51 protein-coding genes and 1 riboswitch (1 of these 52 running past the window's edge) are annotated in these 57,671 nt (G+C 68.7%); of the genes, 37 read left to right on the top strand and 14 right to left on the bottom strand.

Translation table 11 applies throughout. From position 1 onward, the window contains the following. The 9 genes from IEY88_RS40500 to ndk all read left to right on the top strand — a co-directional run. A protein-coding gene (locus IEY88_RS40500; RefSeq protein WP_189160209.1) for a DUF3558 domain-containing protein crosses the window boundary here: on the top strand, window positions 1-262 show its 3' end. 344 nt of this gene lie to the left of the window's left edge; the window shows 262 of its 606 coding nt (coding positions 345-606); the start codon falls outside the window, past its left edge; its stop codon occupies window positions 260-262. Continuing rightward, window positions 259-1,581: a hypothetical protein gene (locus IEY88_RS40495; protein WP_189160208.1), complete on the top strand. Its 1,323-nt coding sequence runs from the start codon at window positions 259-261 to the stop codon at window positions 1,579-1,581. Before IEY88_RS40500 ends, IEY88_RS40495 begins: the two co-directional genes overlap by 4 nt. Before the next feature lies 1 nt (window position 1,582). Further along, a complete protein-coding gene (locus IEY88_RS40490; RefSeq protein ID WP_189160207.1) occupies window positions 1,583-2,281 on the top strand; it encodes an ESX secretion-associated protein EspG in 699 nt (232 codons plus the stop codon). A 60-nt stretch (window positions 2,282-2,341) separates the two neighbouring features. Next, the gene (locus IEY88_RS40485) at window positions 2,342-3,850 is read left to right on the top strand and encodes an alkaline phosphatase D family protein (protein WP_189160206.1); all 1,509 of its coding nucleotides are present in this window, start codon (window positions 2,342-2,344) and stop codon (window positions 3,848-3,850) included. A 21-nt stretch (window positions 3,851-3,871) separates the two neighbouring features. Next, the gene (locus IEY88_RS44680) at window positions 3,872-5,116 is read left to right on the top strand and encodes a hypothetical protein (protein WP_229694214.1); all 1,245 of its coding nucleotides are present in this window, start codon (window positions 3,872-3,874) and stop codon (window positions 5,114-5,116) included. 94 nt (window positions 5,117-5,210) lie between these two features. Then, window positions 5,211-10,610, top strand: coding sequence for a pullulanase-type alpha-1,6-glucosidase (gene pulA / locus IEY88_RS40475; protein ID WP_189160205.1), 5,400 nt, complete (start codon window positions 5,211-5,213; stop codon window positions 10,608-10,610). 49 nt (window positions 10,611-10,659) lie between these two features. Continuing rightward, window positions 10,660-11,142, top strand: coding sequence for a MarR family winged helix-turn-helix transcriptional regulator (locus IEY88_RS40470; RefSeq protein WP_229694213.1), 483 nt, complete (start codon window positions 10,660-10,662; stop codon window positions 11,140-11,142). Window positions 11,143-11,182: 40 nt separating this feature from the next. After that, the gene (locus IEY88_RS40465; protein WP_189160204.1) at window positions 11,183-12,625 is read left to right on the top strand and encodes a DHA2 family efflux MFS transporter permease subunit; all 1,443 of its coding nucleotides are present in this window, start codon (window positions 11,183-11,185) and stop codon (window positions 12,623-12,625) included. A 113-nt stretch (window positions 12,626-12,738) separates the two neighbouring features. Further along, entirely contained in the window at window positions 12,739-13,149 is a 411-nt protein-coding gene (gene ndk / locus IEY88_RS40460; RefSeq protein ID WP_189160203.1) for a nucleoside-diphosphate kinase, read from the top strand. 355 nt (window positions 13,150-13,504) lie between these two features. On the opposite strand, the gene IEY88_RS40455 is transcribed toward ndk, so the two are convergent. Then, a complete protein-coding gene (locus IEY88_RS40455) occupies window positions 13,505-14,089 on the bottom strand; it encodes a GNAT family N-acetyltransferase (RefSeq protein WP_189160202.1) in 585 nt (194 codons plus the stop codon). Window positions 14,090-14,145: 56 nt separating this feature from the next. On the opposite strand from IEY88_RS40455, the gene IEY88_RS40450 reads away from it, so the two are divergent. The 4 genes from IEY88_RS40450 to IEY88_RS40435 are packed head-to-tail and all read left to right on the top strand — an operon-like array spanning window position 14,146 to window position 18,677. Next, on the top strand, window positions 14,146-15,060 hold the full coding sequence (locus IEY88_RS40450) for an ABC transporter ATP-binding protein (protein ID WP_189160201.1): 915 nt from the start codon (window positions 14,146-14,148) through the stop codon (window positions 15,058-15,060). Next, entirely contained in the window at window positions 15,060-15,833 is a 774-nt protein-coding gene (locus tag IEY88_RS40445; protein ID WP_189160200.1) for an ABC transporter permease, read from the top strand. The genes IEY88_RS40450 and IEY88_RS40445 overlap by 1 nt, the downstream gene beginning before the upstream one ends. Continuing rightward, the gene (locus tag IEY88_RS40440; RefSeq protein WP_189160199.1) at window positions 15,830-16,672 is read left to right on the top strand and encodes an ABC transporter permease; all 843 of its coding nucleotides are present in this window, start codon (window positions 15,830-15,832) and stop codon (window positions 16,670-16,672) included. The genes IEY88_RS40445 and IEY88_RS40440 overlap by 4 nt, the downstream gene beginning before the upstream one ends. 43 nt (window positions 16,673-16,715) lie before the next feature. Next, a complete protein-coding gene (locus tag IEY88_RS40435) occupies window positions 16,716-18,677 on the top strand; it encodes a TIGR03960 family B12-binding radical SAM protein (RefSeq protein ID WP_189160198.1) in 1,962 nt (653 codons plus the stop codon). 61 nt (window positions 18,678-18,738) lie between these two features. Here the strand turns inward: IEY88_RS40435 and IEY88_RS40430 are convergent, their stop codons facing one another. Continuing rightward, window positions 18,739-20,136, bottom strand: coding sequence for a S8 family peptidase (locus IEY88_RS40430; protein ID WP_189160197.1), 1,398 nt, complete (start codon window positions 20,134-20,136; stop codon window positions 18,739-18,741). A 238-nt stretch (window positions 20,137-20,374) separates the two neighbouring features. Here IEY88_RS40430 and IEY88_RS40425 point away from each other — a divergent pair, with 238 nt between their 5' ends. The 6 genes from IEY88_RS40425 (at window position 20,375) to proB (ending at window position 28,032) form a co-directional block, all read left to right on the top strand. Further along, a complete protein-coding gene (locus IEY88_RS40425; protein WP_189160196.1) occupies window positions 20,375-21,100 on the top strand; it encodes a TIGR03936 family radical SAM-associated protein in 726 nt (241 codons plus the stop codon). Window positions 21,101-21,328: 228 nt separating this feature from the next. Then, window positions 21,329-24,403, top strand: a complete 3,075-nt coding sequence (locus tag IEY88_RS40420) for a translation initiation factor IF-2 N-terminal domain-containing protein (protein WP_189160195.1) — start codon at window positions 21,329-21,331, stop codon at window positions 24,401-24,403. Window positions 24,404-24,669: 266 nt separating this feature from the next. Next, window positions 24,670-24,981 (top strand): 50S ribosomal protein L21, encoded by a 312-nt coding sequence (gene rplU, locus IEY88_RS40415; RefSeq protein ID WP_030479431.1) that lies wholly within the window; start codon window positions 24,670-24,672, stop codon window positions 24,979-24,981. Window positions 24,982-24,995: 14 nt separating this feature from the next. Beyond that, a complete protein-coding gene (gene rpmA, locus IEY88_RS40410) occupies window positions 24,996-25,253 on the top strand; it encodes a 50S ribosomal protein L27 (RefSeq protein WP_090071165.1) in 258 nt (85 codons plus the stop codon). Window positions 25,254-25,433: 180 nt separating this feature from the next. After that, window positions 25,434-26,900: a GTPase ObgE gene (gene obgE, locus IEY88_RS40405; RefSeq protein ID WP_189160194.1), complete on the top strand. Its 1,467-nt coding sequence runs from the start codon at window positions 25,434-25,436 to the stop codon at window positions 26,898-26,900. Window positions 26,901-26,904: 4 nt separating this feature from the next. After that, window positions 26,905-28,032, top strand: coding sequence for a glutamate 5-kinase (gene proB / locus IEY88_RS40400; protein ID WP_189160193.1), 1,128 nt, complete (start codon window positions 26,905-26,907; stop codon window positions 28,030-28,032). On the opposite strand, the gene IEY88_RS40395 is transcribed toward proB, so the two are convergent. Beyond that, window positions 28,025-29,290 carry an MFS transporter gene (locus tag IEY88_RS40395; RefSeq protein WP_189160192.1) on the bottom strand — a complete coding sequence of 422 codons (1,266 nt, stop codon included), beginning with the start codon at window positions 29,288-29,290 and terminating at the stop codon, window positions 28,025-28,027. The genes proB and IEY88_RS40395 overlap by 8 nt on opposite strands. A 12-nt stretch (window positions 29,291-29,302) precedes the next feature. After that, the gene (locus tag IEY88_RS40390) at window positions 29,303-29,887 is read right to left on the bottom strand and encodes an alpha/beta fold hydrolase (RefSeq protein WP_229694212.1); all 585 of its coding nucleotides are present in this window, start codon (window positions 29,885-29,887) and stop codon (window positions 29,303-29,305) included. 56 nt (window positions 29,888-29,943) lie between these two features. Here IEY88_RS40390 and IEY88_RS40385 point away from each other — a divergent pair, with 56 nt between their 5' ends. After that, on the top strand, window positions 29,944-30,309 hold the full coding sequence (locus IEY88_RS40385) for a VOC family protein (RefSeq protein ID WP_229694211.1): 366 nt from the start codon (window positions 29,944-29,946) through the stop codon (window positions 30,307-30,309). On the opposite strand, the gene IEY88_RS40380 is transcribed toward IEY88_RS40385, so the two are convergent. Beyond that, window positions 30,291-31,190, bottom strand: a complete 900-nt coding sequence (locus IEY88_RS40380) for an AraC family transcriptional regulator (protein WP_189160189.1) — start codon at window positions 31,188-31,190, stop codon at window positions 30,291-30,293. The two genes, IEY88_RS40385 and IEY88_RS40380, sit on opposite strands and share 19 nt — an antisense overlap. 82 nt (window positions 31,191-31,272) lie before the next feature. Between IEY88_RS40380 and IEY88_RS40375 the strand changes: the two genes are divergently transcribed. Beyond that, window positions 31,273-31,683 carry an anthrone oxygenase family protein gene (locus IEY88_RS40375; protein ID WP_189160188.1) on the top strand — a complete coding sequence of 137 codons (411 nt, stop codon included), beginning with the start codon at window positions 31,273-31,275 and terminating at the stop codon, window positions 31,681-31,683. Here IEY88_RS40375 and IEY88_RS40370 read toward each other — a convergent pair. Next, a complete protein-coding gene (locus IEY88_RS40370) occupies window positions 31,661-32,845 on the bottom strand; it encodes a cytochrome P450 (protein ID WP_229694210.1) in 1,185 nt (394 codons plus the stop codon). The two genes, IEY88_RS40375 and IEY88_RS40370, sit on opposite strands and share 23 nt — an antisense overlap. A 348-nt stretch (window positions 32,846-33,193) precedes the next feature. On the opposite strand from IEY88_RS40370, the gene IEY88_RS40365 reads away from it, so the two are divergent. The 3 genes from IEY88_RS40365 (at window position 33,194) to IEY88_RS40355 (ending at window position 34,648) form a co-directional block, all read left to right on the top strand. Then, window positions 33,194-33,715 carry an RNA polymerase sigma factor gene (locus IEY88_RS40365; RefSeq protein WP_229694209.1) on the top strand — a complete coding sequence of 174 codons (522 nt, stop codon included), beginning with the start codon at window positions 33,194-33,196 and terminating at the stop codon, window positions 33,713-33,715. 104 nt (window positions 33,716-33,819) lie between these two features. Then, window positions 33,820-34,401 (top strand): RNA polymerase sigma factor ShbA, encoded by a 582-nt coding sequence (gene shbA, locus IEY88_RS40360; RefSeq protein WP_189160232.1) that lies wholly within the window; start codon window positions 33,820-33,822, stop codon window positions 34,399-34,401. Window positions 34,402-34,408: 7 nt separating this feature from the next. Beyond that, window positions 34,409-34,648: a hypothetical protein gene (locus IEY88_RS40355; protein WP_189160187.1), complete on the top strand. Its 240-nt coding sequence runs from the start codon at window positions 34,409-34,411 to the stop codon at window positions 34,646-34,648. On the opposite strand, the gene IEY88_RS40350 is transcribed toward IEY88_RS40355, so the two are convergent. Further along, window positions 34,593-36,677: a RecQ family ATP-dependent DNA helicase gene (locus IEY88_RS40350; protein ID WP_189160186.1), complete on the bottom strand. Its 2,085-nt coding sequence runs from the start codon at window positions 36,675-36,677 to the stop codon at window positions 34,593-34,595. The two genes, IEY88_RS40355 and IEY88_RS40350, sit on opposite strands and share 56 nt — an antisense overlap. A 30-nt stretch (window positions 36,678-36,707) precedes the next feature. On the opposite strand from IEY88_RS40350, the gene IEY88_RS40345 reads away from it, so the two are divergent. Then, window positions 36,708-38,006, top strand: coding sequence for a glutamate-5-semialdehyde dehydrogenase (locus IEY88_RS40345; RefSeq protein WP_373294279.1), 1,299 nt, complete (start codon window positions 36,708-36,710; stop codon window positions 38,004-38,006). 147 nt (window positions 38,007-38,153) lie between these two features. Here IEY88_RS40345 and IEY88_RS45320 read toward each other — a convergent pair whose 3' ends face one another. Then, window positions 38,154-38,312: a hypothetical protein gene (locus IEY88_RS45320; protein WP_308426053.1), complete on the bottom strand. Its 159-nt coding sequence runs from the start codon at window positions 38,310-38,312 to the stop codon at window positions 38,154-38,156. 108 nt (window positions 38,313-38,420) lie between these two features. On the opposite strand from IEY88_RS45320, the gene IEY88_RS40340 reads away from it, so the two are divergent. The 9 genes from IEY88_RS40340 (at window position 38,421) to IEY88_RS40300 (ending at window position 47,604) form a co-directional block, all read left to right on the top strand. Beyond that, the gene (locus tag IEY88_RS40340; RefSeq protein ID WP_308426052.1) at window positions 38,421-39,191 is read left to right on the top strand and encodes a cytochrome P450; all 771 of its coding nucleotides are present in this window, start codon (window positions 38,421-38,423) and stop codon (window positions 39,189-39,191) included. 182 nt (window positions 39,192-39,373) lie between these two features. Further along, window positions 39,374-39,955 (top strand): nicotinate-nucleotide adenylyltransferase, encoded by a 582-nt coding sequence (gene nadD / locus IEY88_RS40335; protein WP_189160185.1) that lies wholly within the window; start codon window positions 39,374-39,376, stop codon window positions 39,953-39,955. A gap of 85 nt (window positions 39,956-40,040) precedes the next feature. Then, window positions 40,041-40,244 carry a transcription antiterminator/RNA stability regulator CspE gene (gene cspE, locus IEY88_RS40330; protein ID WP_030468099.1) on the top strand — a complete coding sequence of 68 codons (204 nt, stop codon included), beginning with the start codon at window positions 40,041-40,043 and terminating at the stop codon, window positions 40,242-40,244. Between the two features lie 141 nt (window positions 40,245-40,385). Further along, window positions 40,386-40,769 carry a ribosome silencing factor gene (gene rsfS / locus IEY88_RS40325; RefSeq protein WP_189160184.1) on the top strand — a complete coding sequence of 128 codons (384 nt, stop codon included), beginning with the start codon at window positions 40,386-40,388 and terminating at the stop codon, window positions 40,767-40,769. 9 nt (window positions 40,770-40,778) lie between these two features. Then, the gene (locus tag IEY88_RS40320) at window positions 40,779-41,384 is read left to right on the top strand and encodes a histidine phosphatase family protein (protein ID WP_189160183.1); all 606 of its coding nucleotides are present in this window, start codon (window positions 40,779-40,781) and stop codon (window positions 41,382-41,384) included. Continuing rightward, the gene (gene octT, locus IEY88_RS40315; protein ID WP_189160182.1) at window positions 41,381-42,103 is read left to right on the top strand and encodes a diglucosylglycerate octanoyltransferase; all 723 of its coding nucleotides are present in this window, start codon (window positions 41,381-41,383) and stop codon (window positions 42,101-42,103) included. Before IEY88_RS40320 ends, octT begins: the two co-directional genes overlap by 4 nt. 11 nt (window positions 42,104-42,114) lie before the next feature. Then, the gene (locus IEY88_RS40310; RefSeq protein WP_189160181.1) at window positions 42,115-43,008 is read left to right on the top strand and encodes a DegV family protein; all 894 of its coding nucleotides are present in this window, start codon (window positions 42,115-42,117) and stop codon (window positions 43,006-43,008) included. A gap of 87 nt (window positions 43,009-43,095) precedes the next feature. Next, a complete protein-coding gene (locus IEY88_RS40305) occupies window positions 43,096-43,794 on the top strand; it encodes a ComEA family DNA-binding protein (protein ID WP_189160180.1) in 699 nt (232 codons plus the stop codon). Between the two features lie 954 nt (window positions 43,795-44,748). Next, window positions 44,749-47,604 (top strand): DNA internalization-related competence protein ComEC/Rec2, encoded by a 2,856-nt coding sequence (locus IEY88_RS40300; RefSeq protein ID WP_189160179.1) that lies wholly within the window; start codon window positions 44,749-44,751, stop codon window positions 47,602-47,604. 486 nt (window positions 47,605-48,090) lie between these two features. Here IEY88_RS40300 and thrC read toward each other — a convergent pair whose 3' ends face one another. Beyond that, entirely contained in the window at window positions 48,091-49,347 is a 1,257-nt protein-coding gene (thrC, locus tag IEY88_RS40295; RefSeq protein ID WP_189160178.1) for a threonine synthase, read from the bottom strand. A gap of 11 nt (window positions 49,348-49,358) precedes the next feature. Next, window positions 49,359-49,503: riboswitch (SAM riboswitch) on the bottom strand. A gap of 78 nt (window positions 49,504-49,581) precedes the next feature. Here thrC and holA point away from each other — a divergent pair. Further along, the gene (gene holA / locus IEY88_RS40290; RefSeq protein WP_189160177.1) at window positions 49,582-50,559 is read left to right on the top strand and encodes a DNA polymerase III subunit delta; all 978 of its coding nucleotides are present in this window, start codon (window positions 49,582-49,584) and stop codon (window positions 50,557-50,559) included. A gap of 42 nt (window positions 50,560-50,601) precedes the next feature. On the opposite strand, the gene IEY88_RS40285 is transcribed toward holA, so the two are convergent. The 5 genes from IEY88_RS40285 to IEY88_RS40265 all read right to left on the bottom strand — a co-directional run bounded on the left by IEY88_RS40285 (window position 50,602) and on the right by IEY88_RS40265 (window position 55,475). Then, window positions 50,602-51,411 carry a hypothetical protein gene (locus tag IEY88_RS40285; protein ID WP_189160176.1) on the bottom strand — a complete coding sequence of 270 codons (810 nt, stop codon included), beginning with the start codon at window positions 51,409-51,411 and terminating at the stop codon, window positions 50,602-50,604. Window positions 51,412-51,509: 98 nt separating this feature from the next. Next, a complete protein-coding gene (gene rpsT / locus IEY88_RS40280; protein WP_166047155.1) occupies window positions 51,510-51,776 on the bottom strand; it encodes a 30S ribosomal protein S20 in 267 nt (88 codons plus the stop codon). 125 nt (window positions 51,777-51,901) lie between these two features. After that, window positions 51,902-54,157 (bottom strand): glycoside hydrolase family 3 N-terminal domain-containing protein, encoded by a 2,256-nt coding sequence (locus IEY88_RS40275; RefSeq protein ID WP_189160175.1) that lies wholly within the window; start codon window positions 54,155-54,157, stop codon window positions 51,902-51,904. 161 nt (window positions 54,158-54,318) lie between these two features. Beyond that, window positions 54,319-54,543 (bottom strand): type II toxin-antitoxin system antitoxin, encoded by a 225-nt coding sequence (locus IEY88_RS40270; RefSeq protein ID WP_189160174.1) that lies wholly within the window; start codon window positions 54,541-54,543, stop codon window positions 54,319-54,321. Then, complete coding sequence (locus IEY88_RS40265) at window positions 54,543-55,475, bottom strand: SPFH domain-containing protein (RefSeq protein WP_189160173.1); 933 nt, start codon at window positions 55,473-55,475, stop codon at window positions 54,543-54,545. Before IEY88_RS40265 ends, IEY88_RS40270 begins: the two co-directional genes overlap by 1 nt. Before the next feature lie 74 nt (window positions 55,476-55,549). Between IEY88_RS40265 and IEY88_RS40260 the strand changes: the two genes are divergently transcribed. Together IEY88_RS40260 and IEY88_RS40255 are read left to right on the top strand one after the other, a co-directional pair. Further along, window positions 55,550-55,984 carry an NUDIX hydrolase gene (locus IEY88_RS40260; RefSeq protein ID WP_189160172.1) on the top strand — a complete coding sequence of 145 codons (435 nt, stop codon included), beginning with the start codon at window positions 55,550-55,552 and terminating at the stop codon, window positions 55,982-55,984. Window positions 55,985-56,027: 43 nt separating this feature from the next. Beyond that, a complete protein-coding gene (locus IEY88_RS40255) occupies window positions 56,028-57,368 on the top strand; it encodes a polysaccharide lyase 6 family protein (protein ID WP_189160171.1) in 1,341 nt (446 codons plus the stop codon). Window positions 57,369-57,671: the final 303 nt, after the last annotated feature.

Here is a 57,671-nt window from a genome sequence, read left to right as displayed (position 1 = left end):
CACCATCGTGCCCAGCAAGGACACGATCTACAAGGCTTTCGAGCCGCAGCCCGCCATCCAGGGCTACCCCACGTACATCGCGCTCGTGTCGGAGGCCCGGGACAAGGGTGACTGCGCCTTGCTGGTCGGCGTGTCCGACACGAAGGCCGTCACCTTCACGTTCCAGAGCGATCAAGGCAGCCCGAAGTTCGCCGACCCGTGTGCGGGCATCACCGAGTTCGCGAATCTCGCCATCACCACGATGAAGGCAGGTGTGAAGTGACGCGGCCAGCGCCCAGCTGTTTCACCGAGGACAACACACGTGCCGAGGGCTTCTCGGGAGCCCAGATCTACTCCCAGATGCACGGAGGCCCCGGCACCACGTCGGCGGATGTCGCCGCGAAGGCGGCCATGGGGCTGGGTCGCGAGTACGGCGGCATCGAGGCGAGGCTCAAGCGGGTGGGCGAGACGCTGGGCGAGGCGTGGACGGGTGCGAGCGCGAATGCCGCTCAGGCCGCCGCGAACCCCATCAACCAGGCCATGATCCAGATGCAGGACGCCCTGCGGCAGGCCGACCGCTCGATCTCCAACCAGGTCCACCAGTTCACCCTGAACAAGGGTCAGCTCAAGGACATGCCGGCGACCAAGCCGGACACGAACCTGTGGGACGACGCGACCCCTTGGGACACCGACACCGAGGACAAGGTCAACAGCTACAACGCCGAGGAAACCCACAACCGCAACGTCTACAAGGAATTCCAGAGCGCCAGCAACACCAACCGCGGTGAGCTGCCGAAGGAGTTCCCCGGCGTCATGACCGACAGCCTCGTGGTCGAGATCACCGACACAGGTGGTGACAACGGTGACGACAAGACGACGAACAACAACACCACGACCACGCGCTCGTCGAGCACGTCGAGCACGTCCAGCACGTCCTCGACCAGCACGCCGCAGAGCACGACCGGCACCGACTGGACCATGCCGACCACCAACGGCGACCAGACCACCACCAGCTCGTCGGACAACACGAACACCAGCAGCACCGGCAAGCCGGGCGGCGACAACCTCACCGGCAAGCCCCCGGTCGGCAGCGTGATCGACAGGCCGACCAACACGGGTCTCCCGCCCGTCGGCGTGCCCGTCCGCCCGAACACCGGAGGCCCCGGCGGTCCTGGCGGCCCCGGTCGTGGTGGCCCAGGCGGCGGTGGCCCAGGTGGCGGTCGCGGTGGCGTCGGCGGTCCCGGAGCGGGTGGCGCGGGCAAGTTCGGCGGCGGCGCGGGCGGTGCCGGCAAGTTCGGAAGCGGCGGCCTCGGTGGCGGCGGAACCTCCGGCACGGCCGGAACGGCGGCCCAGCAGCCCGGCGGCAAGGCCGGGGTGTTCGGCGGCATGGGCGAGACCGCGGCGGGTGCTCGCGGCGGTGCGGCAGGCACGGCCGGAAGGGCCGGTGCGGCCGGCGTGGGCGGGATGGGTGGTCACGGGCAGAAGGGCCAGGGCGAGGACGACCTGGAACACAAGTCCGCCGACTACCTCGTCACCGAGGAGAACACGAACGAGATCATCGGCGACATGCCGATGGTCGCTCCGCCGACGATCGGGGGGTGACGTGCTGCGGTCGTCCATCCAACTGTCCGACCTCGCCTTCGACGTGCTGTGGAAGCAGGAGGGACTGGGCGAGTACCACCCCGCGCTCTCCGTCGACTCGCCCGGTGAGACCGAGGACGAACGCGTGCTCATCGAGCGCGACGTCATCGGTGAGCTGCGCCGGCTCGGGCTCGACCACCCGGACGTCCGGGGCACGCTGCACCTGATCGCCAAGGCCGAGCACGACTACTCGGCCTGGATCGCGGTCACGCCGCAGGAGACCAAGCCCGTGGTCGTGGCGGTGAACGCGCAGCACGGGGTGCTCGCCCTGCACGACAACGGGTTCGTGCAGCTGCACCCCATCCGGCCGGAGAACGCGCCGGAGGTCCTCGCGATGCAGCTGCCGGACGTGCCGGCGGGCCGCGGCGCGTCGATCAACGTGCACGAGACCGAGATCAAGCTGCACCAGCCCGGCAAGGCGTCGCCGTCGATCTCGCTGCGCCAGCTGCTCGCCCAGCCCCGCAAGGGCACGGCGAAGCTGTACGCGGCGAAGCGCAGCGGCGAGGGCAGGCAGCGCGCCAAGACCTTCCTCACCACGATCGACTTCGAGGACGGCCGCTGGCTCGTGGTCAAGTACACCGACGAGAACCACCAGACGTGGGTGCACGCCACGCCCGCGTCGCGCCAGATCATCACCGACTGGCTCAAGCGCCTGACGTAGCGCTGCTGAAGTTCACCTCGGGTTCGGCCGGTGGTCAGAACCGGCGACTAGAAACCGCGCATGACCTTCGACCGTCGTACGTTGTTCAAGGCAGGCGCACTCGGTACGGCCGCCGCGCTGGTGCCGAGTGGCGTCAGCCTCGCGAAGACCGACCGCCCGATCCTCACCCACGGCGTGCAGTCCGGCGACGTCACGTGGGACGGCGGCATCGTGTGGACGCGCGCCGACCGTCCCTCGCGGATGGTCGTCGAGGTGTCCAACGACCCGAAGTTCCGCTTCTCGCGCCGCGTCCGCGGCCCGTTGCTCACCCCGGAGACCGGTGGAACCGGGCAGGTCAGGGTGTCGAGCCTGCTGCCCGGCCGCCCCGCGTACTACCGCGTCACGGCCGAGGACCTGCACGGCCGCTCCCGCAGCGAACCCGTGACGGGCAGCTTCACCACCGCCCCGCTCGGCCGCGACGACGTGCGGTTCGTGTGGTCCGGTGACGTCGCGGGCCAGGGCTGGGGCATCAACCCCGACATCGGCGGCATGCCGATCTTCAAGGCCATGGCCGACCGCAGGCCGGACTTCTTCATCCACAGCGGCGACAGCGTCTACTCCGACAACCCGATGCAGGCGAGCGTCACGCTCCCGGATGGCCGGATCTGGCGCAACCTCGTCACGCCGGAGAAGTCCAAAGTGGCCGAGACGCTCGACGAGTACCGCGGTCAGTTCGCCTACAACTTCCTCGACGACAACGTGAAGCGCTTCGCGTCCCAGGTGCCGGTCTACGCGCAATGGGACGACCACGAGGTCACGAACAACTGGTATCCGGGCGAGATCCTCGAAAACCCGCTCTACACCGAGAAGCGCGTGGACGTGTTGGCGCAGCGGGCTTTCCAGGCGTTCCACGAGTGGATGCCGATCGATCAGAAGCGCGCTGTGGACGGTCGCGTCTACCGGAAGTTCTCCTACGGTCGCAACGTCGAGATCTTCGTGCTCGACATGCGCACCTACAAGGACCGCAACACCTCGCCCAAGGACAAGCCGGGCGTCATCCTGGGTGCCCAGCAGGCGAAGTGGCTCGTCGACGGACTCAGCCGCAGCACCGCCACGTGGAAGATCATCGCGGCCGACCTGCCGATCGGCCTGACCGTCCCGGACGGCGCCGACATCGAGGGCGTCGCGAACGGCCTGCCGGGCGCGCCCAACGGCCGTGAGCACGAGATCGCGTGGGTGCTCAGGGAGCTCAAGCGCCGCCGGGTCCGCAACACCGTGTGGCTCACCGCGGACGTCCACTACACCGCCGCGCACCACTACTCGCCCGACCGCGCGGCCGTCGGCGACTTCGACCCGTTCTGGGAGTTCGTGTCGGGCCCGCTGCACTCCGGCGCGTTCGGTCCCAACACGCTCGACCCGACGTTCGGCCCGCAGGCCGTGTTCGTGCACGCCCCGCCCGCCGCCAACACCTCACCGCTGGACGGGTTCCAGCACTTCGGCGAGGTCAGGGCGTCGCAGCACGAGCTCACGGTGTGGCTGCGCGACGCGACCGGCGCCTCGCTCTGGTCCAAAACGCTCAGGGCCGCCTGACGGGAGTCGTAGGGTCGGTGGGTGCCCATCTCGTTCGACACCACCGGCTTCCGTCAGCTCGACCAGAACACCTGGCAGCACCCCAGCGGTGACCAGGCCGAACTGGCCTACCACGGCCTGGTCCCGGATCTGCCGGCCGGGCTGGACGACCTGCCGAGGCTCCGGCACGACCTCGCCCTCCTCCACGGCGAGACCGGCTGCCTGATCGAGGCGCACGTCGTCCAGCTCGGAGGGGCGCCGACGCTGCTGCGGATCGTCAAGATGCCGCTGCCGAACCAGCCGCACGGGCAGGTGTTCGTCGCGTCCTTCACCATCCCGAAGGAGAACTGCAGCGCCGTGCTGCGGCTCGGCGCGGTGGAACGCGGCATGACGGGCACGCGGGAGGCCATCCTCGCGGCCGAGATGGGGTTCCAGAACTGGACCAGGAAGCACCCGTACGCGCCCGAACTGGAGGGCGTGCTGCCGTTCCACGCGGGCGACGACCCCCGCCACGACGCACGGTTCCCCGACCACCCGTTGTCCCGCGTGCGTGCGTGGGCGCACCACGTGGTCCGCACGGCACGGGTGGATCCGGGGTTCGCCTCCCTGCCGCCGTTCCGTGGCCAGGCGCCGACACCGCCGGTCGAGCCTGGTCAGAGGCTTGTCACCGCACTGCCGAGCCTGCCGGTGAAGGGCTTCGTCGGCCTGCAGATCGGCGAGGAGACCACGTACTGGCGGACGACCGACCCGAAGCTGAAGGAGATGCTCGGCCTCGGCCTCATGGGGCGTTCGCCGCTCGCCGAGACCCGGTTCCGCGACATGCTCCTCATCGACGTCGAGACCGGCGAGGCGATGATCCCCGACCGCTTCACCACCAACGGCCAGATGACCGCGCACAGCACCCGCCTGCAGCAGGTCTCGCTGCCCGAGGCCGACGGTGCGTTGACCGACGACGACGTCATGGACGCCTTCAAGTGGGCCGGCCGGATGGCGGGCGCGGCGGCGGACCGCGGTGAGTTCCTGTCCCTGGAACCGATCGAGAACGCGGACGAACAGGCCGATCCGCACATCCTGCTGGCCGTGCAGCCGCACGAGGGGCAGCAGGTGGTCATCGCCCAGTTCTCCCCGCCGCCGTCGGAAGGACCGCTGGCGGGCGCGCCGAGCCGCAGCGCCCCGGCCACGCCCGAGTCCGTCGAGGGCATCGGCGTGATCGCCGGCCTGGCGGTCAACGAGTGGCGCTCCCATCCGCTGAAGATGGCGATCACCTACCGGCGTCCGGCAGGCTGATCGCAAACATTTGCAGTGCCCGACGTATTGTTTCCCGCTGTTTGTCGTGGTTTCGTGCAGCAACCCTGCAAGAGTTTGCGACAAGGAGGTCGCGATGCGTCGGGTCGTCGCCGCGCTCGCTGCACTGGTTTTGCTTCCCCTGACACCCGTTCAGGCCGTTGCCGCTCCACCGCAACGCCTGGCCGTGGGGGAGGTGGTGGACATAGCGCCCGGTGTGCGCGACGGGGACGCGAGACTCGCGTTGCCGCCCAAACGCGATGACCTGCGAGGCGAGCGCTTCTACTTCGTGATGCCCGACCGGTTCGCGAACGGGGACCCGGGCAACGACCGTGGCCGTTCGAAGGCCGCCGAGCACGGGTTCGACCCCGCTGACAAGGGCTTCTACCACGGTGGTGACCTCAAGGGCCTGCACCGGAAGCTCGACTACCTCGACGGCATGGGCATCACGGCGATCTGGATGACGCCGATGTTCCTCAACCGCTGGGTGCAGGGCGACTCCGCCGGCTACCACGGCTACTGGACGCTCGACTTCACCAAGCTCGACCCGCACTTCGGCACCACGCAGGAGATGCGCGACCTGATCCGCGACGCGCACCGGCGTGGCATCAAGGTCTTCTTCGACATCGTCGCGAACCACACCGCGGACGTGATCAAGTACGCCGAGGGCGGGACCCAGTACGTCTCGACGGGCGCGCAGCCGTACCTGGACGCGTCCGGCAAGCCGTTCGACCTCGACGACTACGCGGGCCGCAGGGACTTCCCGAAGCTCGACGCGGCCAAGTCGTTCCCGTACACGCCGGTGAAGGACGGCCCGACGAAGTTCCCGTTGTGGCTCAACGACTCCACGCTCTACCACAACCGCGGCGACTCGACGTTCTCCGGCGAGTCGAGCGAGCAGGGCGACTTCTCCGGCCTCGACGACCTCATGACCGAGCACCCGCGCGTGGTCAACGGCATGAAGGACATCTTCACCAGCTGGATCGACACGCTCGACATCGACGGCTACCGCGTCGACACCGTCAAGCACGTCAACCTGGAGTTCTGGCAGGCCCTCGCGCCGCACGTGAAGCAGTACGCGAACCGCAAGGGCAAGAAGGACTTCTTCGTCTTCGGCGAGGTCTTCGACTCCTCGCCCGAGAACACCTCGAAGTACACGACCGACGGCCGCATGCAGGCCACGCTGGACTTCCCGTTCCAGAGCAGCGCGCTGAACTTCCTGTCCGGCAAGGGTTCCCAGCGGCTCGGCGAGGTGCTGCTCGACGACGACCGCTACACCGACGCCGACTCCAACGCCTCGTCGCTGCCGACGTTCCTCGGCAACCACGACATGGGCCGCATCGCGTGGATGATCCGCAACGACCGTCCAGGCATCACGGACGCCGAGCTGCTGGAACGGTTGAAGCTCGGCAACCAGCTGATGTACCTGTGGCGCGGCAACCCGGTCGTCTACTACGGCGACGAGCAGGGCTTCGCGGGCACGGGCGGGGACAAGCTGGCACGTCAGGACATGTTCGCCTCGAAGACGCCGGAGTACATGGCGGAGAAGCTCATCGGGTCCGATCGCACGGGTGCTGTCGACAACTTCAACACCGCGCACCCGCTGTACCAGCAGCTCAAGGCCCTCGCGGCGCAGGTCGACCGCGATCCCGTGTGGCGCGACGGCAACCAGGTGCTCCGGTACGCCGACGGTGACGTGTTCGCGTTCAGCCGCATCCTCGGCCGCGAGCACCTCGTCGTCGCCAACGCCGGCACCTCGCCCGCGACCGTCACCGTCCCGGTGTCCTCGGCCGGCTTCGAGAACGCCGTCGTGCAGAACGGCCGCGTCACGGTGACCGTGCCCGCGCTGTCGACGTTGGTGCTCAAGGGGACCAGCGACGTCCTGAAGTCCAAGCCGGCACCGGTGCTGGTCGCTCCCGCCGCCGGAACGGTGCTGGACGAGCGCGTCGAGCTGCGCGCGGACGGCATCAGCGCGCCCAACGCCGCCGCCACGTTCGCCGCTCGCGTCGAGGGCACCCGCGACTGGACCGTGCTCGGCACCGACGACGCCGCCCCGTACCGCGTCTTCTCCGACCTGTCCGCACTTCCGGGTGCGGCCGTCGGCAAGCGCGTCGAACTGCGCGTGGTCGCGAAGTCGGGCGAGATCGGCGCGGACGGCGCGTTCGTGTCGCTCGTGGCCGCCCCGCCGCTCCCGGACCCCGGCACGAAGAACCCGGACTGGCTCGTCGTGCACTACGCGCGCGACAACTACGACGGCTGGGGCCTGCACGCCTGGGGCGATGTCGAGACGCCGACCGAGTGGAACGCGCCGCTGCCGTTCGCGGGGGAGGATGCCTACGGGCGCTTCGCGTGGGTCAAGCTGAAGCCGGGCGCCAAGTCGGTCGGGCTCATCGCGCACAAGGGCGACGAGAAGGACACGTCCGTCGACCGGTTCGTGGACCCGAGCGTGACGTCCGAGATCTGGCTGAAGCAGGGCGACCCGGCCGTGCACCCGTCGGAGCAGGCAGCCACGGGCAAGGCGGTCGTGCACTACGTCGGTGACGCCGCTGGTGCCTTCGTGCGCGTTGCCGGACGTGGGGACGTGCCATTCGTGAACGGGGTCGCGGAGCTGCCGCCCACCACCGACTTCTCCGTCGTGCGCGGCACGACCGTGGAGGCCTCGGGCAAGTTCACGAGCGGTCACGCGTGGGTCGCGGGCGGCAAGGTGCACGCTTCGCTCGCTGCCGCCGAGAACCGCGCGGTGATCCATTACAACCGCCCGGACGGCGACTACACCGACTGGACGATGTACCACTGGACGGGGTCCGCGGAGCCGTCACCGGGCTGGAACCAGTCGCGCGTGCCGGACGGGCGTGACCAGTTCGGCGTCTACTGGTCGGTGCCGCTGGCAGCAGGTGCGGCCGGTCTGAGCTACATCGTGCACCGCGGCGACACCAAGGACCCCGGCCCCGACCAGTTCCTCGACCTGGGGCAGAAGGGCAACGAGGTGTGGCAGCTGCAGGGGAACGAGACCTACCTGCTCCCGCCGAACGCCGGTCCGGCCGCCGACGACGACCTGACCAAGGCCAAGGCGATCTGGATCGCCAAGGACAAGGTCGTCTGGGACGTCCCGTCGGTGCAGTCCGACGGCTACCGGCTCGAGTACGGCCCACGGGTGTTGCGGCTCTCACCGACGACCGAGGAGGTGCCAGCGCAGTTCCCGCACCTGCGCGGCAAGCCGGTGTTCGCTGTGCGCGGGTTCGTGGACGAGGCGCTGCGGGACAAGCTTTCCGCCGTGCACGTCGACGCGGGCGGAGCGATCCGGCACCGCACGAGCGTGCAGATCGCTGGTGTGCTCGACGACCGTTATGCCGCCGCGGCAACGAAACTGACGTTCGGGCCGACGTTCGACCACGGCCGCGCCTCGGTCAGGTTGTGGGCGCCGACGGCGTCCAACGTCAAGCTGCGCCTGTTCGACCAGCCTGCCGGCGAGCCGCGGAAGGTCGTGCAGCTAGAGCGCGACGCCGCCTCGGGGTCGTGGACCGGTTCCGGCGACTGGAAGAACAAGTACTACCAGTTCGAGGTCACCAACTGGCAGCGCACGGTCGTGGTCACCGACCCGTACTCCGTGGCGCTGTCGGTGAACTCGACGCACTCGCAGTTCGCTGATCTCAAGGACTCCCGGTCGATGCCCGCCGGGTGGGCTCGTGACGTCGCGAAGGGCATGGGCGGTGCGATCACCGAGCTGCACGTGCGGGACTTCTCGATCAACGACCAGTCCGTCCCGGCGGCGGATCGCGGCACCTATAAGGCGTTCACGCACCGCGACTCGACGGGGATGAAGCACCTGAAGACGCTGGCCGCGGCGGGCATGGACACCGTGCACCTGCTGCCGACGTTCGACATCGCGACGATCCCCGAGAAGCGGTCCGAGCAGGCGACGCCCGCGTGTGATCTCAAAGCGTTGCCCGCGGACTCCGACCAGCAGCAGGCCTGCGTCGGCGCGGTGGCCGGGCGTGACGGCTTCAACTGGGGTTACGACCCGTTCCACTACGACGTGCCCGAGGGCTCGTACGCCACGGCGGACGCGCAGAACGGCTGGGCGCGTTCGAAGCAGTACCGCGAGATGGTGAAGTCGTTGCACGACAACGGCAACCGCGTGGTGGTGGACGTGGTCTACAACCACACGGCGGCGTTCGGCGACGCACCGACATCCGTGCTCGACAAGGTCGTGCCCGGCTACTACCAGCGGCTCAACCTCGACGGCTCGGTCGCGAACTCCACGTGCTGCGCGAACACCGCGACCGAGAACGCCATGATGGGCAAGCTCGTCGTGGACTCGGTGGTGCGCTGGGCCCGCAACTACAAGGTCGACGGGTTCCGGTTCGACCTGATGGGCCACCACCCGAAGGCGAACATCCTCGCGGTGCGGGCGGCGCTGGACGCGCTGACCGTGGAGCGGGACGGTGTGGACGGGCGCAAGATCGGTGTCTACGGCGAGGGCTGGGAGTTCGGCGAGGTCGCCGGCAACGCCCGGTTCGAGCAGGCCACGCAGGCGAACATGGCCGGTACCGGTGTCGGGACGTTCAGCGACCGGTTGCGTGATGCGGTTCGTGGCGGCGGTCCGTTCGACGACGATCCGCGCGTGCAGGGGCTCGGTTCCGGTCTGGCCGGGGACGTGAACTCCTCGCCCGCCAACGGTGATGTCGCTGCGCGGCTGGAGAACTACAGCGACCTGGTCAAGCTGGGCATGGCGGGCAACATGGCGTCGTACCAGTTCCAGTCCGCCGCTGGGCCCGTGGTTTCTGGGCGCGATGTGCAGTACAACGGTTCGCCCGCTGGGTACACCGGGCAGCCGTTGGAGGCCATCACGTACGTCGACGCGCACGACAACGAGGCGTTGTTCGACGCGTTGATGTACAAGCTGAAGCCGGAGACCTCCATGGCCGACCGGGTGAGGATGCAGACGGTCTCGCTGGCACCGGCGTTGCTCGGGCAGGGGCGGCCGTTCGTGCACGCGGGCACCGAGTTCCTGCGCTCGAAGTCGTTGGACCGCAACAGCTACGACTCGGGTGACTGGTTCAACGCCTACGACCCGTCGTTGCGCGACAACGGTTTCGGCCGCGGGTTGCCGCCCAAGGCAGACAACGAGGCGAAGTGGCCGTACGCGAAGCCGTTGCTGGGCCTGGCGAAGCCTTCTTCGTCCGACATGAAGGCCTCGCTGGACGCGACCTTGGAACTGCTGCGGATTCGTCAGTCGTCGCCCCTGTTCTCGCTGGGGTCCGCCGAGTTGGTGCAGCAGAAGGTCTCGTTCCCCGCCGCCCGGTCCGGTCTGGTCGTCATGCACATCGATGACACGGTCGGACCGGATGTGGATGGTCTTCGGAAGGGTCTCGTCGTGGTGATCAACCCGTACCCGACGGACCAGGCCGCCACGCTGCCCGCCGGTGACTGGAAGCCGCTGACCAGGGAGAAGAAAGCAGGTGCCGCGCGTTCGGTCGTGGTGCTCGAGCGATAGTCCCGCTGAGAAATAGTTTTGTTGCAGAACAGTTTGCTACCGTGGGGTCATGGGCACGACGGGGTGTACTGACCTGATGATGCTGCTGCATCGGACGGGGCACGCGCTCGAGACGGAGCTGACGGCGAGGCTCGCGGAGATCGGACTGACTCCGCGAGCCCGCTGCGTGCTGTCGAGCGCGCTGGACGCGGGGCTCACGCAGACCGAGATCGCGGACCGGATCAGCATCGACAAGACGACCATGGTCGTGACGATGGACGCCCTCGAATCCGCTGGTTATGCCGAGCGCCAGCCGTCGCCGACGGACCGTCGCGCCCGTGTCGTGGTGGTGACCGAGGCCGGTCGCGCGATCGTGGCGAAGGCGGACGACGTGTACTCGGACGTCGTCGGCAGCGTGCTGGGCTCGTTGCCGGACAACGAGCGCGAAGGCATGGTCAACGGTCTGACGCGCCTGGTGGAAGGTCGTTTGAGCGCTCCCGTGGCGTGCGAGAAGCCGCCGCGGAAACGTGCTCTGCGTCATGCCGTTGGATAGAAGATAGTCCCGTACAAAACTATCTGTTACGGTTCCTCTTATGACTTCAGGGGGATCGAAGACCGACGCGCGCTGGCTGGCGCTGATCGTGCTGTGCGCAGGGATGTTGATGATCGTGCTGGACCAGACGATCGTGAACGTCGCGCTGCCCGCGATCGCGGAGGACCTCGAGTTCGGCCAGGCGGGACTCGCCTGGGTCGTGAACGCGTACCTGATCGCCTACGGCGGTCTGCTCCTGCTCGCGGGCCGTCTCGGCGACTTGATCGGGCACAAGAAGGTGTTCCTGATCGGCCTCGGCGTCTTCACGGTGGCGTCGCTGCTGTGCGGGCTGTCGCTGAGCGCCGAGATGCTGATCGTGTCGCGTTTCGTGCAGGGCGCGGGCGGTGCGCTGGCCACGTCCGTGACGCTGGGCATGGTCGTGACCATGTTCCCGGAGAAGGACGAGCAGAGGCGCGCCATCGGCATCTTCAGCTTCGTCGCTGCTGCTGGTGCGTCTTTGGGGTTGTTGCTCGGTGGTGTGCTGACGGATGCGATGTCGTGGCACTGGATCTTCTTCGTGAACATCCCGATCGGGATCGTGGCCGCCGTTGCCGCTGTGCGTTTGGTGCCTGACTCCATTGGTCTTGGGCTGCGTGAGGGGGCGGATGTTCTTGGGGCGCTGCTGATCGTGGCCGCGGTGATGCTCGGGGTGTACACGATCGTCAAGGCTGAGCACTACGGGTTTGGCTCTGCGCACACGCTGGGGCTTGGTGCCGTGGCGGTGGCGTTGTTGGTGGGATTTGTGGTGCGGCAGAGGACTGCTGCCAAGCCGTTGCTGCCGTTGCGGGTGTTTCGCTCTCGCAACGTGACTGGCGCGAACCTGGTGCAGATCTCCATGGTCGCCGGCATGTTCGGGCTGTTCTTCCTCGGGACGCTGTACATGCAGTTGGTTCTGCAGTACACGCCGCTGCAGATCGGGCTGGCGTTCATGCCCGTTGCCGGTGCTATCGCGGTGTTCTCGGTGTCGTTGTCGGCTCGGTTGAACGCCCGGTTCGGTGAGCGGAACATGTTGATCGTCGGGTTGGTGTTCATGCTTGTTGGCATGGTGGTGTTCACGCAGGTGCCGGTGGACGGGTCCTATGTCGCGCACATCCTGCCTGCGGTGGCGCCGTTGGGTGTTGGGCTCGGGTTGTCGTTTCCCGCGTTGATGACCTTGGCGATGTCCGGTGCTTCGCACGACGAAGCCGGGCTGGCTTCTGGGCTGGTGAACACGACTGCTCAGGTGGGTGGGGCGTTGGGGCTGGCTGTGCTGGCCACTACCTCTACGAGTTACACGTCGTCGTTGCTGGCCTCCGGGGTTGGGCGGTTGGAGGCTTTGACGTCCGGGTTCCACCTGGCGTTCTGGATTTCGGCCGGGTTGGTGGCGGTGGCTCTGGGGCTGGCGGTGTTCGTGTTGCGGCAGGTTTCCGTCGACCGGGACGCTCAGCCCGTGCTGGTGCACTAGAGGGCTGGCGTGAGGGGGAGTAGCCCCGGTCACAGCCCTCCCGAAGTGCGCCGCATGCGCGCGGTTACCCTTGTCGGCACATCCCGTACCTGTTTTCGAGGAGTCACACCGTCGTGTCCGAGCGCACCCTGGTTCTCGTTAAGCCCGATGGCGTTGCCCGTGGTCTCGTTGGCGAGGTGATCGCCCGGATCGAGCGCAAGGGCCTCAAGCTCGCTGCCCTCGAGCTGCGCACCGCCGACCGCGCCACCGCCGAGCAGCACTACGCGGAGCACGACGGCAAGTCGTTCTACGGTGACCTGGTCGACTTCATCACCGGTGGTCCGTTGGTCGCGATCGTGGTCGAGGGCGTTCGCGCGATCCCGGCCTTCCGTCAGCTCGCCGGTGGGACCGACCCCGTCGAGAAGGCCACCCCTGGCACGATTCGTGGGGATTTTGGTACTGAGGTCCAGTACAACCTGGTGCACGGGTCGGACTCGGTCGAGTCGGCTGAGCGGGAGATCAAGATTTGGTTTCCGAACCTCTGATTGAGCTGCTTGGCTGATTCCTGGGGCTCCGCCCCAGGCCCCGCCAATCTGATCCAAAGCCGGGGTCCACGCCCCACGCAGGTAGATGGCACGCCTGTTGCTTTCGGCGGCTGCCTGTTGCTTGGTTTGGTTGCGTCGGTGGGGTGGCTTCGTCACGAGTCGAGCCAAGAGCGGGCCACATGCAAGGAGGGGTGTCAACTCGACGAAAAGCGTGTCGAGTTGACACCCCTCCTTGCATGCAGCAGGAGCTATGGCACGACTCGTGACGAAGCCACCCCACCCAGTGTGTTTGGTAAAGACGGCTCGCCTGCGGCATCGCTGGCTGAAGGACGGCTCGCCTCCGGCTTCGCGGTTGTCAGGCGTTCCTGCGTGGGCTGCTGCCCAATCCCCCCGCCGCCGCGCCGTTCAGCGTCGTCCCCTCCGGGTAGCCCAGCGGCAGGTACATCCACACGTCGTCCCACCGCTCGGTCCCCACGGCGATCGCGTTCGGCATGCGGCCGCATTCCCTGAAGCCCAGGCCCTCGTACAGTTCGATGGCGCCGTGGTTGTTGCCTCGTACGCCCAGCATCAGGATTTCGATGCCCTGCTCCTGGGCGTTGGCCACCAAGCCCTCCATCACCCGTTTGCCCAACCCCAGGCCGCGTGCCGACGGGTGGGCCATGATCTGCTGGACCTCGGCCCGGTGCTGGAAGACGGCGGTCGGACCGCGTCGCCACAGGCCCACCGCGCGCACCGCGCCGTCGACCACTGCGGTGCAGAAGGCCGCGTCGCCGTCTCGGACCTGTTTGAGGACCGTGTCCAGCCAGGTTGAGATGCGGGCGTAGGTCGGAGGCTCGTGGTAGCCGACTGCGCCGCCTGCTGCCACCACGTCGTGGACGACTGTGTGGATCTCGGCTCGGAGGGTGTCGTCGGCTTCCGTTGGCCAGCGGAGTTCGGGCATGGGGGGATCGTAATTGCGTCGAGAATTGTCAGACCTGTTCGTTAACGTCGGGTCTTGTGGACAACCTTGTTGAGGCCAAGGCTTTGACCAAGCACTTCGGGTCGTTCGAGGCCGTGCGGGGCATCGACGTCGAGGTGCGGCGGGGGGAGGCGTTCGGGTTTCTCGGGCCCAACGGGGCCGGGAAGTCGTCGACCATGCGGATGATCTCGTGTGTGTCCGGGCGGACCGGTGGGGAGTTGAAGGTGCTCGGGATGGATCCCGGGACCGAAGGGCCCAAGATCCGGGCTCGGCTCGGGGTGGTGCCGCAGTTGGACAACCTCGACACCGAGTTGACGGTTCGGCAGAACCTGCAGATCTACGGGCGGTACTTCGGGATGTCGCGGCAGAAGTGCCGGGAGAAGGCCGTGGAGTTGCTCGAGTTCGCGCAGCTGTCGGATCGGGGGGACCACGAGGTCGAGCCGTTGAGCGGTGGGATGAAGCGGCGGCTGACCATCGCGCGGTCGCTTGTGAACGATCCCGAGTTGCTGTTGCTCGACGAACCGACCACCGGGTTGGACCCGCAAGCTCGGCATCTGTTGTGGGACAGGCTGTTCCGGCTGAAGCAGGACGGTGTCACGCTCATCATCACCACGCATTACATGGACGAGGCCGAGCAGTTGTGCGATCGGCTCGTGGTGATGGACGGTGGGCGGATCGCTGCCGAGGGGTCGCCCAGTGAGCTGATCAACCGGTACTCGACCAGGGAAGTGCTGGAGTTGCGGTTCCAGCCTGGTGCGGAGAAACCGGACCTGGAGCGCTTCGCGGAGCGGGTCGAGGTGTTGCCGGATCGGCTGTTGCTCTACACCAAGGACGGGGAGGCGACTCTCCAAAGAGTCCACGAGCACGGGGTGCAGCCGGTGCAGAGCCTGGTGCGGCGCAGTTCGCTGGAGGACGTGTTCCTGCGGCTCACCGGCCGGACGTTGGTGGACTGATGGAGACGTTGAGGGCTTCGTGGTTCGGGTTCGAGAAGACCTGGACGTGGTACCGGCGCAACTGGCGTGCCACCGCGGTGTCGAGCTTTCTCACGCCGGTGTTGTTCCTGCTGGCGCTCGGTCTCGGGTTCGGGTCGCAGGTGCAGTCGACGGCGTTGATCGGTGGTGTGCCGTACCTGCAGTACCTCGCGCCCGCGCTCGTCGTGGTCACGGCGGTGCAGGGGGCCACGTTCGAGTCGACGTTCCCGGTCATGTCGCAGTTCATGTGGCAGAAGTCGTTCGTCGCGATGGTGGCCACGCCGATCACGCCGGCGCAGGTGCTCTACTCGCAGACGATGTGGATCGGCTCGCAGTTGTTGTTGCGGTCGGTGGTGTTCGTGGGGGTCGCGGCCGCGTTGGGGGCTGCTGCGGGGCCTGGGATCCTGCTGGCCATTCCTGTCGCGACGCTGGCGGGGCTCGCGTTCAGCGCGCCGTTGGTGGCGTACAGCGCGACCTTGGACAAGCCGGACGCGTTCAACAACATCTTCCGGTTCGTGCTGATGCCGATGACGCTGTTCACCGGCGCGTTCTTCCCCGTCAGCCAGCTGCCTGACTGGCTGGTGCCGCTGGTGTGGCTCACTCCGGCGTGGCACGGCATCGAGCTCGCGCGAGGCGCGACGTTCGGCACGTTGGACCTCTTACCCGCGTTGGGCCACGTCGTGTACCTCGGCGCGTTGGTCGGTGTCGGGATCGCGCTCGGCGTGAAGTTCTTCCACCGGAGGCTGGCCGTATGACGCAGACCCTGGAACGAGAGAAGGCCAGGCCCGCGAGCGTGGGGCTGCTGTGGCGGGTGATTCCGCCGGGGCTTTACGGCAGGCGGGCGAGCATGCTCGTCGAACGGTCTGCCGTCGTGAACCGGCGCGCGTGGTTCGTGCTGGTCGGCGGGGCGTTCGAGCCGATGCTGTTCCTGTGGTCGCTCGGGCTCGGGTTCGGGCAGATGGTGAACGCGGTGGCCGGGCCGGACGGGCGGCCGATCTCGTACGCGGCGTTCGTGGCGCCCGCGTTGCTGGCCGCGAGCGCGATGAACGGGGCTGTGTACGACGCGACGTTCAACGTGTTCTTCAAGTTCAAGTACGTGAAGCTGTACGACGCGATGCTCTCGACGCCGATGGGGCCGATGGACATCGCGATCGGCGAGATCTCGTGGGCGCTGCTGCGGGGCGGGCTGTACTCGGCGGGGTTCCTCGGCGTGATGCTCGGGATGGGGCTGATCTTCTCGCCCTGGGCGTTGCTCGCGTTGCCGGCGGCGCTGCTGGTGGCGTTCGCGTTCGCGGCGGTGGGCATGGCGGCGACGACGTTCATGAGGTCGTGGCAGGACTTCGACCTCGTGCAGCTCGCGGTGCTGCCGCTGTTCCTGTTCTCGACGACGTTCTACCCGCTGTCGGTTTACCCGGGCTGGCTGCAGGCCGTGGTGACGTGGACGCCGCTCTACCACGCCATCGAGCTCATGCGGGGCCTCACGCTGGGCGTTGTCGGCTGGGGCATGCTCGGTCACGTCGCGTACTTCGCGGTGCTCGCGGCCGTCGGAACGGTGGTCGCGGCGCGGCGGTTGGGCAAGTTGTTGCTGGACTGAGGCGCGATTCGGCCCCCGCCTGCGGGGGCCGTACTCTGGTCGTGTGAGTGCTGAGTCTGTTTTCCCCAGGTTGGAGCCTCTGCTGCCGCGGATCTCCAAGCCGGTGCAGTACGTCGGCGGGGAGCTCAACGCGACCGTCAAGGACTGGGACGCGGCGTCCGTGCGCTGGGCTTTGATGTACCCCGACGCGTACGAGGTCGGCCTGCCCAACCAGGGCGTCATGATCCTCTACGAGATCCTCAACGAGCTGCCGGACGTGCTCGCCGAGCGCACGTACGCCGTGTGGCCGGACCTCGAGGCGTTGATGCGCGAGCACGACGTCCCGCAGTTCACGGTCGACGGGCACCGTCCGCTCAAGGCGTTCGACCTGATGGGCATCAGCTTCGCGACGGAGCTGGGCTACACGAACATGCTGACCGCGCTGGACCTGGCCGGCATCCCGTTGCACGCCGAGGACCGCACCGTGGACGACCCGATCGTGGTCGCCGGTGGGCACGCGGCGTTCAACCCCGAGCCGATCGCTGACTTCGTGGACGCGGCGGTGCTCGGCGACGGTGAGGAGGCCGTCCTCGAGATCACCGAGATCGTCAAGAACTGGAAGGCCGAGGGCTCGCCCGGCGGCCGCGACGAGGTGCTGACGAGGCTCGCCGAGACCGGCGGCGTGTACGTCCCGCGCTTCTACGACGTGGAGTACCTGCCGGACGGCCGCATCCAGCGCGTCGTGCCGAACCGCGACCGGGTCCCGTACCGCGTCTTCAAGCGGACGACGATGGACCTCGACGCGTGGCCGTACCCGAAGCAGCCGCTGGTGCCGCTCGCCGAGAGCGTCCACGAGCGGATGAGCGTCGAGATCTTCCGCGGCTGCACGCGCGGCTGCCGCTTCTGCCAGGCGGGCATGATCACCCGCCCGGTGCGCGAGCGGTCCATCGAGGGCATCGGCGCCATGGTCCAGAAGGGACTGGAGGCGACCGGCTTCGAAGAGGTCGGCCTGCTCAGCCTGTCCAGCGCGGACCACAGCGAGATCGCCGAGCTCACCAAGGGCCTCGCGGACCGCTACGAGGGCACGAACACCGGCCTGAGCCTGCCGAGCACGCGCGTCGACGCGTTCAACATCGACCTCGCGAACGAGCTGTCCCGCAACGGGAGGCGCTCGGGCCTGACCTTCGCGCCCGAGGGCGGCAGCGAGCGGATGCGCCGCGTCATCAACAAGATGGTGTCCGAAGAGGACCTCATCCGGACGGTGTCGGCCGCGTTCTCCAACGGCTGGCGGCAGGTGAAGCTCTACTTCATGTGCGGCCTCCCGACCGAGGAGGACGAGGACGTCCTGCAGATCGCGGAGATGGCGAAGAACGTCATCCGCGCGGGCCGGCAGGCGAGCGGCCGCAACGACGTCCGCTGCACCATCTCGATCGGCGGGTTCGTGCCCAAGCCGCACACGCCGTTCCAGTGGGCCCCGCAGTGCGACCCGGACACGGTCGACGACCGGCTGCGCAAGCTCCGCGAGGCCGTGAACAGCGACCGCAGCCTCGGCCGCAACATCGGCATGCGCTACCACGACGGCAAGCCGAGCCTCATCGAAGGTCTGCTCAGCCGGGGCGACCGGCGCATCGGCAAGGTCATCGAGGCCGTGTGGCGCGACGGCGGCCGGTTCGACGGCTGGAGCGAGCACTTCTCCTACGACCGCTGGACCGCGAAGGCGGCCGAGCAGTTGGAGCCGCTCGGCGTCGACCTCGCCTGGTTCACCATGCGCGAGCGCGAGGAGCTGGAGGTCCTGCCCTGGGACCACCTCGACTCGGGCCTCGACAAGGAATGGCTCTGGGCCGACTGGCAGGACGCGCTCGACGAGCGCGAGCAGGACGACTGCCGCTGGACCCCGTGCTTCGACTGCGGTGTCTGCCCGGCGATGGGCACGGACATCGAGGTCGGCCCGACGGGCCGCAAGCTGCTGCCGATCTCCCCGGTCGGTGTCGGTTCGCCCGTGAAGAACCCGGCTCTCACGCCGTAGCTTCCACAACAAGAGGGGCCCCTTCGCGCTGCGGAAGGGCCCCTCTTGCGTTTGTGGTCGGTTACCTCGTGACGGCGGCGAGCGCGTCCACGAGCCCGTGGCCGTAGAACGAGTTGTACTCCGAGTACCCGGTGCAGAACGCGTCCTGCACGCCCGTCCCGTTCAGGTCGTAGTCGGCCGGGCAGGCCAGCGTCGACGCCTGCGCGTTCAGCATGCGCCCGAGCGACACCGCGTCGGTGGCCGGATGCGTCGACGCGATCAGCGCCGCCACCCCGGCCGCGTGCGGGGTCGCCATCGACGTGCCGCACGAGTAGTCGTAGCCGGACGGCACGGTCGACAGCACGCACCCGTTCGGCGTGCGCGGGTCGCCACCCGGTGCCGTCACGTCGATCGCACCCAGCCCGTACGAGCTGTACCCGGCCTTGGTCTCGGCCGGGTCGACCGCCGACACGCCGACGACGTTCTTGAGCTGCGCCGGCAGCACCACGCACGTCGAGTCGACCGGACGGGTCTGCGCCTCGCCGTTCGTCGGCGACATCGAGTCGCGCCCCGGCCGGGACAGGTCGGCCGCGGCGTTGCCGGCGGCGGCGACCGTCAGCACGTTGCGCGACGTCGCGTGGTCCACGGCACGGCGCACGGCCTCGTAGATGACGCGCTGGCCGGGCTCGCTCTGGCACGTGAACAGGTACGGGTCGATGAAGTAGCTGTTGTTGGTGATCGTCATGTTCTGCGAGGTGGCCCACATGAAGCCGCACACCGCGTACTCGGGGTAGATGAAGCCCTCATCGTCCACGACCTTCACGGACGCGATGCGCACGCCCGGTGCGACGCCCGTGGTGCCGCGGCCGTCGTTGGCCGCGGCGATGGTGCCGGCCACGTGCGTGCCGTGGGCGGAGGTCGTCGGGGCCCAGGCGGAGGGCGAGGTGTCTGGCTTGCCGGTCAGGCACCCGGCGGACAGTTCGGGCGCCAGCGCGTCGGCCAGGTCGGGGTGGCGGGCGTCGACACCGGAGTCCAGGACGCCCACGACGACGGACTTGGAGCCCGTCGTGATCTTGTGCGCGGCCGGCGCGTTGATGAGATCCATGTCCCATTGTTCGGCCGAGCGCACACCCGAGGGCCGGAACAGCTCCGTGTCGTCCTTCTTCCGCTTCACCGACCGCTTGGCGATGCTCTCGGCCTGGGCGCTGTACGCGCGTTCCGGGCCGATCTGCTTCAGGAAGCGGGGGTCCGGCGAGGTGGCCACCGCGACCGAGATCTGCGGGTAGTAGACCGTCGTCAGGCCGCACGCCGCAGTGATTTCGGAGTTCGCCGCCTCAGCGGGCGTGGCCTGCGGAAACACCACCAGGTAGCGCAGCAGGGGACCGGGCTGGATGCAGGTGTTCACCTCGGGTGCCGGGTCCGGTTCCGCGCCGGCGGGCAGAGACGCCGCCATGCACCCGGCCACGAGCAAAGCGGTCATCGCCGCCGCTCGGGCGCGGTGGGGCAGAGGCACCAGGGACCTCCAGGTCGGCAGGGCGTCCAGTCAGCCGGACCGTAGCCACGCGCAACGATCTAGACAAGCTGAACGTTCTGTATCAGGTTCACGGTACCGTCCTCATGGACGAACAGCCTGCGCCGATGGGACCGCTCACCCGTCGGAATACCACTCGGGAGCACCGCTGAGCCGCAACCTGCCCAACAACCCCTCCGCCGCGGCGGTGCAGAAACTGCGCCTCCGCTACACCAAGCGGGGGAGGTTGCGTTTCACATCGCACCGCGACATCGCTCGCACGTTCGAACGCGCGCTGCGCAGGGCAGGTGTACCCATGGCCTACTCCCAGGGGTTCAGCCCTCACCCGAAGGTGTCGTGGGTCGGCGCCGCGCCGACCGGCGTGGCCAGCGAGGCCGAGTACGTCGAGGTCTCGGTGGTCGAGAAGGTCGACCCGGTGGCGCTCAAGGTCGCGCTCGACGAGGCGTTGCCACCCGGCATCGACGTCGTCGACATCGTCCAGGCGCAAGGGGGCAATCTCACCGAGCGCATCGACGCGAGCGAGTGGCGGATCGAGCTCGACGGGGTGGAACCCGAAGAGCTGGCGAAGGCGGTGAGCGTCCTGCTCGCGGCCGAGTCCGTCGAGGTCGAGCGACTCACCAAGAACGGCACGAAGATGCTCGACGTGCGGCCGGCCGTCGTGTCGGCGCTGGTCGAACCACGTTCGAGCGACGCCGGACACGATGCCACCGCTTTGTCACGACCGTGTGGGATACTCATGACGGTTGTACGGCAGGTAACGCCTACCGTGCGACCCGACGACGTGCTGAATGCGCTTCGCGTCGTAGCCGATCTCGTGCCGCCGGTACCTGCGAGAGCAACCCGGATGGCGCAGGGAAGGCTCGACGGCGAGGGCAGGCTGGTGGACCCGCTCCAGCAGGACAGAGAGTCCTGACGAGCGCAGACGGTTGTCTGTTCGGTCCGGCCCAGCCGGGACGCGCATACAGGAGGAGCGGCGCTGACAGCGGCGTCGTCGTGGGACCTGCGCAAGCGTGCGCCCAGTGAGGCGCCACGCCGCTGCGCGCGAGGCAAGGATTCCCGCCGCGAGAAGCGGTGGAAGAGACGAGAGAGGCCCCTGCGCGGCCGCGTCCTCACGGGACGCGCCCGGGGGTGGAGGAGCTGCATGTCGAACGAGGACAAGCCTGCCGGTGTCACCGGCGGGCAGGGCGTGGTTGCCGCACGCCCGGCACTGGCGGACCTGCCGGAGAAGCTGCGGGTCCACGCACTGGCGAAGCTGCTGGACGTCAGCAGCAAGGACGTGATGACAGCGCTGGCCGACCTCGGTGAGGTCGCCCGCAGTGCGCAGTCGAGCGTCAGCCGCGACGTCGCGCTGAAGGTCGCCGAGACCCTGGTGGACTGGGACGACGTGGTCACCGGTGAGGTCACCGAGGACTACGAGGCCCCCGCGATCCCGGCGTTCGAGGCACCGGCGCTCGCGCCGATCTTCGCCGCGCCGAGCGCGGTCTTCCTGCCGCCGACGCCGGTTGAGCGCCCCAAGGCGTCCGCATCGCCGTTCGTGGTCGAGGAAGAGCCGGTCGTCGAGGAGAAGTCCATCGGCGAGATCGCCGCGGACGAGCTCGACGCCGCCGAGGCCGAGGCCGAGACCGATGCGGACACCGACGCCGACGGTGACGACGAGGCCGACAGCCGCCGTCGCCGCCGCCGGGGCCGTCGTGGCCGCGGCCGTGGCAAGGGCACCGACGCCGAGTCCGGCGAGGAGTCCGACGAGGCAGCGGCGGAGGACGCCGAGGCCCCCGAGGAGACCGAAGCCGCCGACGAGGCCGAGGACGAGGGTGACGAGGGCTCGACCCGCCGTCGCCGCCGTCGCCGTCGCCGCAAGACCGGCACGGACGACGACGTCGCCGCCGAGGACGACCCGCCGAACACCGTCGTGCACGTGCGCGAAGTCCGTGAGGCGCGGGACGCACGCGACGACAAGGCCGACTCCGAGGCCGCGCAGAACGAGGTGCGCAGCATCCGGGGCTCCACGCGCCTGGAGGCCAAGCGCCAGCGCCGCCGCGACGGTCGCGAGGCCGGCCGCCGCCGTGCCCCGGTGCTGACCGAGGCCGAGTTCCTGGCCCGCCGCGAGGCCGTGGCCCGCACGATGGTCGTCCGCGAGCGCGGCGACCGCACCCAGATCGGCGTGCTCGAGGACGGCGTGCTCGTCGAGCACTTCGTCACCTCGTCGGGCAGCGGCTCGATCGTGGGCAACGTCTACCTCGGCCGCGTCCAGAACGTGCTGCCGAGCATGGAAGCCGCGTTCATCGACATCGGCCGCGGCCGCAACGCCGTGCTCTACGCCGGTGAGGTCGACTGGGACGCCGCCGGTCTCGAGGGCAAGTCCCGCAAGATCGAGCAGGCGCTCTCCAGCGGCGACTCGGTGCTCGTCCAGGTCACCAAGGACCCGGTCGGCCACAAGGGCGCCCGCCTCACCACCCAGATCAGCCTTCCCGGCCGCTTCCTCGTCTACGTGCCGGGCGGCGGTGCCACGGGCATCAGCCGCAAGCTGCCGGACAACGAGCGCAAGCGCCTCAAGGACATCCTCAAGCGCGTCGTCCCCGAGGACGCCGGTGTGATCATCCGCACCGCCTCGGAGGGCATCGCGGAGGACGAGCTCGGCCGCGACGTCACGCGTCTGCAGGCCCAGTGGAAGGTCATCAAGGAGAAGTCCGAGACCACCTCCACCAAGGCTCCGACGCTGCTCTACGAAGAGCCGGACCTGCTGGTGAAGGTCGTCCGCGACCTGTTCACCGAGGACTTCGCCCAGCTCGTCGTCCAGGGCGACGAGGCGTGGGAGGTCATCGACTCGTACGTCCGCCACGTGGCGCCGGACCTGCAGGACCGCCTGAAGAAGCACGTCGGCAACAACGACGCGTTCGTCGAGTACCGCATCGACGAGCAGCTGATGAAGGCGCTCGACCGCAAGGTCTGGCTGCCGTCGGGTGGCTACCTGATCATCGACCGCACCGAGGCCATGACGGTCATCGACGTCAACACCGGCAAGTTCACCGGCTCGGGCGGCAACCTCGAGGAGACCGTCACCAGGAACAACCTGGAGTCGGCCGAGGAGATCGTCCGCCAGCTCCGGCTGCGCGACATCGGCGGCATCATCGTCATCGACTTCATCGACATGGTGCTCGAGTCGAACCGCGACCTGGTGCTGCGCCGCCTCACCGAGTGCCTCGGCCGCGACCGCACGCGTCACCAGGTCGCCGAGGTCACCTCGCTGGGTCTCGTCCAGATGACCCGCAAGCGGGTCGGCACCGGCCTGCTCGAGGCGTTCAGCCAGACGTGTGAGCACTGCCGCGGCCGCGGCGTCGTCGTGTCCACCGAGCCCGTGCACTCGCACGGTGGCGGCGGCGGTGGCGGCCAGCAGCAGCAACAGCAGGCCCAGGGCGGTGGCCGCAAGTCGCGCCGCAACAAGGGTGGCGGCGAGCAGGCGGCCGAGACCACCGAGGTCGTCGAGGCGGTCGTCGAGACGCCGGTCGAGCCCGAGGCCGTCCAGGTCTTCGAGCCCGGTGAGCCCGAGGACACCTCAGAGGACTTCGTCGCCGCCGACCAGGAGCACGAGGGCCACGGCCGTCGTCGCCGCCGTCGTCGTGGCCGCGACAAGGAGCCGCAGGCCGTCGTCGACGCGGTCGTGGCCGAGGAGCAGGCGCTCAACGGTCACGTGCCGCACGAGGTCGCCGAGGACCCGGCGCCCGTCGAGCTCGAGCCCGTGGTCACCGAGCCCGAGGTGATCGAGGAGTCCGTCGAGGAGCTCGTCGAGCCCGTCGTCGAGAAGCCCGTCGTCACGGGTCGCATCGGTGCCCAACGCCCCGTTGAGCCCGAGCAGGAGCCGGTCGTGACCGGGCGCGTCGGTGCGCAGCAGCCCGTCGTGACGGGTCGCATCGGGTCCCAGCGCCCCCTTCCGGCCGTCGAGCCCGAGCAGGAGGCCGCCGAGGCCCCCGAACCGGTCTCCGCGCCCGCGCCCGTCGCGGAGGCCCCGGTGGCCGCTGTGGAGGCCCCCGCGGCTCGCCCGCGTCGTCGTGCGGCCAAGCGCGCCGCTGGTGCTCCCCCCGCGGTCGAGGCCCCGGCCCCGATCGTCGTCGAGGTGCCCAAGCAGCCCGAGGTCCAGATGCCCGCACCGGTGGTCACCACCACTCGCAGGCGCCGCGCCGTGTCGCGTCCCGCGGGACCGCCGGTCCAGGAGGACTGACGCGAGGAACGTGAGACCGGGGTCGCCTGCGGGCGGCCCCGGTTTTGCGTTGCGGGGCAACGATGTGAGGGACCGCACAGGCTGTGGGAACGTGTTCCGGGCACCCCGGTTTGCTCCCGGCGCACCCACTCCCGTAACCTTGTTGACGGCCCGCCATCCGACGGGTCCTGTCGTGTGCCTCCTCTGGTGCCTTTAGGTGGAAACACCGTCCCAGAATGGCCGGCACACGGCCCGTCACCATCGAGTAGCAGGAGACTTCCGTCCTGATGTACGCGATCGTCAAGACCGGCGGCAAGCAGTACAAGGTCGCTGTCGGCGACATCGTCGAGGTCGAGAAGCTCGAGGGCGAGCCGGGCACCGAAATCTCCCTCCAGGCGCTGCTCGTGGTCGACGGCACTGACGTCACCGCAGACGCGGCGGCCCTGGCGAAGTTCTCGGTTACCGGCAAGCTGGTCGAGCACACCAAGGGCCCGAAGATTCGCATCCACAAGTTCAAGAACAAGACCGGCTACCACAAGCGACAGGGTCACCGTCAGAAGTTGACCCGCGTCGAGGTCACCGGCATCACCGGTAAGTGAGGACCTGACTTCTCATGGCACACAAAAAGGGTGCATCCAGTTCCCGCAACGGCCGTGACTCCAACGCTCAGTACCTGGGCGTGAAGCGGTACGGCGGTCAGGTCGTCAAGGCCGGCGAGATCCTGATCCGCCAGCGCGGCACCAAGTTCCACCCCGGCGTCGGCGTCGGCATCGGCAAGGACGACACGCTGTTCGCCCTGCTGCCGGGTGCGGTGGAGTTCGGTTCGAAGCGCGGTCGCAAGACCGTCAACATCGTTCCGGTCGCGGTCTGAGGACCGTTTCCGCGACGTAGTTAGCACGATCGACCGAGCGACGTGTGCCCGCTGAGAGCGCGGGCCACGTCGCTCGTTTGTGTTTTCTGGGGGCCAAGCCCCCAGACCCCAGCCGGGGCGACCCCCGGACCCCATGCGGCGTTCCCAGTCGGAATTCGCCGCCTCTAGCAGTTGGAAGTGATGACCGTGGCTCGATTTGTTGACCGGGTGGTGATCCACGCTGCCGCCGGCAACGGGGGCAACGGTTGTGCTTCAGTGCACCGCGAGAAGTTCAAGCCGCTCGGCGGCCCGGACGGCGGCAACGGGGGCAGTGGCGGCAACGTCATCCTCGTCGTCGACTCGCAGGTGCACACCCTGCTGGACTTCCACTTCCGCCCGCACGCCTCCGCCACGAGCGGCAAGGCCGGTGCCGGTGCGAACCGCGACGGCGCGAACGGCGAAGACCTGATCCTGCGCGTCCCGGACGGCACCGTCGTGCTGACCGAGGCCGGCGAGATCGTCGCGGACCTCGTCGGCGAGGGCACGCAGCTCATCGCGGCGGCCGGTGGCCGTGGCGGTCTGGGCAACGCCTCGCTCGCGTCGAGGGCCCGCAAGGCGCCCGGCTTCGCGCTGCTCGGCGAGCCCGGCGAGACGCGTGACCTGGTGCTCGAGCTCAAGTCCGTCGCGGACGTGGGCCTGCTCGGCTTCCCGTCGGCCGGCAAGTCGTCGCTGATCTCCGTGCTCTCCGCCGCGAAGCCGAAGATCGCCGACTACCCGTTCACGACGCTGGTCCCCAACCTCGGCGTGATCACCGCGGGCGACACCATCTTCACGATGGCCGACGTCCCCGGCCTGATCCCCGGCGCGTCGCAGGGCAAGGGCCTCGGCCTCGACTTCCTGCGCCACATCGAGCGCACCGCCGTTCTCGCGCACGTCGTCGACTGCGCGACGTACGAGCCGGGCCGCGACCCGATCGCGGACATCGACGCGCTGGAGAAGGAACTCTCGGAGTACACGCCCGCTCTCGGCGGCAACTTCGAGGACCGCCCGCGCGTGGTGATCCTCAACAAGGTCGACATCCCGGACGCCCAGGACCTCGCCGACATCGTCCGCCCGGAGATCGAGGCTCGCGGCCTGCCGGTCTTCGAGGTGTCGACCGTGTCCCGCCAGGGCCTGCGCGAGCTGACGTTCAAGCTGGCCGAGGTCGTGCGCGAGTACCGCGCGGCCAAGCCGAAGAAGGAGTCGACCCGAATCGTGCTGCGGCCGACCGCCGTGGACGACCAGGGCTTCACCGTGATCGAGGACCCCTCGGTCGAGGGTGGCTTCATCGTGAAGGGCGAACGCCCCGAGCGCTGGATCCGCCAAACCGACTTCTCCAACGACGAAGCCGTCGGTTACCTCGCGGACCGCCTCAACAGGCTGGGCGTCGAGGAGAAGCTCGTGAAGATGGGCGCCGTCCCGGGTTGCCAGGTCACCATCGGCGACCTGATCTTCGACTGGGAACCGACCACCCCGGCCGGCATCGCGATGACGATGACCGGGCGAGGCACGGACATCCGTCTCGAGCGCAACGACCGCATCGGCGCCCACGAGCGCAAGGCCCTGAAGAAGGCCCGCCGCGCGCCCGGTGAGTACGGCGACGACTACGGTGATTCCAGCGAGGAGTAACACAGTGACGGCCCCCGTGGTCTCACAAGCTCGAACCGCGGTCGCCTCGGCGAACCGCATCGTGGTCAAGGTCGGTTCTTCTTCTTTGACCACAGCGGAAGGTGGTCTCGACCCGGCGCGTCTCGACGCGCTGGTCGACGCCCTCGCCGCCCGTGCCGCAGCGGGAAGCCAGGTCGTGCTCGTGTCCTCGGGCGCGATCGCGGCGGGCCTGGCGCCGTTGAAGATCTCCCGCCGCCCGCGTGACCTCGCCACCCAGCAGGCCGCGGCGAGCGTCGGGCAGCTCACGCTGGCGCACGCCTACGCGAACTCGTTCGGGCGTTATTCGCTGACCGTCGGCCAGGTCCTGCTGACGGCGGACGACGTGGTGCGCCGCGCGCACTACCGCAACGCCCAGCGGACGTTCGACAGGCTGCTGGCCCTCGGTGCCGTGCCGGTCGTGAACGAGAACGACACCGTTGCCACCGAAGAGATCCGCTTCGGCGACAACGACCGCCTCGCCGCCCTCGTGGCGCACCTGGTGGGTGCCGACGCGCTCTTCCTGCTGTCCGACGTGGACGCCCTCTACTCGGGTGACCCGCGCCAGCCGGGAGCCGTCCGCATCGCCGAGGTGGGATCAGCGTCCGATGTGGACGGTGTGAAGGCCGGTAGCGTTGGCGCGTCCGGTCTTGGCACCGGAGGCATGGCCTCGAAGCTCGCCGCCGCTCGTCTGGCCTCGTCCGCGGGCATCCCGGTCCTGCTCACCAGCGCCACCGAAGCAGGCCGCGCCCTGACCAAGGCCGACGTCGGCACCGCTTTCGCCGCAACGGGTTCCCGCCTCACCGCCCGCCGCTTCTGGCTCGGGTACGCCACCGACGCCAACGGCCGCCTGCACCTCGACGACGGCGCGGTCGCCGCGGTCGTGGGCAGGCGTCGTTCGCTGCTGGCCGCCGGGATCACCGGCGTGGACGGCGACTTCGAAGCCGGTGACGTCGTGGAGCTGGTGAGCCTGTCCGGCGAGGTCGTGGCCCGCGGAGTCGTCGGCTACGACTCGGCCGAGCTGCCGTCGTTGATCGGCCGCAAGTCCCACGACCTGCCTGAGGAGCACCGCCGCGAGGTCGTGCACGCGGACGACCTGGTGCCGCTGGCTAGGTGAGTTCCACGCCCTTCGTCTCCGGCAGCGTCAGGACGACGAGGAACGTGATCACCGCGGCGACCGCGACGTACCAGAAGAAGACGGTGCCGCCCACGGCCTGGATGACCAGCGGGGCGGTGCCGCCGAACACGGCGACGGTCAGGTTGTACCAGGCACCGATGCCGAGGCCGCGCAGTTCGGTCGGGAACAGCTCGCTCATGATCGCGGGCGCGATCGACGTGATCGCCGTGTAGAGGCCGAGTCCCACGGCGAACACGACCACGAGGTTCGCCAAGCCGGGTTTGACCAGTGTCGACAGCGGCACGACCAGCAACGCCATCGCCGCCGACCACACGAGCATCTGTGGTTTGCGGCCGTAGCGGTCCGCCATCCACCCCATCGGGTACTGCAGCGCGATGAACACGACCGTGCCGATCGACAGCGCCAGGAACACGTCGATGTCGTTGGCGCCCTTGCTCTTCACCGCGAACGGCGTCAGCGCGCTGAAGAAGGTGTAGAAGCTCAGCGTTGACAGCAGCGTGATGCCGATGAGCTGCCCGACGGCCTTCGGGTGCTCCTTCAGCGTCATCATCAGCGGGTTGCGCAGGCTCTCGGCCTTGGCCTTGTTCTCCTCGAACTGTTCGGTCTCCTTGAGCTCCCGCCGCAGCCACAGCCCGACCAGCCCGAGCACGCCGCCGATCAGGAACGGCACGCGCCAGCCGTAGGAGGCCATCGCGGCCTTGTCGAGGTTGCGCGACAGGAAGAACCCGAGCAGCGACGCGATCAACACCGCCGCACCGGTCGAGATGTAGAAGAACGACGAGTACCGGCCGCGGTGGGAGGCCGGCGCGATCTCCGCCAGGTACGCCGACGCGTTCGACACCTCGCCGCCGAGTGCCATGCCCTGCGCGATCCGGGCGAGCACCAGCAACGCCGGGGACAGCCAGCCGACCTGCTCGAACGTCGGCAGCAGGCCGATCATCACCGAGCCACCGGACATCAGCACGATCGTGAACAGCATCGCGGTCCGGCGGCCTCTGAGGTCCGCGAACCGGCCGAGCAGATAACCGCCGAGCGGGCGGAAGAAGAAGGCGAGAGCGAACGTCGCGAAGGTGCTCAGCAGCGCCGCGGCCTCGTTGCCCGCGGGGAAGATCTGCGTGGCGAAGTAGATGCTGAAGGCCGTGTAGATGCCCCAGTCGTACCACTCCACCGCGTTGCCGGCGCTTGAAGCGACGAGCGTGCGTACGGGCAGTCGATGCTTCTCCGATGTAACCGCCATAGAGGCACCCAATCACATACGGCGACGAATCGGCGCGTATGTCTCGACCGGATCGTTGGTCAGGAAGTCGACGATCATCGCGTTGCACAGCGCGGGCTTCTCGTGCAGCAGGCCGTGTGACGTGCCGGGAACGACGGCCAGTTCGGCGTTCGGCAGTGCCCGGTACATCTTCGCGGCGTGCTCCAGCGTGACCTCGTCGTCGTCGCCGATCATGATCAGCGTTCGGTTGGGCAGCTTTGCCAAGTCTTCTGCGGTGAGCGCGGGTGACCGGCGGTGCATCGGCGTTAGTTCCGTGGCCGGGTCCCAGCCGTCGTGGTGGTAGACGCCGCACACGACCACAAGCCGTTGCACGAGGTCAGGTCTGAGGGTTGCGGTGAGCAGCGCGACCGTGGCGCCGTCGCTGCAGCCGAGCAGGTGGGCGGGCCCGATCCGTTCGAGGAACTCGATGGTCTCGTGCGCCATCTCGGTGTGGTCCTGAGTGGCCTGGTCGGTCCGATGTGGTGCGTGCAGGGCGAAATCGGCCAGAGCGTCGAACTGCGGTCCGAACGCCGAGGGGTCCGCACCGCCGGGGTGCAGGAGTACGAGTGAGTCAGCCATGTGGGAGTAGACCTCTCTCGTCATCGATACTCGTCGCCGTGCGATCTATTGGGTTGGTGACGTTGGTTGTCCGCGACTACGACGAGGCGATCCGCTTCTACGTGGACGGACTCGGGTTCACACTGGTCGAGGACGTTCCGCAGGGCGACAAGCGCTGGGTCGTGGTGTCGGCGGGAGAGGGGACGTCGCTGCTGCTGGCACAGGCTGACACAGGTCAGCAGCAGGCACGAGTGGGCGACCAGACCGGTGGCCGGGTCGGGTTCTTCCTCAACACCGACGACTTCGACCGCGACCACGCCCGCATGACCGAGTTCGGCGTGTACTTCCGGGAGCAGCCGCGTGACGAGGTCTACGGCCGCGTGGCCGTGTTCGAGGACCTCTACGGCAACCGCTGGGACCTGATTCAGCCCGCTCGCGCCTGACCGGGCGACATCCCCACGATCCGTTTGAACGCCCGGCTGAACGCGGCCTCCGACTCGTAACCGAGGCCGCGGGCGATCTCGCTGACCGTGCTGTCACGGTCTTTGAGGCGGTTCATCGCGACGTGCATGCGCCACCGCGTGACGTAGCGCATGGCCGGTTCGCCGACGAGTTCGGTGAACCGTGCCGCGAACGCCGACCGTGACATGGCGGTCTGGTGCGCGAGGCGTTCGACGGTCCACGGCTGCGCGGGGTCGCGGTGGATCAGCGCGAGGGCTTCCCCGATCTGCTGGTCCTGCAACGCGCCGAGCCAGCCCGTGCGCGCGGCCGGGTCGTTGGCGAGCCACGAGCGGATCGTCTGGATCACCAGCACGTCCGCGAGCCTGGTGATGACCGCCTCACCGCCGGGACGCACGGCCTGCGACTCGATGGCCATCAGGTCGATCGTGGCGCGCATGTCGTCGGCGCGGCGCACGTACAGCACGTTCGGCAACACGTTGACGAGGTGCTTCGCGGCCGGATGGTCGAAGCGGACCGCACCACACACGAGGTGCGTCACCGCACCGCCACCACCGTGCCGCAGGATCGCGTAGTTCTCGGTCTCGAACTCGTGCGGCAGCGTCGTGACGAGTGGCGTCTCCGCGTCGCCGTGGAACAGCCGATGGCGCTGCCCGCCCGGGACGAGCAGCACGTCGCCGGGTTCGAGCGAGATGACCTGGCCGTCGACCTCGACGTCGCACTGGCCGCTGGTCAGCACGTGGAACCACAGGCAGTCCGCCATGTCGGGCATCGTCGCGCCCCACGGCTCGGTGAGCTCGTTGCGGCAGTAGAAGGTGCCGGACATCCTCAACAGGTGCAGTGCCTCGCCCAGCGCGTCCGTCATGCCGTTGATTCTGGACGAACGAGCAAGCCCGCGCGATGAATTGTCATTGAGAGTCCGGCTTCGACAGGTCAGAGTTGCTGCCATGGGGACACTCACGCTGATCGCAGTCACTGCCACCGGTCTGATGGCCGGTGTGTTCTTCGCCTTCTCCGTCGCCGTCATGCCGGGCCTCGCGGACCTGCCCGCCGCGGACGCCCGCGCCGCCATGCGCCGGATCAACGCGCGCATCCAGAACCCGGTGTTCCTGCTGCTGTTCCTCGGCACCGCGGTCCTGTGCGGCATCGAGGTCTTCCAGGGCAGGATCGTCGGCGGCCTGCTCTACATCGTTGGCTGCCTGCTGCTCACGATGGTCGTCAACGTGCCGATGAACAACCGTCTCGAACGGACCGACGACGCCTACTGGCCTGCCTACCTGCGCACGTGGACGCTCTGGAACCACGTGCGCGCCGTCGCCTGCGCCGGAGCGACGGTCACCCTGCTGCTCGGATTCTGAGGCCGTTCTTCGGACGCATCGCCGCGAGGCCGGTCGGCGTGAGGCGCTGGGGGAGCAGTTCGGGTTTCGGCTTCTGCAACAACACTTTCAGCATCACGGTCAACACGGTCGTGGCGAGCCCGGCGCCGATGCAGCGGTGCGGCCCTCCGCCGAACGGCAGGAACTCGTGCGGCGCCGGCTTGGCCTCCCAGCGGTCCGGGTCGAACCGCAGCGGGTCCGGGAAGACCTCGGCCAGCCGATGCGTGACGTACGGGCTGTACAGCAGGAACGTGCCCTGCTTGATCTTCTTCCCGGCGAATTCGAACTCCTGCGTCGCGACCCGTGCCGAGACGACCGCCGGGGGATAGAGCCGCAGCGTCTCGTTGACGACGTTCGCCAGGTAGTCGTCGTCTTCTCGGGCTCGCTCCCAGACCCCGTTGTGCCGCAACAGGTTGAACACCGCCCACGCCATCGCGCCACTGGTCGTCTCGTACCCGGCCGCGATCAGCGTGACGATCTGGTCGCGCACCTCCAGGTCGCTCAGCCCGTCACCTTCCACGAGAGAAGTGAGCACATCACCGGCCGTCTTGCCTTGGCGCGTCTCCTCGATCGCCCGATAAACCCGCGCGTCCACGGCCCTGCGAGCCCGCATCGCGTTGCGCCAGGCCGGAGCCCTCATCGTCCGCAGCAGCGTGACGACCGCCGGATTCCGGTCGATCAGGTTGATCAACACCTGCAGGTGCGCACCGAAGAAGTCCGCCTCCTGCGCCAACTCCTCGCCGAACAACGCGTGGATCGTGCTCCGCCGAATCGCCCGGCGGAACTCCTGGTACGCGTCGACGGTCTCGCCGGGCCGCCACGCGCCGACCGTCGCCTCGGCGTTGGCCCGCATGACCGGCACGTAGCTCGCGATCTGCCGATGCGCCAACGCAGGCTGCACGAACCGACGCCGCCGCTTGTGGTCCTCGCCGTCGCTGACGATCAACGACGTGGGCCCGTCCACCGGCACCAGCGACTGGAACGCCCGCTCCACCTCGAACAGCTCGGAGTGCGCGAACACGAACCGGTTCGCCTCGGGCCCGAGGAGGTAGGTGTACGGGCCCATCCGCACGACCGGCCCGAACCGCCGGTGCAGAGCCGCGAGGAGATCGGCCTGCCGGTACCGCACGACGTCCGGAATCATGGCGCTGACAGTGCCACACGGCGCCGTTTTCCTCGCCTGCCTCCGAACGGCTCACGTCGGCCGGCAAGGCGTCCTCGCCGACCGCCATGCCTCGAAGACCTCCCCCCATCGACGGCGGACCGACTTGCACGATCCCTACGGGTGAGGTCGCTCAGCATCGTCCCCTGCGGCAACGACGGGCAACGGCACATCGGTGAGCTGAGGTTTCGCCGGCCTCCCGGTACGTCCGCGACGTCAGCCATCCACAACTGCTGGACTTGATTCCCGCATGCTTTGCACGCGGCGAGGTTCCCGGCGCACTACACAGGTGACGGCTGATCCTGACCACGGTAAGGAGGTGGCGCGAGCGTGGCGAGTTCGCTCGACTTCGATGACTTCTTCCGCTGTGAGTTCGCTCGTCTGGTCGCCTTTCTGGTCAAGATGAACTTCGACCGGGCGACGTCCGAGGACTCGGCCTCTGAAGCCATGCTCGCGGCACGGGGCAAATGGGCAACGTTGAGATACCCCAGGGCGTGGGTGCGCAAAGCCGCGTACGGCAACGCGGTGGAGTCGATCGAGCGCAGCAGGGAAGGCATCCGGCGCGCGCTCTCCGGAGGTTGGCTGAACACGTCCAACGACCATTCGGTGGACGACACGCTCGCCGCGGTCGTGGAGCAGCCTCAGGTGGAATACCTGCTGGCCAAACTTCCTGAACGACAACGCTTGGTCTTCGCGTGGCATCTGGACGGATTCACGAACGTCGAGATCGCGGAGGCACTCGAGATGACCTCCGCGACCGTGCGGTCGACCCTGCGCCACGCGAGGGATCGGCTCAAGAAGGAATTCGAGGGAGCTGCGGGACCGGAGTCCGCGGAAGGGGGAGCCGCGTGAGGTTTGATGAATGGCTTGACCGTGCCAACCAGGACCTGGTGGCATCCGTCGCCGCCCGGTTGGACGTCGAGGCCGCTCTTGTGGACGTGAAACGTCGCGGGGCCATGCCTGTGGCAGGCAGCGAGGCAGACGTGTCAGCTGCGGTAGCCGGCGATCGCCAAGCGATTGAACGCGTGTTGCACTTCATCCGTCCTCTGGTGGTGAAGTACTGCCGTGCGAGGGTCGGAAGAAGCGCCGTCACGGCGGACTCCGTTGCGCAGGACGTGTGTCTCGCAGTGCTGACCGCTTTGCCCAAGTATCGCGATCAGGGGCGACCGTTCCTCGCGTTCGTCTACGGGATAGCGGTGCACAAGGTCGCCGACGCGCATCGGGCTGCCGCCAGGGACCGCCACGAGCGCAGCCCCGACGTGGCGGAAATGGAAGCCGTGGAGCAGCGAGCGATGCAGAGCGAGTTTTCCAGCCAGATGAGCCGGTTGCTCCACCTCCTTCCGGAGAAGCAGCGGGAGATCCTGGTGCTGACGGTGATGGTCGGGCTTTCTGCCGAAGAAACCGCTGAGGCGGTCGGCTCGACGCCGGGGGCGGTGCGGGTGGCGCGTCATCGTGCGCTGGGGCGGCTGCGCAAGGAGATCGCCGCTGCTGAACTGGCCACCTCTTTCGCCTGGTCTGCTCGTGCTGACGAACGGTGAGCCGGAGATGACCGTCGACAACTCAGTCGTGACGGCGACCGCTGCCACCGTGGTGCAGGCAGGTGCCGTCAATGGAGACGTGCACCTGCATCCGCCGATGTTGCCGAAAGAACTCCCGGTGCTGCTGGGCCTCATTGCGTTCGGCGTGTGCTCGATCGCGATCGGTCTGCTCGGCTGGTCGGTGTCGCTGATCAGTTCGTCACCGCCAGCGCGAACGGCAGCACCGCGGACACCCCCTCCTTCCTGAGCATCCGAGCCGCCACCGTCATCGTCCAGCCGGTGTCGATGTGGTCGTCCACCAGCAGCACCGGACCGTCCACGCCGGACACGTCCGGTGTCTCGCCGGCCCGCACCAGCCCGGCGAGGCGCTGCGCGGAGTTGGCGCGGTGCGTCGACTCGCCGAGCCACACGGTGCCCAGGAACGGCAGCCGCCCGATCGACGCGATCTTCTGGCCGAAGCTGCCGACCAGCTGCGGACGCCGGCGCGAGCCGACCGTCACCACGCCGACCGGCCGCTCGTCCCAGTTCCACGCCGTCAGCACCTTCACGCACGCCGCGAACACGTCGTCCGGGATTTCGCGGTCGGCACCGTCCGCGAGCAGGTCGCGCAGCCGGTTGCCCCAGCCGATGTCGGTGAGGCGGCCCAGCGCCCGGCCCGTGGCCGCCACCTCGGTCGCGGGGATCTTGCCGGACAGCGGGACGCCGATCGCGTTCATGCCCGTCGGCCACATCTTGCGCGGCGCCACGTCCAGGCCGGGGCGCAGCAACCGTTCGCGGGCCGCTTCCGCCGCCACCTCGGACACCTCGACCGAGAGCCGCTCACCGGTGCAGTTGTCGCACCGGCCGCACTCGTGCGAGGTCGGGTCGTCGAGTTGGTCCTGCAGGAACTTCATCCGGCACGCGTCGGTGCGCAGGTAGTCGACCATCACCTGCTGTTCGGCCTTGCGCGCCTCCGCGATGCGCGCGTACCGCTCACCGTCGTACTCCCACGGCCGGCCCGTCGACTCCCAGCCGCCCTTCACACGCCGGACCGCGCCGTCGACGTCCAGGACCTTCAGCACCACCTCGAGCCTGCCGCGCGACAGCTCGACCATCGGCTCCAGCGCCGCCGTCGAGAGCGGCCTGCCCGCGCCGTCGAGTGCGGACAGCACCTGCCGCACCACCACCTCGGGCGGGAACGCCAGCGACGCGAAGTACGCCCAGATGTCCCTGTCCTCGTGGCCAGGCAGCAGGACCACCTCGGCCCGTTCGACGCCGCGGCCCGCCCGGCCGATCTGCTGGTAGTACGCGATCGGGGAGGAGGGGGCGCCGACGTGCACGACGAACCCCAGGTCCGGCTTGTCGAAACCCATGCCGAGCGCGGAGGTGGCGACGAGCGCCTTGACCTTGTTGCCCAGCAGGTCCTCCTCGGCGCGTTCCCGTTCCGAGGGCTCGGTCTTGCCCGAGTACGCGGCCACCGCGAAACCGCGCGAGGCGAGGAACGCCGCGATGTCGTCCGCCGCCGCGACCGTGAGCGTGTAGATGATCCCGGAACCAGGCATGCGGTCGAGCTGCTCGGCCAGCCACCCGAGCCGTGACTCCGCGGTCGGCAGCAAGGCGACCGACAACCGCAGGCTGTCGCGGTCCAGCGGCCCGCGCAGCACCAGCGTGCCCTCCTCGGCGCCGAGCCCCAGCTGCTCGGTCACGTCGTGGACCACCCTGTTGTTGGCCGTCGCCGTCGTCGCCAGCACCGGCACGCCCGGTGGCAGCTCCGTCAGCAGCGTCCGCAGCCTGCGGTAGTCCGGGCGGAAGTCGTGACCCCAGTCCGAGATGCAGTGCGCCTCGTCGACGACGAGCATGCCCGCCGACGCCGTCAGCGAGGGCAGCACCGCGTCCCGGAAGTCGGGGTTGTTCAGCCGCTCCGGACTCACCAGGAGCACGTCGACCTCGCCGGCCGCCACCTGCTCCTGCACGGCGTCCCACTCGCCGGGGTTCGCCGAGTTGATCGTCACCGCGTGCACGCCGGCTCGCGCCGCCGCGTCGATCTGGTTGCGCATCAACGCGAGCAACGGCGACACGATGACCGTGGGGCCTTCACCGAGCTGACGCAGCAACGCCGTCGCGATGAAGTACACGGCCGACTTGCCCCAGCCCGTGCGCTGGACGACGAGCGCCCTGCGGCGCTGGGCCACGAGGGTGTGGATCGCCGTCCACTGGTCCTCGCGCAGCACAGCCCCAGGGCCCGCCAGTGCCCGGAGCCGTTCCTCCGCCAGTTCTCGCAACGCGATGTCGTCCATGGGGAGCAAGCTTGCCAGGCCACTCTGACAATTGTGATTGTCGCAGGTCGTAAGCTATGTGGCGTGACTGATGACCTGCGCGACCAGGTGCACGGCGCTGCTCGCCGCGCCCGCGTCGCCGCCGACGAACTCGTCCTCGCCACCCGTGAGCGCAAGGACACCGCTCTGCACGCGATGGCCGCCGCGCTCCGCGAGCGCGCGCCAGAGATCATCGAGGCCAACCAGAAGGACCTCGAAGCGGGCAGCGCAGCGGGTCTCCCGGCCAACATCCTCGACCGCCTCACGCTGACCGAGGCGCGCGTCGACGCCGTCGCGGTGGGCCTGGAAACCGTTGCGGGCCTGGGCGACCCGGTGGGCCAGGTGATCACCGGCGGCATCCTCCCGAACGGGCTGGAGCTCAAGCAGGTCCGCGTCCCGATGGGCGTCGTCGGCATGGTCTACGAGGGCCGCCCGAACGTCACGGTCGACGCCGCCGGTCTCGCGCTGAAGTCGGGCAACGCCGCGCTGCTGCGGGGTTCCTCGACCGCCGAGAACTCCAACACCACGCTCGTCGCCGTCCTGCGCGATGCACTCGAAAGCGTGAACCTGCCGGCCGACTGCGTGCAGCTCCTGCCGTGCCACGACCGCGCGTCCGTCACCCACCTCATCACCGCCCGCGGCCTGGTGGACCTGGTGATCCCGCGCGGCGGCTCCGGTCTGATCAACGCCGTGGTCGAGCAGGCGACGGTGCCCACGATCGAGACCGGCGTCGGCAACTGCCACGTGTACGTCGACGCGAACGCCGACCTCGACATGGCCGAGGCGATCGTCCTCAACGCCAAGACGCGGCGCACGAGCGTGTGCAACGCGGCCGAGTCCCTGCTGGTGCACAAGGACATTGCGCACGAGTTCGTCCCGCGCATCACCAAGGCGCTGCAGCAGGAGAGCGTGACCATCCACGGCGACGAGGAGTTCGCCCAGCAGGCCGACGTCCTGGAAGCCAACGACGACGACTGGGGCACCGAGTACCTGAGCCTCGACATCTCCGCGAAGGTCGTCGACTCGCTGGACGAAGCCGTGAAGCACATCGCGGCGTACGGTTCCGGCCACAGCGAGGCCATCGTCACGAACGACGTCACGGCAGCACGCAGGTTCACGGCCCGTGTGGACGCGGCGGCGGTTTTCGTCAACGCTTCCACGGCCTTCACGGACGGCGCGGAGTTCGGCATGGGCGCGGAGATCGGCATCTCCACGCAGAAGCTGCACGCTCGGGGCCCGATGGGCCTAACCGAGCTGACGTCCTCTAAATGGGTCGTGTGGGGCGAAGGCCACACCCGCCCGAAGGCGTAGCTCTACGTTCGGAGACATGGCTCCCACCTACCCGTTCTCCGAAACTGACGGCCTGACCCTCGATCCGACCTACGAACGTCTACGGCGTGATGAGCCCGTCACGCGCGTGACGTACCCGTATGGCGGCGAGGGTTGGCTCGTCACGTCCTACGAAGAGACGAAGTTCGTCCTGGGCGACCCGCGGTTCAGCCGCGCGCGGACGGTCGGCCAGGACGTGCCGCGGATGCAGCCCCTCATCGCGCCGGGCGGATCGATCCTCACGCACGACGGCGCGGACCACGCGCGCATGCGCCGGTTGGTGTCCAAGGCGTTCACGGTGCGCCGGATCGAGGAGCTGCGGCCCGTGCCCAGCAGATCGCCGACGCCCTGCTCGACCGCCTCGACAACCCCGGTGACCTGGTCGAGGGCTTCAGCATGCCGTTCCCGATCACGATCATCTGCGAGCTGCTCGGGGTGCCGTTCGAGGACCGCGACGACTTCCGCAGGTGGTCGAACCAGGTGCTGGCGACGGTCGGCGGGCACACGCCCGAAGAGGCCATGCACGGCATGATGAAGTTGCACGCCTACTTCGTCGAACTCGTCGCCAAGCGCCGTGCACACCCCACGGACGATCTGATCACTGCGCTCGTCGCCGCGCGGGACAACGAGGACAGGCTGAGCGAGGACGAGCTCGTCCGGTTCGGCATCACGTTGCTGGTAGCGGGCCACGAGACGACGGCGAACATGCTCTCGAACAGCGTCGTGACCCTGTTCGAGCACCCGGAAGCCATGAAGAGTCTCCAGGACGACCCTCAGAAGCTCCCGAACGCCATCGAAGAGCTGCTGCGGTTCATCCCGCTGGGAAGCGGCGCCGGTTTCACCCGCATCGCGACCGAGGACGTCCAGGTCGGCAACGCGCTGGTGAAGGAAGGCGACGCCGTGCTGGTGGTCGTGTCGTCGGCGAACCGCGACGAGGCGATGTACGCCAACAGCACCGAACTGGACGTGGAGCGCGAGGTCGGCCAGCACATGCAGTTCGGGCACGGCATCCACTTCTGCCTCGGCTCGCAGCTCGCCCGGATGGAACTGCAGGTCGCGCTGGGCACGTTGCTGCGCCGCATGCCCGGTCTGCGGCTCGCCGAACCCGTCGAGTTCCGCAAGGGTTCGCTGGTCAGGGGCCCGGTGAAGCTCGTGGTGGCCTGGTGAAGAAAATCTTGGGCCGACCCGCGTAATGGGGGAGGCGTCCGCGCGTTCCTCCAGTGCGCGCGGCTTTGCTTCGGGGTGAGCCGCGACCCGAACGGCTCGTCCTCCCCCTGAGCCGTGCGGTGTGATCAGCACGACCGGCGTCAGGTCTCGGGAGCGGCCTGACGCCGGTCTACGCTGGCTCGATGCGCATCGGCGTCATGGGTGGCACGTTCGATCCCATCCACCACGGCCACCTGGTGGCCGCCAGCGAGGTGCAGGACCGGTTCGACCTGGATCGCGTGATCTTCGTGCCGACGGGTCAGCCCTGGCAGAAGTCGTCGCGGGAGGTCTCCGCCGCCGAGGACCGCTACCTGATGACGGTCATCGCCACGGCCTCGAACCCCCGGTTCTCGGTCAGCAGGGTCGATATCGACCGCGACGGCCCCACCTACACCGTGGACACGCTCACGGACCTCAAGAAGCAGTACCCGGACGCCGAGCTGTTCTTCATCACGGGTGCGGACGCCTTGGAACAGATCCTGTCGTGGAAGCGAGCGGCGGACGCGTTCGACCTCGCCCATTTCATCGGAGTCACCCGTCCGGGGTACGTGCTGAACGACCGTCACCTACCGCCCGGTTCGGTGTCGCTCGTCGAGATCCCTGCCATGGCCATTTCGTCAACTGGCTGTCGCGCAAGGACTGCGTCCGGTCAACCGGTCTGGTACCTGGTACCAGACGGAGTAGTCCAGTACATCGCAAAAACAGGCCTGTACGCCGAGTCGTAACCACGTTCGAGTGGATTTTGCGTGCATCCGAGGGCGCGGGGAGCAACAATCAGCGGGTTGTTGCTGGTTCGTGGAAGGCAAGACTTTGGCTACTGGCACCGTGAAGTGGTTCAACGCTGAAAAGGGCTTCGGCTTCATCGCGCCCGACGACGGCTCGGCGGACGTCTTCGTGCACTACTCGGAGATCCAGTCGAAGGGTTTCCGTTCGCTCGAAGAGAACCAGAAGGTCGAGTTCGAGGTCGGTCAGGGCCAGAAGGGCCCGCAGGCCCAGCAGGTCCGCCCGCTCTAAGCATCGGCGCAGGTGAAGGCCACCTCAGGGCGCTGAGGTGGCCTTCGTCATGCCCGCGTGTGAAGTACCTGTTGGCGCGCGCCGGTACCCTCAGTAACTCGTGTGGGCGTATCGACGCTCGCCGGAAGTCAGAGGAGTGACGTGGCAGCCACCGACGAGGCACGACGGCTGGCGCTGGTCGCGGCGAACGCAGCGGCCGACAAGAAGGCGCACGACGTGACGGTGCTCGACGTCTCCGACCAGCTCGTGATCACGGACGTGTTCGTGATCGCGTCCGCTCCGAACGAGCGGCAGGTCGGCGCGATCGTCGACAACATCGAGGAGAAGCTGCGGGAGGCCGGCAAGAAGCCGGTGCGCCGCGAAGGAGCCCGCGAGGGCCGGTGGGTGCTGCTGGACTTCATCGACGTCGTGGTGCACGTGCAGCACGTCGAGGAGCGCAGCTTCTACGGCCTGGAGCGGTTGTGGAAGGACTGCCCGCAGATCGAGTTCGAAGCGGACGTCCCCGCCGAGTCCACGGCTGAATAGAGGTAGCTGATGGCCCTGAGCCGGCTCGTGCTGTGGCGGCACGGTGAGACCGACTACAACGCGACCGGTCGTCTGCAGGGTCATCTGGACTCGGCGCTCACCGAGACCGGCTTGAACCAGGCCAGGTTCGCCGTCCCGGTGCTCGCCGGGTTCGAACCGGAGATCGTCGTGGCCTCCGACCTGCAACGCGCGCGCAACACCGCCGGTGTCTTCACGACGTCGACGGACGTGCCGCTGCGGATCGACGAGCGGCTGCGCGAGACCCACCTGGGCAAGTGGCAGGGCCTGAACGTCGCCGAGGTGGAGCAGGAGTGGCCGGGCGCGGTCAGGGTGTGGCGCACCGACCCGACCTTCGCGCCGCCCGACGGCGAGTCGCGCGTCGAGGTCGCCGAGCGGGCCATCAAGGTCGTGCACGAGGTGGACGCGGAATTCTCCGGAACAGTCCTGCTGTGCGCGCACGGCGGCCTGATCAGCGCCCTGACCGGACGGCTGCTCGGCCTGCCGGTGGAGAACTGGTCGCAGCTCGGCGGCATCTCGAACTGCCACTGGACCGTGTTCACCCGGCGCAACGACCTCTGGCGGCTGACGTCGTACAACGCGGGCACCACGCGTTGAGACTGCTCGTCCTCGGGGACTCGCTGTCGTTCTTCGGGCCCTCGGGCCCGCTGCCCGCTGACCACCCACGCCTGTGGCACAACATCTGTGCCGAGGCGCTGGGTGGTTCCGCGGAGCTGGCGGCCGGGTTCGGGTGGACGGCGCGGGACGCCTGGTGGGCGTTGACCGGGGACCCGCGGATCTGGTCGTTGCTGCCCCGTACGGATGTGCTGGTGTTCGCGGTGGGCAGCATGGACACGCTGCCCTCGCCGTTGCCGACTTATCTGCGCGAGGGGCTGCGTTATGTGCGGCCGGACTGGCTGCGTCGTTGGGTTCGTGCGCGCTATCAGTTCGTGCAGCCTCGGTTGGCGCCTTACACGCGCGCGTCGCTGCCTCCTGCGCTGACCGCGCGCTATCTGCGGGACATGCTGCAGTCCGTTCGCAATCTGCAGTACACGATGCCGGCGGTCGGGATCGTGCCGTCGGTGCACCGCGCGGCTACGTACGCCTACGCGCACCAGGGGCACGCGGCTGCGGTTGCGGCCGTGCGTGGATGGGCCGCGGGTGCGGGGGTGCCGTTGCTGAATCTGCCGACGGTGATCGGGGAGCACGTCCGGTCCGGCGCAGGGAATCCGGACGGGATGCATTGGGGCTGGGAGGGCCACGAGTTGGTGGGCAAGGCGATGGCGGCCTTGATCTCGTCCGTGCCGTTGAGTCCCTCGGAGGAGTGCGCCCCGTAGGCTCGTCGCTCGTGCGCATCTCCATCGTCACCGACTCCACGGCATACCTGCCCGAGGGGTTCGCGAAGCGCCATGCGATCACCGTCGTGCCGCTGCACGTCGCGGTGGACGGTGCCGGACGCCTCGACGGCGTCGACTTCGGTCCTTCCGAGCTGGCCGGCGCTCTCGCCGAGCACCGCCGGGTGACCACGTCACGCCCCACACCCGGCGAGATGGCCTCTGTCTACCGCGAGGTGCTGTCGTCGTCGGACGCGGTCGTGTCCGTGCATCTCTCTCGTGAGCTGTCCGGGACGTGGGAGGCCGCACGCCTGGCCGCCGACGAGATCGATTCTTCCCGGATCCGCGTCGCCGACTCTCGGTCCACGGGCATGGGACTCGGGTTCTCGGTGTTGCGCGCGTGCGCGGCCGTGGCGGCCGGGTGTTCGCCCGCCGAGGTCGAGGACGCTGCGTCCTCGGCCGCTCAGCAGACGCGGATGTTCTTCTGCCTCGAGACGCTGGACCACCTGCGCCGGGGCGGGCGGATCGGCACGGCGGCGGCGCTGGTGGGCACCGCGCTGGCCGTGAAGCCGTTGCTGCACATGGACGACGGCCGGATCGTGCCGCTGGAGAAGGTGCGCACGATCAGTCGCGCGGTGAGCCGCCTGGTCGACCTGGCGGCGGCCGCGGCGGGCGATGGTCCCGTCGGACTGGCCGTGCACCACTTGGCCGCTCCCGAACGCGCCGCCGAACTGGCGACCCGCCTGGACGAACGGCTGCCCGGCTCGACGGGATGCGTGATCTCGGAGGTGGGCGCGGTGATCGGCGCGCACACCGGCCCGGGCGTACTGGGCGTCGTGGTGCTGCCGGGAGGACCCGACAGTCTCCCACAGACCCCCGACAATTCCCCGTCCCAGAACCGCGAGTGATCGCGACCTGTCCACAACCCGCGAGTAATCCACAGCCCCGGAGTTCACCCCACCTCCCCGCCCGCCCCGCTCCGTAACGTCGCTCGCATGTTCCCCCGCTCCCACCAGGACTCCCTCCCGACCGAACGCCTGGCCGCCCTGGCCGACAAGGTGAGAGCCGACCCGACCCTGGTCTACGCACGATCAGAGGACTCGGACGAACACGGCCCGCCCACTCGCCGTTTCCGCCTGCCGCGGCTCCCACGCCGTGGCCTGCTCGCCGCCGGTGTGGCCGTGGCGTGCACCGTGATAGGCCTGGGCAGCTGGTGGCAGAGCCCCGCCGCCGAACCGGCCCCGGCCCTCGCACTCGTGAGCACCTCCGCGCCGGCTCCCGAACTGGTCGTGAACGTGGTCGGCGAGGTCGCCAGCCCAGGCCTCGTCACCGCGCCGTCGGGCGCCAGGGTCGCCGACGCCATCCGCCTGGCCGGAGGCGTGAAACCGGGCACGAACCTCCACAACCTGAACCTGGCCCGCAAACTCACCGACGGCGAACAGATAGCGGTGGGCATCCCACCCCCACTCCAACCAGGCGCGCCCCAGGCAGGCGGCACCCAGCCGAAGCTGAACCTGAACTCCGCCACAACGACCGAACTGGACGCCCTCCCCGGCGTAGGCCCGGTGACGGCTCAACGCATCGTCGACCACCGCACCCGCAAAGGCCCGTTCGCCTCAGTGGACCAGCTACGCGACGTGGAAGGCATAGGCGAGTCGAAACTGGCCAAGCTCGCCGACCTGGTCCACACATGACCCTCGCCACCAGGGCCCTGGCCCTCTACCACCGCACAAGGGCCCAATACCGCCACCTGACCGCCGCACCCCCACCACCGGCAGACCACACCCACCTAATCCGCCCACTGACTCTCACGTTCCCCCTCCACCGCTCCCCAACCCCGCCCCACCGCCGCCCCCGCCCCCTGGCCACAGCCCTCCGCCACCTACTGGCCGCCGCCTCACCGCCACCCCCACCAAGCCCGTCCCCGCCCGCCCCGCTCACAGTCCCGCCAGTCCTGATGCAACGCCCCTGCCGCATCTGCACCGCAACCGTCCACCGACCGTAAACCCCTGCCACACCAACAAACCCCGCCTCGCAACGCCAGCACGCCCCAGCGCCAACGCTCCCGGCTTCACTGACCGGTTCCACCGTCTCTGCCGCACAACTCCGCGCCGCGCACCCAGCCCTGCGCACCCGCTCCAATCTCACTCGCCGGTCTTTCCCGCCCCCAGCGACACAACCCGTTGGGCACCCAGCCCGACTCCACTCGTCCCGGCGCCTTAACTCCGCCGTGCCCCAACTCCGCCATGCCCCACCCATGCCGCACCCGCCACCCCGCCGTGCCCCGACCCCAGTCCCAATCACCAATCCCACCCATCCCCTCCCCACCCATCTCCTTCCCGCCGCGCAATCCCCGCCCATCCCCTCTGCACCCGGCGCCCTCCGCACCCGGCGCCCGCCCCACCCCAGCGCCCGCCCCACCCAGCGCCCGCCCCACCTCCCAGATCGGAGTCAGCCATGCCCTCAGCCCGCATCACCCGCCCCTCCCGCATCGACACCACCTGGCACCACCCCACCGCCAAACGCCCCCAGATCCAGCCCCACCCGACCCAGCACCGATCCCGTCCCCATCTCCCGAAACTCCCACAGCCGCGCCAAGGCAGCCCCACCCCTGACCCGAGACCTCCCACCGGCCAGGGGAGGCCCGTATGGCTCGCAACCACCCGATAACCCATGACTACCGCCTGGTCCCCGCAGCAGCCGCGGTCTGGACGACCGCCGTGGCCGGGCTCTTCCTGAGCTGGCAGGTCGCAGTGCTCACCGGCCTGGCAGCAGGAGCCATCGGCCTCACAGCGTGGCGCAGGGCCTGGTGGACCAAGACCTGCGCGATAGCCCTCCTGATCTCCGGACCGGTGGCCGCGGCCTGGGTGGGCGGCAACGTCCTGCGAGCCGAGTCCCACCCACTCCGCCTGGCGGCTGACGAAGGCCGCAGCACCACCCTCACGGTCGAGCTCACCACCAGACCGAAAGGCATCCGGGCCGCGGGCTTCGGCGGCACCCGGGCGGGAGTGGAGAACGTCGTGATCAAGGCGACGGCGAACGGTGCGCAGCTCGTGCTGTTCGCTCCGGCGGACAAGTGGCGGGATCTGTTGCCAGGGCAGAAGGTCACGGTGAGAGGCACGCTCGCGCCACCCCAGGGCGGCGATCTGGCGTCGGCGTTGCTGCGGGTGCGCGGTCCGCCGCAGGACGTGCAGCCGCCGCCGGTCTGGCAGACGTGGGCCGGCGACCTCAGGGACGGCCTGAGGCAGGCCAGCGAGGTTCTCGACGACGAGGAGGCCGGGCTCCTGCCGGCGCTCGTCGTGGGCGACACCGAGCAGATGGTGCCGCGCATCGTGGAGGAGTTCCGGACGGCGGGTCTTGCCCATCTGCTCGCGGTGAGCGGGGCGAACCTGGCGATCATCTGCGGGGCGGTCTACCTGCTCACCAGACGGCTCGGGCCGCGTCCGGCGGCCGGCGCGGCGCTGGTGGCGCTGGTCGGGTTCGTCGTCCTGGCAGGGCCGGAGCCGAGTGTGCTCAGGGCTGCCGTCATGGGTGCTGTGGCGTTGCTGGCGTTGGTTCTGGGCCGGCAGCGGTCCGCTGTGCCGAGCCTTGCGACGGCGGTGCTCGTCCTGGTGCTGCACGATCCGGCGCTGGGTGGTGATCCGGGGTTCGCGTTGTCCGTGGTGGCGACGGCGGCTTTGGTGCTCGTCGCGCCGAAGTGGGCGCGGGCGCTGAAACGGCGTGGCGTGCCGAACGGGCTGGCTGAGGCGATCGTCGTGCCGATGGCCGCGAGCCTGGCCACTGCTCCGGTGGTGGCGGGGCTGTCCGGGCAGGTGAGCCTCGTGTCGGTGGTGGCGAACCTCGTGGCTGGGCCGGTGGTCGCGCCGGCGACGGTGCTGGGTGTGCTGGCGGCGGCTGTCGCGCCGCTCTCGCCCCAGGTGGCCGAGGTTGTCACGCACGTCGCTGGGCCTGCTGTGAGTTGGCTGATCGCGGTCGGGCGGCAGGCGTCGGCCGTGCCCGGTGCGGCGGTCGGCTGGCCGGACGGCTGGGTCGGAGCGCTCGCGCTGACCGGCGTGACAGCGGCGGTCGTGTTGCTGGTGCGGTTCAAGAAGACGCGGACGTTGGTTGTCGCGGTGCTCGTCGGCGTGTTCGTGGTGCTGGTGCCGCTGAGAGTCGTGGCGCCGGTCTGGCCGCCAGCCGGGTGGAAGGTCGTCAACTGCGACGTGGGTCAGGGCGACGCGCTGGTCCTCGCCACCGATGCCGCCGACACGGCGGTGCTGGTCGACACCGGGCCCGATCCCGGTGCGGTCGACCGGTGCTTGAAGACGTTGGGGATCAAGAAGATTCCGCTGGTGGTGCTGACGCACCTGCACGCGGACCACGTCGGCGGTCTCGACGCCGTGCTCACCGGGCGTGCGGTGGGAGCGGTGGCCGTCGGGCCGCTCAAGGAGCCCGCGTGGGCGTGGAGGGAGGTCAGCGAACGGGTTCGCGCTCGGAACGTGCGGGTCGTGGAGCCGAAGGCGGGCGAGCGGTTCGCCTTGCCAGGACTGGAGTTGGAGGTGCTGGGACCGAGGCGGCCGCCGGTCGCCGAGGACGGGAACACGACGGTGAACGACTACTCGCTCGTGCTCAGGGCGCACACGAGGGCGGGCCGGGTGCTGCTCACCGGCGACGTCGAACTGGCCGGTCAGGCGGCGTTGCTGGGGGAGCGGGACCTGAACGCCGAGGTGCTCAAGGTGCCGCACCACGGGTCGCGGTCCTCGCTGCCCGCGTTCCTGAAGGCCGTACGGCCTCGGGTCGCGCTGGTGAGCGTCGGCGCGGGCAACAGGTACGGGCACCCGAGTCCGCACGTCGTTGACTTGCTGCGGACTGGAGGTGCGTTGGTGTTGCGCACGGACAAGGACGGAGACCTGGCGGTGTTGCCGGGAAACCGAATCGTACGAAGGAGAAGAGATGGTCTGGGTCAGGTTGTTCAACGCGCGCTACCCGATTCCCGGTGGCACGCCAGGGCTCGCGTGGGCGCTGTGGCAGACGAACTACTCGGCGACGCCGTGGCCGCACGACGAACTGAAACCCGATTTCGGTTACTACATCTGCGAAACGCTCGAAGACGGCACTCGCGCCGTCACCCACAGGGCGGTGACCACGCATGTGCTGCCGCCGACGAAGGCGGAGACACCGGAGGAGGCGTACGACCTCGTCGCCGAGCGGGTGTTCGACGACGAGCTGCGGGTGGCGCCGGACGTCTGGCACGACTACCACTACAACGCGCTCAAGGCGGAAGCCCCGTGGCCGCAACGGGTCGTGGCGTGGCGCGCGGCCGTGGAGCCGGTCGGGCCGCACGTGGTGGCCGGCCTGCAGCGCTTCCCGCGCACGGGCTGGCTCAAGACGGACGCGATCGCTTTGTGAGCCGGCAGGATCAGTGGCCGTGGTCGAGAAGGCTCGTGGTCAACGGCAGCAACAGGCGCTCCGTCCACGGCCATGGTGGTCGGTCCGGAGTTGATCGCCACGTGAGGTGGACCTGAGCAAACCAGCCGGGGTCTTCCTCAACGCTGTACACGACCTCGTCGCAGCGCTCGCAGCGGGCGACTGCGATGACCTTCTTGCCGTACAACGGATGTCCGCCCGCGACCTCGGTGCGCAGCTGTGCTTCCAGGTCGGCTCTCGTCTGCGGGTCTTTGACCACAGCCCACGGTTCGGGCAGTGGTTGCAGGGTCGCGAACAGGTAGTCGTGCTCGGGGAGAAGCGGACCGCCGTCGGACCACGGACCGGTGTCGCGTTCAGGTCGCCAGACGAGGTGGCGGCATGGAACGCATTGCCTCAGCTCGCGCACCTCCTTGCGGCGTGCGCGAAGAGGGTCATCCGGCGAGGCCTCGCGCACGGTCCGGCCGGTCAGCGGCGCGGAGCACAAGGGGCACAGATCCACGCCTGGAGCATGCCAGATCCCCTGATGACCGGACTGAAGCGGCTCGGGAACGCACGCGCGTCCCCGAGCCGCCGAGAGGAGGTGATTAACCCAGTGCCTTGATGACGGCCTCGGCCGACGGCGGGACCGTGGCGCGCGGGCCGATCGTGTCGCCGAGCGCGTCGAGGGTCTTGAGGCCGTCGCCGGTGATCAGCAGCACGGTCTCGGCGTCGGGGTCGAGCTGGCCCGACTCGATCAGCTTCTTCGCCGTCGCGACGGTCACGCCGCCGGCGGTCTCGGCGAAGATGCCCTCGGTGCGGGCGAGCAGCTTGATGCCCTCGACGACCTCTTCGTCGGTCACGTCCTCGATGGCGCCGTTGGTGCGGCGGACGGCGTCGAGCACGTACGGGCCGTCGGCCGGGGCGCCGATCGCCAGCGAGCGGGCGATGGTGTCCGGGCGGACCGGGCGGATGACGTCGTGGCCCGCCTTGAAGGCGGCGGAGATCGGGGAGCAGCCGGTGGCCTGCGCGCCGAACACCTTGTACGGCGAGGCTTCGACGAGGTCGAGCTGGCCGAGTTCGCGGAACGCCTTGTCGACCTTGGTGAGCTGCGAGCCGGACGCGATCGGCACGACGATCTGGTCGGGCAGGCGCCAGCCGAGCTGCTCGGCGACCTCGTAGCCGAGCGTCTTCGAGCCTTCCGCGTAGTACGGGCGGACGTTGACGTTCACGAACGCCCAGTCCTCGTTCTCCGCGGCGAGCTCCTGGGCGAGGCGGTTCACGTCGTCGTAGTTGCCGTCGACGGCGATCAGGGCGCCTTCGTACACCGCGCTCATGAGGATCTTGGCGCGCTCGAGGTTGGAGGGCACGAGAACGACGGACTTCCAGCCCGCGCGGGCGGCGGCCGCGGCGACGGCGTTCGCCAGGTTGCCGGTGGACGGGCAGGCCAGCACCTTGAAGCCGAGTTCGCGGGCGGCGGCGAGCGCGACGCCGACGACGCGGTCCTTGAACGAGTGCGTGGGGTTGCCGGTGTCGTCCTTCACCCAGATCTTGCGGACGCCCAGGGCCTTGGCGAGGTTGTGCGCCTCGACCAGGCGGGTGCCGCCGGGATCGGTGTTCGGGTGCTGTTCCACAGTGGACGGAACGGGGAGGAGGCCGCGGTAGCGCCAGATGGACCTGGGGCCGGCCTCGATGTCCTCGCGCCGGATCTTCCCGAAGTCGTAGGCCACTTCCAGCGGCCCGAAACACTCGAGACAGGCGTACTCAGGAGCGAGAGGGGTCTCATTCCCACACTCCCGGCACAGCAGTGCCCGGGCAGGGCCGAGGTCGAACTTCGTGCTCGTGGGCACAGTGACAGCAGTCATCGCGAGGTATCTCCTCATCTTTCCCGCGAATATCGAACGGGTCGGAATTGGCACCGTGATCGTCTGCGCATAGCTCTGCACAAGGTTCTGCGCATGGCGCTGACGCCGGTTGCCGGGGCTTCTTCGGGCCGTTCCCTCTGCCCCTCTGGATGAGCGGTGTTCAGTTGTGGTCACCAAGCTACGGCAACAGTCCGCCGCGCGGCCACCATCGTCCACGATCCGGGACGTGGAAGGATGCGGAGCGTGAGCGCACCGGAGTCACTGCACCTCGTCATCGGCGAGGAGGAGTTGCTGGTCGAACGTGCTGTTCGGGCGGCTCTCGAGGCCGCACGGGAGGTCGACTCGACCGCCGATCTGACCCGCGTCCAGGTGACTGATCTCACGGCTCCGGAGCTCGCCGAACTGGTGAGTCCGTCGCTGTTCGCGGAGGGCCGCGTGATCGTCCTGCAGAACGGGCAGGACATCAGCAAGGAGATCGCCGACATGGTGCTCTCCTACGTCAAGGCGCCCGCGGACGGCGTCACGCTAGTCGTCGTGCACACGGGCGGTGGTCGCAGCAAGGCGGCCAAGGACCTGCCGGGGCAGCTGAAGAAGGCCGGTGCCGCGGTCACGGAGTGCGCCAAGGTCACCAAGCAGGGTGATCGCGAGGCGTTCGTGCGCAACGAGGTGCGGCGCGCGGGCGGCAAGATCGACTCGGAGGCCGTCGCCACGCTCATCGACGCCGTGGGCACGAACCTGCGCGAGCTCGCCGCGTCCGCGTCGCAGCTCGTCTCCGACACCGACGGCAAGGTGACGGTCGAGGAGATCCGCCGCTACCACCAGGGCAAGGCCGAGGTGACGGGGTTCGCCGTCGCGGAGAAGGCCGTCGTCGGTGACCGGGCCGGTGCCATGGAGGCGCTGCGGTGGGCCATGCAGCTCGGCGTGCCGCACGTGCTGGTCGCGGACGCGCTGGCGGACGCGGTGCGCACGGTCGCGCGCGTGTCCGCTGTGGGTCGCGCCGACCCGTTCAGCCTGGCCGGGCCGCTCGGCATGCCGCCGTGGAAGATCAAGAAGGCGCAGGCCCAGTCCCGCGGCTGGGACCAGTCGGGGCTCGCCGAGGCGATGCAGGTGGTCGCGGGGCTCAACGCCGACGTGAAGGGCGTGGCGGCCGACGCCGACTACGCGCTGGAGCGCGCTGTGCTCCGGATCGTGGCCGCGCACAGCCGCCGCTGACGATCACGGCCGCCGCTGACGATCACGCCCGGCGCTGTCGGATCACGGCCGGCGCGGGATCCCGATCAGGTACTGGGTTCCGGTGAAGCCGGGTGCGACGCCGATCGTCCAGTCGAACGAGTCGGTGCCGTCCAGCCCGTCGACGATCCGCCGCAGTTCCGCGCGCCCGTACATGCGCAGGAACGACACCACGCTGTCGAAGAACATCATGAACGGCAGCACCGGTACGACGTAGGTCAGCGCCAGCCGCAGCAGGTAGCGCGGCAGGGGATTGCGCTGGAACGGCGCCGCCAGCAGCACGGCCAGCGTGAGGAAGAACGGGAACACCAGCACGTAGAGCCACGAGCGCTTGGTGTCCACGACGACCATCGGCTGCCGGGTGTCGACGGCGTTCTGCAGCATCCGCGCGGCCAGGGCGGGCGGGAAGTGGTGGAAGGCGCCGTAGATAGTCCGCGTCCCTTCCAACCGGCAGTCCGTCGCGTCGACCGGCGACGCGACATGAGAGACAGAGCAGCACGGGTCGGGCAGGCGGCGCCGGTTCTGCCGGGCCACGCGCTCGAAAGCGGGCACGTTCGGCACCAGGTCCGTCAGCGTGACCTGGGTGTGGACGCCCTGCGCGTGCAACCGGCGCTGGATCAGCGGCACCGGCCCGCCCGACCCCGCGCAGAGGTCGACGATCCGGTGGTCCGCGCCCGACCGCAACGCCAGCGCCAACGGGCGTGAGTACTCGCGCGCGGCGTCCGTCAGCCGGTAGATGGTCATGATCGACTCGGTGTGCAGGGTCCTCAGCACGGGCGGGGTGCCGTCGAGGTCGTGCAGCTCGAAGAAGTCGATGCGCGGCAGCGATTCCATGGAGCTACGCCTACCGCGTCCAGCACCGAAAGCAAAAGGGCCCCACCTCCCGGAGGAGGTGGAGCCCCAAGCAGAAGCTCGAAGGTCTACGAGCGAGATCAGCCCTCGAGGGCGTTCGCGCGCAGGGCCATCGCCGACTTCTTGTTGGCGGCCTGGTTGGCGTGGATGACGCCCTTGGTGGCGGCCTTGTCGAGCTTGCGGGACGCGTCCTGCAGCAGCTCCAGGGCCTTCGCCTTGTCACCGGCCTCGGCAGCCTCGCGGAACTTGCGGATGGCCGTCTTCAGGGACGACTTGACCGACTTGTTGCGAAGGCGGGCCTTCTCGTTGGTCTTGATCCGCTTGAGCTGGGACTTGATGTTCGCCATGCGACATCACCCTTCTTGTCGAAACCGGAGTTCGTGACGCGCTATGTCGGCACCGGCCACAAGGGCCAGGTCTCCTCCACGGCGGAGAGCCGCGCGTTCACGACGACGAAGGATATCAGGCCAGCTCAGCGCACCGTGAAGGCGGCCTTCTCGGCACCCACCACGGCCTCATAGCCACCGCGGGCGACCTCACGCCGTCCGTCACCGTCCACGTCGCCGACGGTCAGGGCCAGCTGCGAGAGCTTGAACGACACCTCGACCTGCTTCGACTGTCCCGCAGCGAGTTCCACGCGGGTGAAGCCCACCAGACGGGCGTCCGGGGTCAGCACCGGCGAGGCAGGCTGACGCACGTAGACCGGCACCACCGCGGTGCCCGCGCGCCCACCGGTGTTCGCCACCGTGAACTTCACCACGCCGTCCCGGCGATCAACGGACACCGTCGTCCCCGAGGTCGTGAACGACGTGTACGACAGCCCGTGCCCGAACGCGTAGAGCGGGTCGTACTTCGCGCCCGCCGAGGTGTTCGCCCCCGGCAGCTGGTCGTAGGTCAGCGTCGGGTCGCCCAGCGCCTTCGGCCACGAGATCGGCAGCTTGGCGCTCGGGTTCACCGCGCCGAACAGCACGTCGGCGATCGCCCGGCCACCCTCACTGCCCGGCAACCAGCCCGCGACCAGCGCGTTCGCGTCCGCCGCCGCACCGAGCACCTGCGGACGCGCGGTCAGCAGCACCACGACCACCGGCTTGCCGGTCGCCTGCACCGCGTCCACCCAGGCCTGCTGCTCGGGCGTCAGCACCGGGTTCTCCGTGTCGGCAGGACCCTCCGCACCGGGCTTCTCACCCAGCACGACGACGACCGCGTCCGCATCCGAGGACTCGGACACCGCCGCGGCCTGAGTCGGAGCGTGCACGACGGACGCACCAGGAACGGCCTCACGCACACCGGTCAGCACGGTCGCGGTCGGCGGCAACGGCGAGTCGTCCGGCACGCCCTGCCACTCGACGGTCCAGCCACCGAGCTGGCGCCGCACGTCGTCCGCGGTCTCACCGGTCACGACGATCTTCTTGGCAGACGCCGAAAGAGGCAGCACGCCGTCGTTCTTCAGCAGCACGGTGCCCTCGGCCGCGGCCTTGCGCGCCAGGTCCCGGTCCGCGTTCACCACGGCCCCGTCGGCCTTCGCCGGGTCCACGTACGGCTTCTCGAACAGCCCCAGGTCGAACTTCAGCTTCAGCACCCGCCGCACGGCCTGGTCGATCCGCCCGCGCGACACGGACCCGTCGCGCACGTTCGCCAGCAGCAACGACGTGAACTCGGCCGCGTTCGACGGTTCCATCGCCATGTCCACGCCGGCGTTGACGCTCATCGCGATCGCCGTCTTGTAGTCGGGCGCGACCTTGTGCCGGTCCACCAGGTACTTCATGTCCTGCCAGTCGGAGACCGCGACGCCCTTGAAACCCATGCGGTCCCGCAGCTGCGTCTGCAGCATGTACTTCGACGCGTGCACCGGCACGCCGTTGATCGAGCCGGAGTTGATCATCACGGTCTTCACGCCCGCGTCGAACTGCGCCTGGAACGACGGCAGCACCAGGTCCTGCAGCTGCCGGATCGGGATCTGCGCGGCCGCGCGGTCGTGCCCGTTCTCCGGCGCCGAGTAGCCGGCGAAGTGCTTCGCCGTCGCGGTCAGCTGCGCGGTGTCGTCCACCTTTGCCTGCTGCCCGCGCACGTTCGCCGCCGCCAGCTGGCCGGACAGGAACGGGTCCTCGCTGTAGGTCTCGTAGTAACGGCCCCAGCGCGTGTCCCGCGCGATGTCCGAGACGGGCGCGAAGTTCCAGAAGACACCGGTGGCGCGCAAGGCCTTCGACGCCGACACACCGATCTTCTCCTGCAGTCCCGGATCCCAGGTCGCGCCGAGCCCGATCTGGTGGGGGAACATCGTCGCGGAGATGACGTTGTTGTGCCCGTGCACGCCGTCGGAGCCGTAGATGATCGGGATCTTCAACCGGTTGTTCTCCAACGCGTAGCGCTGGATCGCGTTGTTCATCTCGGCCCACGCCTTGGGCGTGTTGTCGAGCGGCGCGTCACCACCGCCGGACAGGATCGAGCCCACGTGCGCGTCGGCGAGGACCGCCTTCAGGCAGGAGTCGACCAACGGCCCGTTGACGTTGTTGCAGTCACCGCGCAGCTTCCCGACGCGGATCTGGGCCATCTGCCCGATCTTCTCCTCGACCGTCATCCTGCGCAGCAGGTCCTCGACCCGCCGTTCCGTCGACGCCCGACTGTCCAAGTAGATCTCTTTACCCGCCGCCAGACCACCAGCCGGTGTCAGCGACGCGATCACCACAGCAACGCCCAGCACGCCGAGACCAGCGCGCTTGCGGGACATCAAAGACAAGACTCCTCCACGTTCCCGGTGCGCCCGTGGCACACCCTCGCGTGGAGGAGTCGGTCAAAACACCCCCGAACGGATGAACTGAATGACAGCGTTTTCATGCAGGTGAAACGCCTGTTCAGGACCTCGCGTCCGGGGAGTTCCGGAACAGGTTCCTAGGATTGTTCCGGTGGTTCCTCAGGCTCCGGGTTCTTCGGTGGCCTGCCGCGGCGGGGCATCTTCTTCGCCTCGCCGGGCAACCGGCCCTCGTCCGCCAGCGCACGCCGCAGCAGGAACTCGATCTGCGCGTTGGTGCTGCGCAGCTCGTCGTTCGCCCACCTGCTGAGCGCGTCGTGCACGGCCGGATCGAGCCTGAGCAGAACGCTTTTGCGATCTGCCATCAGGTGTAGAGGGACCCGGTGTTCACCACGGGCTGAGTGGAACGGTCACCGCACAGGACCACGAGGAGGTTCGAGACCATCGCCGCCTTGCGCTCCTCGTCGAGCTCGACGACGTCGTGAGCCGCGAGCCGTTCCAGCGCGAGCTCGACCATGCCGACGGCACCCTCGACGATCCGCGTCCGTGCCGCGACGACCGCGCCGGCCTGCTGCCGCTGCAACATGGCGTGGGCGATCTCCGGCGCGTACGCGAGGTGCGTGAGCCGGGACTCGATCACCTTCACGCCGGCGGACTGCACGCGTGCCGAGATCTCGATCGCGAGCGTCTCGGTGATCTCGTCCGCGTTCTCCCGCAGCGACAGACCGGTCTCCTCGTGGTTGTCGTACGGGTAGCTGTTCGCGATGTGCCGCACGGCCGTCTCGGTCTGGATGCCGACGAATCGAACGAAGTCGTCGACCTCGAACCGTGCGCGCGCCGTGTCCTCGACCTGCCAGACGACTACGGCCGCGATCTCGATCGGGTTGCCGTCGGCGTCGTTGACCTTGAGCGTCGCCGTCTCGTGGTTGCGGATCCGCACGGAGATCTTCTCCCGCGTGGTCAGCGGGTTCGCCCACCGCAGACCGTCCGTGCGCGCCGTGCCCACGTAACGGCCGAGGAACTGCAGCACGCGCACCTCGCCGGGCGCGACCGTGAAGAGCCCCTTCCAGATCACCGCGGCGGCCAGGAACACCAGCACTCCGGTGAGCAGCAGCCCGGCCGCCGGGTCGCCGTCGGCAGCGTCGGTCGCCTTGATCCCCTCGATGATCGTCCACACGCCCACAGCGAGCACCGCCAACCCAGCGAAGAACATGAGCAGACCGGGCAGTTCCCGCGCTTGCTTCTCGCGGACGACAGGCGCCGGCATCTGGACCGTCGTTTCGATGGATGCACTCATCCAGGACCCCCTAGCGAAGTAGTAGCTAAGTGATATCACTTTTCTCAGGGTGATCGCAAGTTACGCTGCGTCGCATGAGGGCGAAGAAGCAGCGTGTGGCGGCGTACGGGGTGTGCATCAACGAGGACGACGAGATCCTGCTCGCGCGCTGGCTTGGCCCAAAGGGCAAACGTTGGATCCTGCCGGGAGGCGGCATCGACCACGGCGAGCACCCGTACGACGGGGTCGTCCGGGAGTTCGAGGAGGAGACCGGGTACGTCGCCGAGGTGGTCCGCCTGCTCGGCATCGACTCCGAGCTCCGCGAGGACCCCGACCGCGACTACCACGCACTTCGCATCATGTACGAGGTGCGGGTCGTGGGCGGCGAACTGCGCAACGAGGTAGGCGGCACGACGGACCTCGCCCAGTGGCACCCGCTGGCAGACATCGGACAACTGGAGCGGGTGCCGTCGCTCGACACGGCCCTTGGTTTGTACCGGACTACCCCACCTGCCGGAATCTTGCGTTAGCTTGGCTTCACCGCCGCCGACAACCCAACACCGGAGTTGGCGAATGATCCGATCACTGGCCGCAGTCGGCGCGGCCGCCCTGCTGTCGTCCTTCGTCCACGTGCCTGCCTTCGCTGCTGTCGTCAGCGTGTCGACCGCGTCCTCCCTGCAGGCCGCGCTCGACACCGCACGACCTGGCCAGCGCATCGTCCTGGCCGAGGGCGTGCACGCTCCCGCCGAGCCCATCAAGATCACCAGGTCGGGCGTGACCATCGCCGCCGAGAACGTCGGCCGCACGGTGTTCACCCAGGGCGGCTTCCAACTCGGGGCCGTTCGAGACGTGACGATCGAAGGCTTCGTCTTCGACGGAACCAGCACGCTCTCGGTCCCCGCCGAGGCCGCGGGGACCCGCATCACCCGCAACACCTACAACGGCGACAAACCGAGCTCCTCGCTCACGGTCGGCGCGGACGACGTCGAGGTGGACCACAACACGTTCTCGAACCGCAGCAACGAGGGCGTGTACCTGCAGATCACGGGATCGGGCGACGGGATCGCCCAGCGGACCCACGTCCACCACAACTACTTCTACAACCACTCGTTCTCCGGCTCGAACGGCGGCGAGTCGATCAGGCTCGGCTTCAGCCACAAGCAGTCGAAGTCGGCGAACGCCATCATCGAGTACAACCTCTTCGAGAAGGCCAACGGCGATCCCGAGGCCATCTCCGTGAAGGCGTCGGACAACACGATCCGCTTCAACACGATCCGCGACAGCAAGGGCTACATCGTCCTGCGGCACGGCAACCGCACCACGGTCGAGGGCAACGTCCTGTTCGGCAGCGGCATCCGGTTCCACGGGAACGACCACAAGGTGTTCAACAACTACGTGCAGAACACCGCGGACCGCGCGATCGTGTTCGGCAAGGGCTCGGAGACCGACAGCGGCCCGGCCTCCACGTCGCACGACCGCCCGGACCGCGTGACGGTCGCGTTCAATACCCTGATCGGCACGGGCGCCGTGGTCGACAGCGACACCGGCACTTACGCGCCCAAGGACTGCGTGCTCGCGAACAACATCATCCAGGGCTCGTCCTCAAAGCTGGTCGACATGATGTCCGGGTCGACGGTCAAGTACGAGGGCAACATCGTGTGGGGCGGTACGGCCGGCATCCCGTCCGGCTACAAGAAGGTGGACCCGAAGCTCGTGCGCGACTCGAACGGTCTGCTGCGACTGGCGTCCGGCAGCCCGGCGATCAACGCTTCCGCCAGCTCCTACTCCTATGTGACTCGTGACTTCGACCTTCAGGCGCGCTCGGGCACGCGTGATGTCGGAGCGGATGAGTACAACTCGGCGGCGGTGCGGAAGCCGCTGACGAAGGCCGACGTCGGGGTCTCGGCACCCTGACGAACGCATTTGTCCTGGTAGCCGCCGTGTGGCGGTTACCGGGACCCCCCGATTTGGAGATCGAAACAGGCCCGTGTAATGTTCTCCATGTCAGAGCGAAGCGGGCCGGGAAATACAGACCGGAACGGGCCTGGCCAAAAAACCGGAAGAGAAAGAGCCTCCAAGAGGCCGATTTGACACCGGAGAGCAAGACCAAATAAGCTTCAAACACAGCCCCGGAAGTAAGTCAGCGAAAAGCTGATGTGACTGCGGTGAGCGCGTGTTCTTTGAGAACTCAACAGCGTGCCGAAACACAGCCAGTAA

Origin of the sequence: Lentzea pudingi (genome assembly GCF_014646255.1) — a bacterium.
Classification (GTDB): domain Bacteria; phylum Actinomycetota; class Actinomycetes; order Mycobacteriales; family Pseudonocardiaceae; genus Lentzea; species Lentzea pudingi.
The sequence above is the reverse complement of the archived record's forward strand: the minus strand, read 5'-3'. Positions and strand labels throughout refer to the sequence as shown.

Coding starts and splice junctions, on each gene's coding strand:
- IEY88_RS40485 (WP_189160206.1), top strand. CDS start 2,342: ATGACCTTCGACCGTCGTACGTTGTTCAAGGCAGGCGCACTCGGTACG.
- pulA (WP_189160205.1), top strand. CDS start 5,211: ATGCGTCGGGTCGTCGCCGCGCTCGCTGCACTGGTTTTGCTTCCCCTG.
- IEY88_RS40470 (WP_229694213.1), top strand. CDS start 10,660: ATGGGCACGACGGGGTGTACTGACCTGATGATGCTGCTGCATCGGACG.
- IEY88_RS40465 (WP_189160204.1), top strand. CDS start 11,183: ATGACTTCAGGGGGATCGAAGACCGACGCGCGCTGGCTGGCGCTGATC.
- IEY88_RS40455 (WP_189160202.1), bottom strand. CDS start 14,089: ATGCCCGAACTCCGCTGGCCAACGGAAGCCGACGACACCCTCCGAGCC.
- IEY88_RS40445 (WP_189160200.1), top strand. CDS start 15,060: ATGGAGACGTTGAGGGCTTCGTGGTTCGGGTTCGAGAAGACCTGGACG.
- IEY88_RS40440 (WP_189160199.1), top strand. CDS start 15,830: ATGACGCAGACCCTGGAACGAGAGAAGGCCAGGCCCGCGAGCGTGGGG.
- IEY88_RS40430 (WP_189160197.1), bottom strand. CDS start 20,136: ATGACCGCTTTGCTCGTGGCCGGGTGCATGGCGGCGTCTCTGCCCGCC.
- IEY88_RS40420 (WP_189160195.1), top strand. CDS start 21,329: ATGTCGAACGAGGACAAGCCTGCCGGTGTCACCGGCGGGCAGGGCGTG.
- rplU (WP_030479431.1), top strand. CDS start 24,670: ATGTACGCGATCGTCAAGACCGGCGGCAAGCAGTACAAGGTCGCTGTC.
- rpmA (WP_090071165.1), top strand. CDS start 24,996: ATGGCACACAAAAAGGGTGCATCCAGTTCCCGCAACGGCCGTGACTCC.
- obgE (WP_189160194.1), top strand. CDS start 25,434: ATGACCGTGGCTCGATTTGTTGACCGGGTGGTGATCCACGCTGCCGCC.
- IEY88_RS40395 (WP_189160192.1), bottom strand. CDS start 29,290: ATGGCGGTTACATCGGAGAAGCATCGACTGCCCGTACGCACGCTCGTC.
- IEY88_RS40390 (WP_229694212.1), bottom strand. CDS start 29,887: ATGGCTGACTCACTCGTACTCCTGCACCCCGGCGGTGCGGACCCCTCG.
- IEY88_RS40380 (WP_189160189.1), bottom strand. CDS start 31,190: ATGACGGACGCGCTGGGCGAGGCACTGCACCTGTTGAGGATGTCCGGC.
- IEY88_RS40375 (WP_189160188.1), top strand. CDS start 31,273: ATGGGGACACTCACGCTGATCGCAGTCACTGCCACCGGTCTGATGGCC.
- IEY88_RS40370 (WP_229694210.1), bottom strand. CDS start 32,845: ATGATTCCGGACGTCGTGCGGTACCGGCAGGCCGATCTCCTCGCGGCT.
- shbA (WP_189160232.1), top strand. CDS start 33,820: ATGCCTGTGGCAGGCAGCGAGGCAGACGTGTCAGCTGCGGTAGCCGGC.
- IEY88_RS40355 (WP_189160187.1), top strand. CDS start 34,409: ATGACCGTCGACAACTCAGTCGTGACGGCGACCGCTGCCACCGTGGTG.
- IEY88_RS40350 (WP_189160186.1), bottom strand. CDS start 36,677: ATGGACGACATCGCGTTGCGAGAACTGGCGGAGGAACGGCTCCGGGCA.
- IEY88_RS40340 (WP_308426052.1), top strand. CDS start 38,421: ATGCCGTTCCCGATCACGATCATCTGCGAGCTGCTCGGGGTGCCGTTC.
- nadD (WP_189160185.1), top strand. CDS start 39,374: ATGCGCATCGGCGTCATGGGTGGCACGTTCGATCCCATCCACCACGGC.
- IEY88_RS40320 (WP_189160183.1), top strand. CDS start 40,779: ATGGCCCTGAGCCGGCTCGTGCTGTGGCGGCACGGTGAGACCGACTAC.
- IEY88_RS40305 (WP_189160180.1), top strand. CDS start 43,096: ATGTTCCCCCGCTCCCACCAGGACTCCCTCCCGACCGAACGCCTGGCC.
- IEY88_RS40300 (WP_189160179.1), top strand. CDS start 44,749: ATGGCTCGCAACCACCCGATAACCCATGACTACCGCCTGGTCCCCGCA.
- thrC (WP_189160178.1), bottom strand. CDS start 49,347: ATGACTGCTGTCACTGTGCCCACGAGCACGAAGTTCGACCTCGGCCCT.
- holA (WP_189160177.1), top strand. CDS start 49,582: ATGCGGAGCGTGAGCGCACCGGAGTCACTGCACCTCGTCATCGGCGAG.
- IEY88_RS40285 (WP_189160176.1), bottom strand. CDS start 51,411: ATGGAATCGCTGCCGCGCATCGACTTCTTCGAGCTGCACGACCTCGAC.
- rpsT (WP_166047155.1), bottom strand. CDS start 51,776: ATGGCGAACATCAAGTCCCAGCTCAAGCGGATCAAGACCAACGAGAAG.
- IEY88_RS40275 (WP_189160175.1), bottom strand. CDS start 54,157: ATGTCCCGCAAGCGCGCTGGTCTCGGCGTGCTGGGCGTTGCTGTGGTG.
- IEY88_RS40270 (WP_189160174.1), bottom strand. CDS start 54,543: ATGGCAGATCGCAAAAGCGTTCTGCTCAGGCTCGATCCGGCCGTGCAC.
- IEY88_RS40265 (WP_189160173.1), bottom strand. CDS start 55,475: ATGAGTGCATCCATCGAAACGACGGTCCAGATGCCGGCGCCTGTCGTC.
- IEY88_RS40260 (WP_189160172.1), top strand. CDS start 55,550: ATGAGGGCGAAGAAGCAGCGTGTGGCGGCGTACGGGGTGTGCATCAAC.
- IEY88_RS40255 (WP_189160171.1), top strand. CDS start 56,028: ATGATCCGATCACTGGCCGCAGTCGGCGCGGCCGCCCTGCTGTCGTCC.